This window comes from Pyxidicoccus sp. M15 (assembly GCF_056858435.1).
In genome coordinates this window covers 6,935,685-6,991,734 of record NZ_CM166495.1, presented here as the reverse complement: position 1 = coordinate 6,991,734, position 56,050 = coordinate 6,935,685, and the positions used below count along the sequence as shown (strand labels likewise).

Annotated in this window: 51 protein-coding genes and 2 tRNA genes (1 of these 53 running past the window's edge); 38 read left to right on the top strand and 15 right to left on the bottom strand. The window is 68.9% G+C overall.

Annotated features, from left to right (window positions below):
- A protein-coding gene (locus tag ACX9TP_RS25805) for a hypothetical protein (RefSeq protein ID WP_482973269.1) crosses the window boundary here: on the bottom strand, positions 1-235 show its 5' portion. Its footprint begins 143 nt before the window's first position; only the first 235 of its 378 coding nucleotides appear in the window; it begins with the start codon at positions 233-235; its stop codon lies off the left edge, out of view.
- Positions 236-829: 594 nt separating this feature from the next.
- Here ACX9TP_RS25805 and ACX9TP_RS25800 point away from each other — a divergent pair.
- The gene (locus ACX9TP_RS25800; protein WP_482973268.1) at positions 830-1,438 is read left to right on the top strand and encodes a hypothetical protein; all 609 of its coding nucleotides are present in this window, start codon (positions 830-832) and stop codon (positions 1,436-1,438) included.
- Between the two features lie 97 nt (positions 1,439-1,535).
- On the opposite strand, the gene ACX9TP_RS25795 is transcribed toward ACX9TP_RS25800, so the two are convergent.
- Entirely contained in the window at positions 1,536-4,274 is a 2,739-nt protein-coding gene (locus tag ACX9TP_RS25795) for a CHAT domain-containing tetratricopeptide repeat protein (protein WP_482973267.1), read from the bottom strand.
- 361 nt (positions 4,275-4,635) lie between these two features.
- Here ACX9TP_RS25795 and ACX9TP_RS25790 point away from each other — a divergent pair, with 361 nt between their 5' ends.
- A complete protein-coding gene (locus ACX9TP_RS25790; RefSeq protein ID WP_482973266.1) occupies positions 4,636-5,205 on the top strand; it encodes a hypothetical protein in 570 nt (189 codons plus the stop codon).
- A 19-nt stretch (positions 5,206-5,224) separates the two neighbouring features.
- Here the strand turns inward: ACX9TP_RS25790 and ACX9TP_RS25785 are convergent, their stop codons facing one another.
- Genes ACX9TP_RS25785 through ACX9TP_RS25775 form a run of 3 tightly spaced genes read right to left on the bottom strand, consistent with a single transcriptional unit; the run spans position 5,225 to position 7,985 of the window.
- Complete coding sequence (locus ACX9TP_RS25785; RefSeq protein WP_482973265.1) at positions 5,225-6,163, bottom strand: efflux RND transporter periplasmic adaptor subunit; 939 nt, start codon at positions 6,161-6,163, stop codon at positions 5,225-5,227.
- 9 nt (positions 6,164-6,172) lie between these two features.
- Positions 6,173-6,844, bottom strand: a complete 672-nt coding sequence (locus ACX9TP_RS25780; RefSeq protein WP_482973264.1) for an ABC transporter ATP-binding protein — start codon at positions 6,842-6,844, stop codon at positions 6,173-6,175.
- A gap of 13 nt (positions 6,845-6,857) precedes the next feature.
- On the bottom strand, positions 6,858-7,985 hold the full coding sequence (locus ACX9TP_RS25775) for an ABC transporter permease (RefSeq protein ID WP_482973263.1): 1,128 nt from the start codon (positions 7,983-7,985) through the stop codon (positions 6,858-6,860).
- Between the two features lie 223 nt (positions 7,986-8,208).
- Here ACX9TP_RS25775 and ACX9TP_RS25770 point away from each other — a divergent pair, with 223 nt between their 5' ends.
- The 14 genes from ACX9TP_RS25770 (at position 8,209) to ACX9TP_RS25705 (ending at position 21,369) form a co-directional block, all read left to right on the top strand.
- Positions 8,209-8,958 carry an AfsA-related hotdog domain-containing protein gene (locus ACX9TP_RS25770; protein ID WP_482973262.1) on the top strand — a complete coding sequence of 250 codons (750 nt, stop codon included), beginning with the start codon at positions 8,209-8,211 and terminating at the stop codon, positions 8,956-8,958.
- Positions 8,959-9,081: 123 nt separating this feature from the next.
- Positions 9,082-10,245, top strand: a complete 1,164-nt coding sequence (locus tag ACX9TP_RS25765) for an FAD-dependent monooxygenase (protein ID WP_482973261.1) — start codon at positions 9,082-9,084, stop codon at positions 10,243-10,245.
- 13 nt (positions 10,246-10,258) lie between these two features.
- Positions 10,259-11,524 (top strand): phthiocerol/phthiodiolone dimycocerosyl transferase family protein, encoded by a 1,266-nt coding sequence (locus tag ACX9TP_RS25760; RefSeq protein ID WP_482973260.1) that lies wholly within the window; start codon positions 10,259-10,261, stop codon positions 11,522-11,524.
- Positions 11,525-11,556: 32 nt separating this feature from the next.
- Positions 11,557-12,225 (top strand): HAD family hydrolase, encoded by a 669-nt coding sequence (locus ACX9TP_RS25755; protein ID WP_482973259.1) that lies wholly within the window; start codon positions 11,557-11,559, stop codon positions 12,223-12,225.
- A gap of 72 nt (positions 12,226-12,297) precedes the next feature.
- A complete protein-coding gene (locus tag ACX9TP_RS25750; protein ID WP_482973258.1) occupies positions 12,298-12,651 on the top strand; it encodes an acyl carrier protein in 354 nt (117 codons plus the stop codon).
- Between the two features lie 3 nt (positions 12,652-12,654).
- On the top strand, positions 12,655-13,398 hold the full coding sequence (locus tag ACX9TP_RS25745; protein WP_482973257.1) for an SDR family NAD(P)-dependent oxidoreductase: 744 nt from the start codon (positions 12,655-12,657) through the stop codon (positions 13,396-13,398).
- 3 nt (positions 13,399-13,401) lie between these two features.
- Complete coding sequence (locus tag ACX9TP_RS25740) at positions 13,402-14,133, top strand: SDR family NAD(P)-dependent oxidoreductase (protein ID WP_482973256.1); 732 nt, start codon at positions 13,402-13,404, stop codon at positions 14,131-14,133.
- Positions 14,134-14,145: 12 nt separating this feature from the next.
- A complete protein-coding gene (locus ACX9TP_RS25735; protein WP_482973255.1) occupies positions 14,146-14,583 on the top strand; it encodes a 3-hydroxyacyl-ACP dehydratase FabZ family protein in 438 nt (145 codons plus the stop codon).
- A gap of 44 nt (positions 14,584-14,627) precedes the next feature.
- Positions 14,628-16,916, top strand: coding sequence for a beta-ketoacyl synthase N-terminal-like domain-containing protein (locus ACX9TP_RS25730; RefSeq protein WP_482973254.1), 2,289 nt, complete (start codon positions 14,628-14,630; stop codon positions 16,914-16,916).
- On the top strand, positions 16,913-17,284 hold the full coding sequence (gene acpS / locus ACX9TP_RS25725) for a holo-ACP synthase (RefSeq protein WP_482973253.1): 372 nt from the start codon (positions 16,913-16,915) through the stop codon (positions 17,282-17,284). The genes ACX9TP_RS25730 and acpS overlap by 4 nt, the downstream gene beginning before the upstream one ends.
- Positions 17,285-17,314: 30 nt before the next feature.
- The gene (locus ACX9TP_RS25720) at positions 17,315-18,934 is read left to right on the top strand and encodes a phytoene desaturase family protein (RefSeq protein ID WP_482973252.1); all 1,620 of its coding nucleotides are present in this window, start codon (positions 17,315-17,317) and stop codon (positions 18,932-18,934) included.
- A gap of 80 nt (positions 18,935-19,014) precedes the next feature.
- Positions 19,015-19,233 (top strand): hypothetical protein, encoded by a 219-nt coding sequence (locus ACX9TP_RS25715; protein WP_482973251.1) that lies wholly within the window; start codon positions 19,015-19,017, stop codon positions 19,231-19,233.
- Between the two features lie 20 nt (positions 19,234-19,253).
- Positions 19,254-20,138: a ferredoxin reductase domain-containing protein gene (locus ACX9TP_RS25710; protein ID WP_482982223.1), complete on the top strand. Its 885-nt coding sequence runs from the start codon at positions 19,254-19,256 to the stop codon at positions 20,136-20,138.
- A gap of 115 nt (positions 20,139-20,253) precedes the next feature.
- Entirely contained in the window at positions 20,254-21,369 is a 1,116-nt protein-coding gene (locus tag ACX9TP_RS25705) for an alpha/beta hydrolase family protein (RefSeq protein WP_482973250.1), read from the top strand.
- Positions 21,370-21,444: 75 nt separating this feature from the next.
- On the opposite strand, the gene ACX9TP_RS25700 is transcribed toward ACX9TP_RS25705, so the two are convergent.
- A complete protein-coding gene (locus ACX9TP_RS25700) occupies positions 21,445-23,304 on the bottom strand; it encodes a vWA domain-containing protein (RefSeq protein ID WP_482973249.1) in 1,860 nt (619 codons plus the stop codon).
- A 148-nt stretch (positions 23,305-23,452) separates the two neighbouring features.
- Here ACX9TP_RS25700 and ACX9TP_RS25695 point away from each other — a divergent pair, with 148 nt between their 5' ends.
- The gene (locus ACX9TP_RS25695) at positions 23,453-23,941 is read left to right on the top strand and encodes a VOC family protein (RefSeq protein WP_164002335.1); all 489 of its coding nucleotides are present in this window, start codon (positions 23,453-23,455) and stop codon (positions 23,939-23,941) included.
- A 9-nt stretch (positions 23,942-23,950) separates the two neighbouring features.
- Here ACX9TP_RS25695 and ACX9TP_RS25690 read toward each other — a convergent pair whose 3' ends face one another.
- From ACX9TP_RS25690 to ACX9TP_RS25680, 3 genes are all read right to left on the bottom strand, one after another.
- Positions 23,951-25,060 carry a heparan-alpha-glucosaminide N-acetyltransferase domain-containing protein gene (locus ACX9TP_RS25690; RefSeq protein WP_482973248.1) on the bottom strand — a complete coding sequence of 370 codons (1,110 nt, stop codon included), beginning with the start codon at positions 25,058-25,060 and terminating at the stop codon, positions 23,951-23,953.
- A 413-nt stretch (positions 25,061-25,473) separates the two neighbouring features.
- Positions 25,474-26,853: a metallophosphoesterase gene (locus ACX9TP_RS25685; protein ID WP_482973247.1), complete on the bottom strand. Its 1,380-nt coding sequence runs from the start codon at positions 26,851-26,853 to the stop codon at positions 25,474-25,476.
- Between the two features lie 226 nt (positions 26,854-27,079).
- Positions 27,080-28,141 (bottom strand): NAD(P)-dependent alcohol dehydrogenase, encoded by a 1,062-nt coding sequence (locus ACX9TP_RS25680; protein ID WP_482973246.1) that lies wholly within the window; start codon positions 28,139-28,141, stop codon positions 27,080-27,082.
- Positions 28,142-28,255: 114 nt separating this feature from the next.
- On the opposite strand from ACX9TP_RS25680, the gene ACX9TP_RS25675 reads away from it, so the two are divergent.
- On the top strand, positions 28,256-29,212 hold the full coding sequence (locus tag ACX9TP_RS25675; RefSeq protein ID WP_482973245.1) for a LysR family transcriptional regulator: 957 nt from the start codon (positions 28,256-28,258) through the stop codon (positions 29,210-29,212).
- A gap of 54 nt (positions 29,213-29,266) precedes the next feature.
- Here ACX9TP_RS25675 and ACX9TP_RS25670 read toward each other — a convergent pair whose 3' ends face one another.
- From ACX9TP_RS25670 to ACX9TP_RS25655, 4 genes are all read right to left on the bottom strand, one after another.
- The gene (locus ACX9TP_RS25670; RefSeq protein ID WP_482973244.1) at positions 29,267-31,213 is read right to left on the bottom strand and encodes a carbohydrate binding domain-containing protein; all 1,947 of its coding nucleotides are present in this window, start codon (positions 31,211-31,213) and stop codon (positions 29,267-29,269) included.
- Positions 31,214-31,473: 260 nt separating this feature from the next.
- The gene (locus ACX9TP_RS25665; RefSeq protein WP_482973243.1) at positions 31,474-31,890 is read right to left on the bottom strand and encodes a hypothetical protein; all 417 of its coding nucleotides are present in this window, start codon (positions 31,888-31,890) and stop codon (positions 31,474-31,476) included.
- 95 nt (positions 31,891-31,985) lie between these two features.
- Positions 31,986-32,552: a DUF3105 domain-containing protein gene (locus ACX9TP_RS25660; protein WP_482973242.1), complete on the bottom strand. Its 567-nt coding sequence runs from the start codon at positions 32,550-32,552 to the stop codon at positions 31,986-31,988.
- 20 nt (positions 32,553-32,572) lie between these two features.
- Positions 32,573-33,673, bottom strand: a complete 1,101-nt coding sequence (locus ACX9TP_RS25655) for a DHH family phosphoesterase (protein ID WP_482973241.1) — start codon at positions 33,671-33,673, stop codon at positions 32,573-32,575.
- Positions 33,674-33,785: 112 nt separating this feature from the next.
- On the opposite strand from ACX9TP_RS25655, the gene uvsE reads away from it, so the two are divergent.
- The 4 genes from uvsE to ACX9TP_RS25635 all read left to right on the top strand — a co-directional run bounded on the left by uvsE (position 33,786) and on the right by ACX9TP_RS25635 (position 39,246).
- Positions 33,786-34,742 (top strand): UV DNA damage repair endonuclease UvsE, encoded by a 957-nt coding sequence (gene uvsE, locus ACX9TP_RS25650; protein ID WP_482973240.1) that lies wholly within the window; start codon positions 33,786-33,788, stop codon positions 34,740-34,742.
- Positions 34,743-34,798: 56 nt separating this feature from the next.
- A complete protein-coding gene (locus ACX9TP_RS25645) occupies positions 34,799-36,697 on the top strand; it encodes a M2 family metallopeptidase (RefSeq protein ID WP_482973239.1) in 1,899 nt (632 codons plus the stop codon).
- 120 nt (positions 36,698-36,817) lie between these two features.
- Complete coding sequence (locus tag ACX9TP_RS25640) at positions 36,818-37,021, top strand: cold-shock protein (protein ID WP_482973238.1); 204 nt, start codon at positions 36,818-36,820, stop codon at positions 37,019-37,021.
- Between the two features lie 242 nt (positions 37,022-37,263).
- Positions 37,264-39,246, top strand: a complete 1,983-nt coding sequence (locus ACX9TP_RS25635) for a hypothetical protein (RefSeq protein ID WP_482973237.1) — start codon at positions 37,264-37,266, stop codon at positions 39,244-39,246.
- A gap of 45 nt (positions 39,247-39,291) precedes the next feature.
- Here ACX9TP_RS25635 and ACX9TP_RS25630 read toward each other — a convergent pair whose 3' ends face one another.
- Positions 39,292-40,029, bottom strand: coding sequence for an FKBP-type peptidyl-prolyl cis-trans isomerase (locus ACX9TP_RS25630; RefSeq protein WP_482973236.1), 738 nt, complete (start codon positions 40,027-40,029; stop codon positions 39,292-39,294).
- A gap of 208 nt (positions 40,030-40,237) precedes the next feature.
- Here ACX9TP_RS25630 and ACX9TP_RS25625 point away from each other — a divergent pair, with 208 nt between their 5' ends.
- From ACX9TP_RS25625 to ACX9TP_RS25550, 16 genes are all read left to right on the top strand, one after another.
- Positions 40,238-40,576, top strand: coding sequence for a PilZ domain-containing protein (locus tag ACX9TP_RS25625; protein ID WP_164002325.1), 339 nt, complete (start codon positions 40,238-40,240; stop codon positions 40,574-40,576).
- A 117-nt stretch (positions 40,577-40,693) separates the two neighbouring features.
- On the top strand, positions 40,694-41,506 hold the full coding sequence (locus ACX9TP_RS25620) for an LPP20 family lipoprotein (RefSeq protein ID WP_482973235.1): 813 nt from the start codon (positions 40,694-40,696) through the stop codon (positions 41,504-41,506).
- Positions 41,507-41,526: 20 nt separating this feature from the next.
- On the top strand, positions 41,527-42,753 hold the full coding sequence (locus ACX9TP_RS25615; RefSeq protein ID WP_482973234.1) for a flagellar assembly protein T N-terminal domain-containing protein: 1,227 nt from the start codon (positions 41,527-41,529) through the stop codon (positions 42,751-42,753).
- A gap of 68 nt (positions 42,754-42,821) precedes the next feature.
- On the top strand, positions 42,822-43,112 hold the full coding sequence (locus ACX9TP_RS25610; RefSeq protein WP_482973233.1) for a PEGA domain-containing protein: 291 nt from the start codon (positions 42,822-42,824) through the stop codon (positions 43,110-43,112).
- Positions 43,109-43,867, top strand: a complete 759-nt coding sequence (locus tag ACX9TP_RS25605) for a FecR family protein (protein ID WP_482973232.1) — start codon at positions 43,109-43,111, stop codon at positions 43,865-43,867. The genes ACX9TP_RS25610 and ACX9TP_RS25605 overlap by 4 nt, the downstream gene beginning before the upstream one ends.
- A gap of 162 nt (positions 43,868-44,029) precedes the next feature.
- Entirely contained in the window at positions 44,030-45,154 is a 1,125-nt protein-coding gene (locus ACX9TP_RS25600) for an AI-2E family transporter (RefSeq protein ID WP_482973231.1), read from the top strand.
- 25 nt (positions 45,155-45,179) lie between these two features.
- Positions 45,180-45,866 (top strand): uracil-DNA glycosylase, encoded by a 687-nt coding sequence (locus ACX9TP_RS25595; RefSeq protein ID WP_482973230.1) that lies wholly within the window; start codon positions 45,180-45,182, stop codon positions 45,864-45,866.
- 68 nt (positions 45,867-45,934) lie between these two features.
- Positions 45,935-46,006: transfer RNA gene (locus ACX9TP_RS25590), tRNA-Val, on the top strand.
- A gap of 77 nt (positions 46,007-46,083) precedes the next feature.
- A complete protein-coding gene (gene thrS / locus ACX9TP_RS25585) occupies positions 46,084-48,012 on the top strand; it encodes a threonine--tRNA ligase (RefSeq protein ID WP_482973229.1) in 1,929 nt (642 codons plus the stop codon).
- Positions 48,013-48,179: 167 nt separating this feature from the next.
- On the top strand, positions 48,180-48,386 hold the full coding sequence (rpmI, locus tag ACX9TP_RS25580; protein ID WP_482973228.1) for a 50S ribosomal protein L35: 207 nt from the start codon (positions 48,180-48,182) through the stop codon (positions 48,384-48,386).
- Positions 48,387-48,475: 89 nt separating this feature from the next.
- Complete coding sequence (gene rplT / locus ACX9TP_RS25575; protein WP_482973227.1) at positions 48,476-48,823, top strand: 50S ribosomal protein L20; 348 nt, start codon at positions 48,476-48,478, stop codon at positions 48,821-48,823.
- 166 nt (positions 48,824-48,989) lie between these two features.
- Positions 48,990-50,039 carry a phenylalanine--tRNA ligase subunit alpha gene (gene pheS, locus ACX9TP_RS25570; protein WP_482973226.1) on the top strand — a complete coding sequence of 350 codons (1,050 nt, stop codon included), beginning with the start codon at positions 48,990-48,992 and terminating at the stop codon, positions 50,037-50,039.
- A 73-nt stretch (positions 50,040-50,112) separates the two neighbouring features.
- Positions 50,113-52,527 (top strand): phenylalanine--tRNA ligase subunit beta, encoded by a 2,415-nt coding sequence (gene pheT / locus ACX9TP_RS25565; RefSeq protein ID WP_482973225.1) that lies wholly within the window; start codon positions 50,113-50,115, stop codon positions 52,525-52,527.
- Between the two features lie 93 nt (positions 52,528-52,620).
- On the top strand, positions 52,621-53,010 hold the full coding sequence (locus tag ACX9TP_RS25560) for an integration host factor subunit alpha (protein ID WP_164019957.1): 390 nt from the start codon (positions 52,621-52,623) through the stop codon (positions 53,008-53,010).
- Positions 53,011-53,108: 98 nt separating this feature from the next.
- Positions 53,109-53,185 (top strand) — tRNA-Pro (locus ACX9TP_RS25555).
- 687 nt (positions 53,186-53,872) lie between these two features.
- The gene (locus ACX9TP_RS25550; protein WP_482973224.1) at positions 53,873-55,105 is read left to right on the top strand and encodes a DNA cytosine methyltransferase; all 1,233 of its coding nucleotides are present in this window, start codon (positions 53,873-53,875) and stop codon (positions 55,103-55,105) included.
- A 108-nt stretch (positions 55,106-55,213) separates the two neighbouring features.
- On the opposite strand, the gene ACX9TP_RS25545 is transcribed toward ACX9TP_RS25550, so the two are convergent.
- The gene (locus ACX9TP_RS25545) at positions 55,214-56,038 is read right to left on the bottom strand and encodes a hypothetical protein (RefSeq protein ID WP_482973223.1); all 825 of its coding nucleotides are present in this window, start codon (positions 56,036-56,038) and stop codon (positions 55,214-55,216) included.
- Positions 56,039-56,050 lie beyond the last annotated feature (12 nt).

Genomic DNA, 56,050 nt, shown 5'->3' with positions numbered 1-56,050 from the left:
TCTTGTTGCTGATGCACGCGTTCAGCATCGCCACCCCCGCGGGCTCCACCCGCCCGCCCGTGCCCTGACCGTCCGCGCCGAACTTCGCGCGCAACTTGTAGCGCCGGGGAGTGTCCTTCTGGCGAAGGATGGCCTCGCGGCCGCAGTACTCGTAGTCCTTCAGGCGCCGCGCCAGCTGCTGGGCGCCCCAGGCCTCGTTCGTCTGGGGCAGTCGCGGGGTGGGCTTCGCCACCACGGTCCGAGGGGCGGGCTCGGGCGCTTCCGGCGGCGGCTTGGGGGGGACCTCTGGCGCGGGCGGAGGAAGAGGGCGTGTCGCCTGTGGCACGGGCACGGAGGCGGGCCGTGGCCGTGGTGCGGGTCTCTCCAGCTCCCCCGGAGCCGCTATCAGGTAGGCCACGAGAATGCCCGCGAAGCACATCATGGCGCCGGCCCCGAGCACGATGAAGAGGACGGCACGGCTCTGCCGCGCGGAAGGAGGGGAGGGCGGGGGCCGAGGCGCGGTGCGCTGCGGCAGCCCGGGAGTCGGCCGCGCAGCGCCGCAATGGCCGCAGACCGGCTCTTCGGCGAGCGGCTTCAGGAAGGGAGCGCCACAGTGGAAGCATCGAGGAGGAGTCGCCACACGCTGACTCTAGTGGTTTGGCTGACAGCTGGGGCGAGTTCGCGCCCCAAGCCTGATGGTAGGCAGGTTGAAGCTAAGGGGTGGAGCGCAGGGGCTGCCAGTTCGAGCCCGCGGCCGGCCAGGAGGGCGGCGTGGTGCAGGGCCTTTCATCGTGGGCCGTGGGCGGAGAACCGCACTGACGATGGCCCGAGGCTTGCTGTTGCATGGCGCATGCACCTGAACCGCACCCTCGCAGTCTCCCTGTTCCTCTGCGCCAGCGCGGTAGCGGCGGACCCGAAGCCGACCCGGGAGTCGAAGCCCGCGGCTGCCGTTACCTCCGCGTGTGCGCATGTACCCCTGTTCCAGCGCTACACCCGGATGGGCATGGTGGACACGCTACCGAAGGGACAGGTGCGCCTGTCGGTGGTGACGGATGCGCACGGTGCGGACTGCGGAACCCCGGATTGCTACTTCACGCGAGTGGAGGCTGTGTTTCACCTGTCCACGAAGGGGAGTGAATGCCGCGTCCGCGAGGTCGAGGTGTCGACAGAGGAGGGCGGCTGCATCCCGGAGGAGCAGCGCTCGCCACCCCTGCGTGAGTCCTTTTTCACGAAGGGCGCCGCGAATCTGGCGGATCCCAGGCTCCAGAAACTTACCCTGCGCACGCGCAAGGGAGACCGTGCGCTCATCATACTTCCGAACAACCTCTTCTACTTCGAGGATGTGAAGGAGGGTGCTCCGCTCCACACGACGCTTCCGGCCGGCGACGTGAGGGAACCCGAGTGCTGCTGGGGTGCGTCCATCGCGGCGTCGCACTTCCTGGAGGAGGGCGCGAAGTAGCCCGTGCTCGCGTGTCCCTGCGCAGCAGTCTCCGGCACGCGTGTACACCCCGATGCTCCGCCTCCAAGAGAGGGAACCTTTCTCTTCGGAGAGCGATCTACCGGTGGTGGGCTTGATGGGGACTGGACGCGGGCAGGCGCAAGGGCGTATCCCTGCCCATGGCGATGAAGGGCGCCCAGTAGTGAGGGTGAGCATGGGTCCGCCTCAGCTCGCGCATCGCCTCTCGCAGCGCCGTGGCCCTGCCCTGTCCAGCCAGAAGGTGGCGGTAATAGGCCTCCATCAGCGCGCGCGTCGTCTCGTCATTCACCTTCCATAGGCTCATCACCACCGTCTCCGCTCCCGCCACGAGGAAAGCCCGGCGTAGCCCATACACGCCCTGGCCGAGCTTGACGTCGCCTCGCCCCGTATCGCATGCCGAAAGCACCACCAACTGGGTGCCCCACAGGTCGAGGCCCGCCAGCTCCAGCGCCGTTACCAGCGCGTTGTCGGGCCCGGAGGCGGGACTGGCCCCAGCGGGCGCCGGGGCGCTCGCCCCTGCCAGCACGAGGCCCGAGCGCAGCAGCGGGTCCGGGGAGGGGAGGGCCAGTGCTTCCTCGCCCAGCGCACCAAAGTGGGCCAAGGCGCGGGAGGCCGGGACCAGTGACGCGTCCTCCAGGAAGAAGCCATGGGTGGCCAGATGCAGGATGCTGGGTGCGGGCAGCTGCAACAGCCGCTGCCGGGTGGCTTCGACGCCCAGGAACAGCTGGGCCTGAGGCAGCAGGCGCTGGATGGCCTCGGCCTCCTGGCGGGTGCCGGGCAGTGGGGTTGGGGCCCACGCTCGTGCCGCCAGGTACTCGCGCAGCGTGGAGAAGAAACGCTCGCCGGGACGCGAGCGCGTGGCCAGCGCGGAGGCCTCCCTCTGGGAGTCGGGGAGTGCCTGGAGGGGGGCGCTGAAGTCCGGGTCAGCGAGGACGACCACCGAGTTGGGAGGGTCGCTCTCCTGGGGACGGGGCAGCAGACTCCTTCCGGAGGGGATGTAGGTGAAGTCGAAGCCGTCCACGAGGAACTGGTGGCCGTCGTGCAGGGCGGCAAAGGGAACCAGGGCCAGCTGGCCATCCGGCGAGAGAAAGAGGCGGCGGGTAGTGCCCAGCAGCGGCAGCAAAGGTTGGAAGGCGAGCTGGTAGAGCGCTTGGGCCGAGGTCTGGAAGGCGGCGTCGCGGTTGGCCAGCGCGTCTCGCAGGCGCGAGGCGGCGGAGTCGATGAACTCGGCGGGGCCCAAATCTCGGAAGCGGATGGTGGCGTCAGGCAACAGCACCAGCGCCAGGTAGCGCAGTTGGCTGGGGCGGTGGGACTCGGGCGCGCCGGGCTTGAGCACCAGCGGCCGGTCCACGTAGGTGATGAGCTCGACGAACGCAGCGTCCCTGGGCAGAGCCGCAGCGACAAGGTCGATAATCTCCGCGACAGACGGCAGTGCAGTCAGCGTGCGCAGCGGTGCGGAGCGCCTGGCCAGGTCGGCTTCGAGGGTGGCGGACTGCTCGGAGAGTGCTTCGAGACGTTGCCGGTACGCTGTCGAAGGGAGCGAGCCGGGGCCATGGAGTGACAGTTGGGCCAGCTGGGTGCGCAGCCCCCTCAGTCGCTCGAAGGCATCTCTATCCTGCGCGCCCAGGCTTCGGTAGACGGTCCGAGAGATATCGGCGCTCTCCTCGACGGAACGGCCTTTGAGGAGGAGTGCGGCGGCGAGGGCCAAGCGTCTGACGCGAGCGTCGTCGGGGTGGGCGCGCAGCAGCGAATAGATCCGCTCCTCGTCGGCGCGCAGGAGTCGGAGAAAGCGGGCCAATCGTGCCTCGGAGAAGCCGAGCGCCTCCTGGCGTAGGCGTTGCTCGGAAACGGTGAAGGCGCGGGAGAACAGCGGCAGGGCCTGGGCGAGGCGATGCTGGGCCATCCTGAGTGAGGCGAGGTTGTGGAGCGACTCGGCGACGCTGGGGTGGTTCTTTCCAAGGGCTGCTTCCCGAATGGCGAGGGCGCGCACGTAGAGCGGCTCGGCCCGGCCGTACGTTCCCTGCGCGACGTAGAGGTAGGCAAGGTTGTTGAGCGGCTCGGCGACACTGGGATGGTTCTTGCCAACGGCTGCTTCCGCTATGGAGAGCGCGCGCATATAGAGCGGCTCGGCCCGGCTGTACAACTCTTGCTCCATGTAGAGGACGGCGAGATTGTTGAGCAGAGCGGCGAGGTCGGGGTGGTGCTTTCCAAGCGCCGAGTCCTGAATGGAGAGGGCGCGCACGTAGAGCGGCTCGGCCCGGCCGTACAACCCTTGCTCCATGTAGAGGCCGGCGAGGTTGTGGAGCGACTCGGCGACGCTAGGGTGGTTCTTTCCAAGGGCTGCTTCCCGAATGGCGAGGGCGCGCTCGTGGAGTGGCCCCGCCCGGCCGTACGACCCCTGGTCCCAATAGAGGGTGGCGAGGTTGTTGAGCGACTCGGCGACGTCTGGGTGGTTCATGCCGAGAGCCGCTTCCCGAATGGCGAGTCCGCGTTGAAGCAGTAGCTCGGCTCGGTCAAAGTTTCCCTGAAGCCGGTGTAACTCACCAAGCAGGTTCAAGAGCCGGTGCAACTCACCGATCAGGTCCAGACACTGGTCGACTCCTGGATGCGTGCCTTCGAGCACAGCCTCCACCAGCGTCAGCGCATGTTCGCCCTGCATTACAGCCTCGGCGTACTTGCCCGCTTCGTAGCGCGTTACCGCCTCGGCATAGGCCGTCTGCGCCTCCAGCAGCCACGCATCCGGTTGCTGCTCCCCGGACGCCGCTCTGGCTGCAAAGCACAGCGCCACCACGGCCATCCACCCGAGAACCTGCCGCATGTCTTCCCCTTGGACCCAAACAGCAGCCATTGAACGTTCAACGCCATCTCCCCCAAGAGTCGGCGACTCGGGAAAACATGCAGAAACTTCCCTTTGCGGTACACGTCAGCACCTGGCGCAAGTGGAGTTGACTCACCGCGCCGACCGTTTTCGTCTCACCTCCGCTCGGCGTGGCCCATTCGTCGGTGGCGACTCGGAACCCGAGCCTGCGCAGGCCGAAGTCGACGGGACGGCGCGGGGCGCCTTCCTGCTCGGCAGAAGCGCGTGATACACCGGATGCAGCCCACAGCGCGGGGGGGCACACCCGGGGCTCGCCGCGCTTCCCAGCCTCCGCCGGGAACCCGATGCAAGGACCCACCCCATGAAGCTCCTGAATACGCTCGCTGCCGCGCTCACGCTGACGCTGCTGTTGCCCGCCGTTCGTGGCGAGGCCTCCAACTACCCGCCGGACTACGTCGTCTGCAATGTCTACGACACGCAGACGACGGGGCCCTTCGAGGTCATCCGCCACACGACGAAGCTCCCGGGCCGCTACGCCACGCTGACGGTCGCCTACCGGGGGTATCTGCGCGGCAGGTACCCGGACAACCAGATCAGCATCTTCGTCAAGCTCAACGGCCAATACGCCGTGCTGCCGGCGCTCTCGGGCACGAACAACGACGCGTACATCCTCCTGAACGCGGGGCCCCGCGCCTGCTTCATGTGCACCAACTACACGAACGCGCCGGGCTGCAGTGCGAGCAACTACGGCCAGTGGGTATGCTCGTGGCCCACTGCCACGGAGAGCCACGTGTTCCTGTATGGGTGGAACGAGCTCTACCACCAGAATGTCTGGGACATCGAAGTGGCTGCGACGGCCAACGGCGAGTGGGACAGCAACTACGGCAGCAACTTCTACGCGCAGCTCCCCGCGCGCTCGAGCTGCTGGTAGCCCGCGCGCAGGGAGGTCCTCATGGCGTCTGGGCGCTGGGTGACTCCGCCCGCGCCTGCCCCGTCATCGAGGCCATGTCCGACCGCTGGAAGGTGAGCTCCACCCGCTGGTTCAGCTTGAGTGGGGTGGGCTCGTCCAGCGCCACCTTGACCAGCAGCACCCGCGTGTCCACCGGGCGCCCGGGGTCCTGGGGCTTGAGGCGTCGAGTCACCACCGCGTCGGGAATGTCCTCGACCTTCCCTTTCCAGGACCTGTCGTCGAAGCCCTCCGCGGAGACCTCCACCGGGGAGCCCAGCTCCACCCGACCCACGTCGAACTCGTCGACCTCGGCCTCCACGCGGACCCGGGAGAGGTCCGCGATGGTCAGCAGCTGCGTGCCCTCGGCGACAGTCTCTCCTGGCTGCGCCATCCGGGAGATGACCACCCCGTCGATGGGGGCCAGGATGCTCGCCTTGGCCACGACGCTCTCCAGCGCCCGTCTCCGGGAGTGGGCCAGCTCCAGGCGTGCCATCTCCACGTCGCGATCCCTACGGGCGATATCGAGCGTTTGTGCCGAGGTCACGTCGGACGCTCGCAGGTGCTCGTGCCGCTCCAGGTCACTCTCCGCGTGCCGGAGCCGGGCGCGTGCCTCGGCGACCTGCGCGCGCGCCTCGGACAGCGCGGCGCGCTGCTCGGCGGTGGCGAGGACCACGAGCACCTGTCCCTTCTTGACCCGGCTCTTCTCTTCCACCCGGAGCTCGGAGATGGTCCCCGCCAGCTCCGTGCCGACGGTGACCATCGCACCGGGGTAGGCCACCACCTGCCCCTCGGCGCGGATGCTGCCCGTCTGCTCCTTTGCCACGGGAGGTGCCGCGGGGGTGGCTTCGACGGGTTGCTGCGTTTGCAGCAGGAACACCACGACAGCCCCCACGCCCACCGCCGGCAGCAGTCCTCGCTTCAACAGACTCGACGTCTTCATATGCGTTCCTCAATTGGCCAGCAGGCCATCGGCAATCCGGATGACACGGTCCGCGACGGAGCGGACCTTCGGGTCATGCGTCACGATGAGCAGGGTTCGGTCCTCCTTCTTGGCCAGGTCATGGAAGATGCGCAGGACCTGGCCTCCCACCTCGGAATCGAGGTTGGCGGTCGGCTCGTCGGCCAGGATGATGGGAGGATGTCCTGACAGGGCGCGTGCCAGCGCCACGCGCTGCTTCTGTCCGCCCGACAGGTCTCTTGGCAGGAAGCGCATCCTGTCCTCCAGCCCCACCGCGCGGAGCACGCGCTCCGCCTCCTGACGTGCCTTCGGCCCTCGCTCGCCCTTGATGTTGAGGGCGAACTCCACGTTCTCCAGCGCGGTCAGCGCGGGGAACAGGTTGTATTGCTGGAAGACGAACCCGATGGAGCGCTTGCGCACCTCCGGCAGCCGCTGGGGTCGCCGCGAGTCGACCTTCGTCCCGGCGACGGTGAGCTCCCCGCCGGACGGCGTCAGGATGCAACCGAGAATGGACAGGAGCGTGGTCTTCCCCGAGCCGGAGGGCCCCTCCAGCACCACGATCTCCCCCCGCTGGAGGGTGAGGCTGATGCCCCGGAGCACGCTCACCGTCTCGCGCCCCTCCTGGAAGGTCTTGATGATGTTCTGCGCTTGAAGGACGGACATGGTGTTCACGCTCCTATCCCCGGAAGACCAGGGCCGGGTCGATGGTGGCCACCTTGCGGAAGGAGAGCATCGCGGACGCGAGGCACAGGACGACCGTTCCCACGAAGGTCAGACCGATGAGCAGCGGAGTGATTTCCAGCTGGAGTCCCAGGCTCGCCACCAACGGGCGCAGGGCGAGGGAGGGAATGGCGCCGAGTACGAAGCCCACCACCGAGGAGATGAGGGCCTGCCTGGCCAGGATGCCGTAGATATGGGCGTTGCTGCCGCCGATGGCCTTGACGGTGCCGAACTCCTTGAGGTGCTCCATCGTGGACGTGTAGAGCGTCTGCGCGACGACGACGACTCCCACCAGGCAGCCCAGGAAGATCGTCAGGCCCATGTTGAAGCCCAGGCCGGTGCTGATCACCCAGTAGTCACGTGAGCGGGTGACCCAGTCGTCGCTCGTGTAGACGTCGTTGTAGGGCAGCCGCCGCTGGAGCTCGGCGCGGACCTGCTCCGAATCCGCACCGGGCGCCAGCTTGATCAAGATGTACATCGTCTGGTTGCTGATGTTCGCGCGCAGGATGCGCTGGGCCAGTCGGTAGTCCATGAACGACAGGGGCGTGGTGGTGAAGGAGCGCGCCTCGGTGGTGCGCCCGATGACCTTCAGCCGGTTGCCCATGAACTCGCGGTGGTCCCCGACGGCAAAGGGACCGAAGCGCTTCGCCGCCGACTCGTCGATGAAGACATAGTTGCCGCGCCGCAGGTCCTCCGTGTGCCCTTCGAGCACCAGCCAGGGGAAGCTCCACGCCGCGAAGTCCTCCATCGCGTAGACGATTGTTCCCTCCTCCGCGCCATTGGGGAGATTGACGTTCATGTAGGCCACGATGAGGTTGTCGGCGCGGGCCACTCCGGGCGTGGAGCGCACGCGCTCGACGCGGGACTCCGGGAAGGCGTGCGCGAAGTCCACGTTGGGCGTGTTCCTGGAGGTCACCCAGAGGTCCGCGCCCAGCCGCTCGATGGTGATGGTGGCGTTCTTCATCAGTCCCAGGAACAGCCCGACCTGGACGAAGACGAGTGCCACCGAGAACGCCACTCCCGACACGGTGATCAGGAACCTCAACTTGTCATGCAGCAGGTTCTTCCGGGCCAGATCCACCATTTGCAGACTCCCGCGGGCTTGATGCGTCATCTCCCGCCTAGGGATGGAAGGGAGGTGGGGAGATGTGACGTGCCGCTGACGCGGGGGGGCGCCATCAGGCCGCCCGGTCACGAAGCAGCCAGCCTCACGACGCCCGGCGCGAGAGCCCTCCTGCTGGCAATGAGGCTCACACGTCCGGAGTGCCGCCTCCGTCCCACTGCAACTCCACATCGAAGGGACAGCCGTGCACTCTCGAGTCCTCCATCTCGTCGGCGACGGGTTCTCGGGCTTCGCCCGCGAGAACCCGGACGTCATCACCCTCACCGAGCTCGAGCGCCTGCTCGAAGGCGAAGGACTCCAGGAGGAGCTGACCCTCGTCGCGGGGCAGGGCCTCCAGCGCGAGCGGCTGCGGCGTATCCAGCAGCTCGTAGCGCAGCCGAGGTCGCGGTCTCGGCTCCACCTCCAGCCGCTCCCCGAGCCAGCCGATCCCCGCCTCATCCACAAGCAGGTGGCGCACAACGTGATGATCTCCACGCCGGAGCAGGTGAGCGACAGCCTCTACAGGGCCAGCCTGGTGGTGGACGACCGGTGCGCGGAGATGAGCGACCACACCACGGGCCAACACCTCCAGGGGATGGTGATGTTGGAGGCGGCCCGCCAGATGGGCCTGGCGGTGATGGAGCAGTACTTCCTCCCGCGCCAGTCAGGGCGCACCGCCTCGTTCGTGATCAACCAGCTCGCGATCTCCTATCTCCTGTTCGCCTTTCCGGTGAAGACGGACATCGAGTGTCGAATCCTCTGGAAGGGCCGGCGCCGCCTGTCCTCGAACGAGGTCTGCCTCTCCATGTCCCAGGGCGGTGAGCGCGTCCTGGAGGGCACCGCGAAGTTCGCCACGTACGACGCCTCCCTGCTCAAGCCGTTCGAGGCGGCGAAGGCGCGGGAGCTGCTCATGAAGCTCTCGTCTCCAGGACGGGTGTCGTCACATCCCCGCTGACCGCCTTCCTCCCTTCAACGAACCGCCCTGAGTGGCAAGGGTGAACAAGGAGCCAGCATGCCGGCCAGCCTCGACGAATCCAGAGTGGATGTCTGCATCGTGGGAGGAGGGCCCGCCGGAGCGATGCTCGCGCTGCGCCTCGCCCAGGAGGGCCTCCGGGTGACCCTGCTCGAGCGGTCCACCTCCTACCGGCGAGAGTTCCGGGGCGAGACGCTGATCGCCGGCGCCGTGCAGTGTCTGGACGAGGTTGGCGTCCTGCCCCGGCTTCGGGCTCACGGCTATCTGGAGTTCCAGAAGCTGGAGTTCTTCGATGAGGGGCGGCGGGTGCTCCAGGTGGACTTCCGGCGCGGCCGCCGCCAGCACAGGTACCCCATCAACCTTCCCCAGCAGGTCGTGCTGGAGACACTCGTCGACGAGGCCCGGCGGCACCCCCATTTCGAGTGCCAGATGGGCGCCCAGGTCATCGAGTTGCTGGAAGAGGGCGGCGAGGTGCGCGGCGTGGTCTGGCGCCGGGGAGGAGAGCGGCATGAGCTGCGTGCCTCGCTGGTGGTCGGCGCGGACGGGCGCTTCTCGGTGGTGCGCCAGCTGTCGGGGTTGCCGTTCGAGAAGGTGCCGCTCCCGCGAGACTTCGTCTGGTTCAAGATGCGCCTGCCCGAGGACTGGGAGCCCGCCCTGCGCTTCTACCTCCATGGGTCTCGGCACCTGGCCTTCGCGCCCTCGTTTCCCGACCACCTCCAAGTGGGCACCAACATCCCCAAGGGCAGCCTCACCCTGCTGCGGCAACAGGGCATCGAGTGCTTCAAGCAGTCGGTGGTGGAGCTGGAGCCCCGACTGGCCGGCCACATCGACCAGTATGTGAAGAGCTGGGCGGACACCTCCTTCCTGGAGATCTTCCTCACCCGGATGCCCCAGTGGTCGCGCGACGGGCTGGTGCTCATCGGTGACGCGGCCCACACCATGTCTCCGGCCCAGGGGCAGGGCACCAACCTGGCGCTCATGGATGCCAGGGCGCTCTCGCTGACCGTGGCGCGATACCTGAGGGAGCACCCGGGGAAGGGGGTGCCTCGCAGCGCGCTCCGGGGCTTCGAGGCGGAGCGGCAGGAGCACGTGAGGCTGTCACAGCGCTTCCAGGCGCAGCACGAGCGCATGCTCACGATTCACAGCGCTCCGGGCGTGTTGCTGCGGCGCAACTTGATGCGCCTGCGGCAATGGCTGCCGGGCGGGGCGAAGAAGATGGAGCGAATCACCTACTTCAACCTGGCGGACACGGCGGCTCTCGCTGCTTGAAAGGAATTGAACCATGAACCGGGCACTGGGTGCTTCGGAGCTCATCCTCTGGCTTCAATCCCAGAGAGTCCCCATCAATGTCATCTACTGCGGGTCCATCACCGGTCCCGTGGCAATCCCGCGACTGCGTGAGGCCCTGGACTTCGTGCAGCGGCGTCACCCCCTCCTGGCGGCGAGGATTCAGGTCGTCGAGGGGCAGCCCCGGTTCCTCTCGGGCGACGTCCCCGCCATTCCGCTGCGGGTGGTCCAGCGGCGAGGCGACGAGGACTGGCTCCAGGAAGCCGAGGCGGAGCTCACCCGTCCCTTCGACCAGGCCCGGGGCCCCCTCCTGCGGGCCGTGCTGCTCTCGGGGGGAAAGGAGCACGAGCTGCTGCTCTGCTTCGACCACTGCATCGGTGATGGCATGTCGGCGGCCTTCCTGCTGCGAGACCTCCTGCGCGAGCTCGAGCAGCCGGGCCGTGGGCAGCTCCTGCCGGAGCCCGCCGCGTGCGAGGAGCTGGTGCCCGCCGGAACCCGTGCGCCTCCACCCGGTCCACCCCCGCCTCCGCTCTCCGGGCCTCCCCGGCCGGAGCTGCGAAGCCTCCAGGGGACGCGTCTCCCGCCGCCTTCCGAGGGAAGGAAGAACCGCCTGTTGCAGGCCCGGCTCTCCGCGGAGGACTCGGCGCGGCTGCTCGAGGTGAGCCGGAGGCAGCGGACCAGTGTCCACGGGGCGCTCTCCGCCGCGTACCTCCTGGCGCTGGCCACGGAGCTGGACGCCTCGGAAGACATCCTGCTGGCGAACATGTCTCCGGTGAACCTGCGCGACCGCCTGAGCCCTCCTGGAGGCGAGGCCTTCGCCGCCTACTTCAGCCGCCAGCTCACCTTCCACCCGCTTCGGGCCCGGAGCGACTTCTGGGAGCTGGCCCGTGGTGTGAGGGACCAGCTCCACGCCGCCACGGAGGGAGAGGGAGTCTTCAACAACCTCCTCCGGGTGCAGGGCCTCCTCGCCCAGAATCCGGACCCGCTGGCGATTCAGTCCTTCATGCGAGCGGCGAGCAGCTCCGAGCTGACCGTCACCAACCTGGGGCGGCTCGACCTGGGCGAGCACTTCGGCCCGCTGACCCTGCGCGCGGGGTACCTGACGGTCTCGGGACTGGCGCCGCTCATCGTGGGGGTGGTGACCACCGGCGGCCAGGTGAATCTGTGCGCCCGCTTCCTGGAGGCCCTCATTCCCTCCGGGCCCGCCGAGAGAATCCACCGCGAAGCATGCACCCGGTTGCAGGCGGCGATGGCCGCCTGATCGCACGCCCAATCCCCCGAGGAGCAATACACGTGTATGTCTTTTTCGACGTGGACGGGACCCTGCTGTCCTGCAAGAGCATGGTTCGCTTCCAGGACTTCTACCTGCGCAGGAACGGTCCCTGGCCCAGAGGATTGGGGTGGGTGAGGAGCGGGCTCTTCTACGTGCCGTTCGCCTTCTGGCAGGTGACGCGGAAGGACCGTGTCTTCATGAACCGGGCCTACTACCGCACCTTCCGGGGGAGGGTGCCGGAGGTCGTCCGGAGGCAGGCCGCGGCGTGGTTCGAGTACGAGAAGCAGCGGCGGCCGGACCTGTGGATCTCCTCCACCCTCCGTGCGCTGGAGGAGCACAGGGCCCGAGGGCTCCAGCCCGTGCTCGTCTCCGGCTCGATGGTGGAGATCCTCGAGCCCATCGCACGGGAGCTGGGGGTGGCGCACTGCCTGGCCACGCGCCTGGTGGTCCAGGACGGATGCTACACGGGAGAGATACAGGGGCCGCAGATGCTCGGGCCGGGCAAGGCCGACGCCATCCGAGCGTTCCTGGCGACTCGCGGCGGTAGCGCCGCGGAGTGCTTCGCCTACGGAGATCACATCTCAGACGTTCCGATGCTCGAAGCCGTGGGCCATCCGGTAGCGGTGGGGGAGGACCCGGAGCTCACCGGGTACGCCCGCCAGCGGCGCTGGGAGCTCCTCGCGGCGTGACTCCGTCACATCCGCGCGCTCCTCGTTCCATCCCATCGCAGCGTCAATTCCTTCCCAGACAGCAGGGCCCCCATGGAAAAGATCGACCCCATCCAGCAGCAGGCGATGAGCGCCAACGACAACTCACGGCTCGAGGAGCTCATGCAGTTCCTCAAGCAGGACGTCTTGATCAACCGGCTCGAGCTGGAGTGCGACGGTGCGGACGACATCGACGTGGACCTGTCCCTGTTCGACCCGCAGGGCCTCGGGCTGGACTCGGTCGAGGCGCTCGAGATCATGGCCGCGCTGGAGGGCACCTACAAGGTCTCCTTCCAGGGCGTGCCCGAGGAGGCGGTCCGCCAGGGCTTCCACTCCGTGCGCTCCCTGGCGACCTTCACGGAGGCGTTGCTCTCCTCCGCGTCCCCGCCCCTCGCGAAGAGCGCCTGAGCCATGCTGCTCGACAACAAGCACGTCCTCATCACCGGAATCACACGCGGTATCGGCCGCGCCATCGCCGAGCGCTTCGCAGCGCACGGCGCCCGCGTCGCCGGGGTCTACAATTCCAGCGACGCGAAGGCACGCGAGGTCGCCCAGGCGCTGGAGGAGCAGGGGTGCCTGCTCAAGCTCTACAAGGGCGACGTCGCCGAGGACGGGTTCGCCACCGCCACCGTGGACGACCTGGTGGCGTCCTTCGGCCGCATCGACGTGCTGGTCAACAACGCGGGCATCACGCGTGACGGCTTCGCCATGCGGCTCACCGATGCGCAGTGGCAGGAGGTGCTCGACACGAACTTCGGCGGCACCTTCAACTTCACGCACGCGGCCCTGCCGCACTTCCTGGCCCGGGGGCAGGGCAATGTCATCAACATCGTCTCCGTCACGGGCGTCATCGGGCGCGAGGCGCAGGTCAACTACGGCACGGCCAAGGGCGCCATCACCGGCCTGACGCGGCTGCTCGCGCGCCAGTACGCCCCACGGGGACTCCGCTTCAACCTCATCGCGCCGGGGATGATCGACACCGACATGCTGGCGCACGTCCCCGCGGACAAGGTGGAGAACTTCGTCAAGCACACCGCGATACAGCGGGTGGGGACGAGCACGGAAGTCGCCAACGTGGCCGTGTTCCTCGCCTCCGAGCTCTCCAGCTACCTGACCTCCAGCGCGGTGCGTGTGGACGGCGGCTTCCTGAGGTAACCCATGGCACGCATCGTCGTCACCCACGCCCATCTGTCGTTGAACGAGCGCATCGCTCGCCACCTCCTCTCCCGGGCCCACACCCTGGCCCTCCTCTTCCCGACGCCCGAGGCAAGGGAAGAGGGCCTGGCGCGGCTGGCGGAGCGCGGCGAGCGCGTGAAGGGCTTCGTGCTGCCTTCTGCCTCCACCGAGTCCATCCAGGCCCGGTTCGAGGAGTGTGTGGGCAGTCTCGGCGGCCTGGATGCCCTGGTTCATGGACACGAGATGATTGACGAGCCCGGGCTCCTGGAGGCGGCGCCGCTCGGCCTGCGCGAGCGCGTCACCCGGGAGCTCCAGCGAATCTTCGTCACGACCCGCTCGGCCATCCCCCACCTGCTCCGTACGGGGGGCGGGAGCATCGTGTTCCCGCTCGTCTTCGACAATCTCCACTACGCGGGCTACCCGACCTCACCCGTGTTGGATCACGCGAAGCTGTCGATGATGAAGTGCCTGTCGCGTGAGCTGACAGCCTTCCGCTTGCAGGTGAATGCGCTGACGCTCGGCTACCACGACCCCGGCTTCGCGCCCGGCGAGAAGAAGGCCCGGCGCGAGCGGCTCTCCATCTACGGACTCAGGCCCCCGCTGGTGGCGATGGAGGAACTGCTGACCGCGCTCGACCTGCTCATCGCCTCTCCCTGCTCTCACATCGGTGGCCAGAACCTCCAGGTGGGGTTCGGTATCGAGACAACCCTCTGACGAGGTCGAACCATGCCGACGCCTCCCGCGCCGCACCTGCTCCTCCGGCAGGCTCCTCCCTTCCTGTTCATCGATAGGGTGTTGGAGCTCCAGGCGGGGCGCATCACCTGTCTGAAGAACGTTTCCTATGGTGAGCCCTATCTCCAGGGCCACTTCCCGGGGGACCCCATCGTGCCCGGCGTGTTGCTCGTCGAGATGTGCGCGCAGGCCTGCCAGGTGCTCGCGCAGCACGAGGAGGGCAGCCAGGAGCCGAGGACGGGCTACCTCGCCCGGGTCTCCGAGTTCACCTTCCACCGTCCCGCGCGCCCCGGTGACTCGCTCCTCATCCACGTGGAGCTGGAGGGCAAGGCGGGCAGCTACCAGACGGCGAAGGCGGAGGTGCGGCTGCAGGGGACGCAGCTGAGGGTCTGCCGGGGAAGACTCGTCGTCTCTCTTCCATCCCAAGCGTGACAACGGCGCTCTCACCACTCCTTCAAGGGAGCCCCAGGAGGAACATGTCCCGACGTAATGACGCAGTGGTGGTGACTGGTATTGGAATCGTCTGTGGACTCGGGAGCGGCAAGGCCCGCGTCCTCGCCGGGATGGCGGAGGGCCGCTCCGGTATCGAGAAGCTCCGCTCCTTCGAGGCCACCGGGTTGCGCTCGGACATCGCCGCGGAGGTCAGGGACTTCGAGCCCTCGCGGTACTTCCAGGAGGGTGAGGCCGAGCAGTACGACCGGTGCGCTCAGCTCGCAATCGCCGCGGCCACCGAGGCCCTGGAGGAGAGCGGCCTTCCCCGCGGCGAGCGAGCGCGAGCGGGAATCGGCGTCGCGCTCGGCACGTGCAATGGAGGCCTCCTCAGTCTGGAGCAGCAGCGGACGTTGGAGCCGGACGCACTCGACCCGCAGCGGCTGGCGCGCTTCCCGTTCTACGTCCAGGCCGAGGCGGTGGCGGGCCACTTCCAGCTCGGCGGGCCCGTCGTCACGTTGAACACGGCCTGTGCCGCCAGCGGCAACGCGATGGGCCTCGCGGTGGACCTGATTCGCAAGGGCTACGCGCGGGCGATGCTGGCGGGCGGCGCCGATGCCATGTCGATGCTGGTGTACGCCGGCTTCAACGCGTTGCAGGCGCTCAATCCCGAGCCGTGCTCGCCCTACAGCGTCGACCACGGGCTGACGCTCGGCGAGGCGGGCGGCTTTCTCGTGCTCGAGACGGAAGAGAGCGCGCGGGCGCGCGGTGCGCACGTCTACGCGGAGCTCCGCGGCTATGGCCTCAGCAATGACGCCTACCATCCCACCGCGCCGGACCCGGAGGGGAGGGGAATGGCCTTCGCCCTGGGGCTGGGTCTGCGACAGGCCGGAGTGGAACCCGAGCAGATCGGCTACGTGAACACGCATGGCACCGGCACCAGGGCCAACGATGCCGCCGAGCTGCGCGGGCTGAGAGCCGCCCTGGGCGAGCACTTCACGCGCACGCCGCTCAGCTCGACCAAGCCCTACTTCGGTCACACGCTCGGAGCCGCCGCGGTGGTCGAGTACATCTCCACGCTCCTGCCGCTGCAGGAGGACCTTCTCCCGGCGACACTCCATTTCAAGGCCTTCCGCGAGGGGTGCGAGGGCACGCGGCTGGTGGCCAACCAGCGGCAGCCGGGGAGACCCGACTGGTTCCTGTGCAACAACGCCGCCTTCGGTGGGCACAACGTGTCCCTGGTGTCGCGCAACCCCAGGGCCGGGCGGGCCCCGCGTCCCGTCCCCCCGCCCGCTCGCCGGGTGGCGCTGGTGGGCACCGGGCTGGTGGGCCCCGCGGGCGTGACGCGCGGCGCGGTGCTGGCGCGGCTGCTCGGCGCGCCGGCTTCCGGCAGGAGCGACTTCTCGCTCAAGGACTTCGCCCCGCACCTCTACGAGCGGCGCATGAACCGCCTCGCGCAGATGGCGATTGGCGCCGCACACCAGGCGCTCGAGGACGGCGGGCTCCCGTTGCCCGGGACGGGCGACGTGCACGACATCGGCCTCATCTTCGGCACGGCCCATGGCAGCCTGGAGAGCGCGGAGAAGTACATCGGCCCCATCTTCGCGGGAGGCCTGACGCAGGCGAGCAGCGTCCATTTCCCGGACATGGTGCTCAACTCGATTGCGGGTCGGCTCGCCGAGAAGCTCCACTTGAAGGGCTACTCCAGCTCGCTGAGCACGGGCGGGCACGATGGGCTGGTGGCCGCGCTGTACGGCTATGAGACGGTCCGCGACGGCATCCAGCCCCACTGCCTCGTGGGCGCCGGTGACGAACACTCCCGGCTGGTGTCGACCGTTCAGCGAGCCCAGGGCCTGCGGACGAGTGAGCACCCGCTGTCGGAGGGCGCGCTCTTCCTGCTGCTGGCGGACCTGGAAGAGGCCCGGGCGCGGGGAGTGCCCATTCGCGCCGAGCTGCTCGGCTTCGGGCTCGCGAACGGAGACCCGGGGGACGCAATCGAGATTGCGCTGTCGATGGCGGGAGTGCGTGCGGAGGCGCTCGAGCTGGCGCTGGTGACGACACCCGGGCGCCCCGGCGAGCAGGCCGCGTGCGAGGAGGTGCTCCGCTCCCGGGGAATGTCGGACCGGGCGCAGGTGCGCTCCTTCGACGCGCACTTCGGGTACGCGACGTCGGTCAGCGCGCTGCTGCACCTGCAGCTCGCCGCGGAGCTGGTCGGCTCCGGGCTCCCGGTGCTCGACGGTGTCCCCACCTGCCACCGGGCGCTCGTGCTGGCGCGTACGGTCCACGGAGGCCATGCCGCCGCTGTTGTCGGCCGGGCCCCCGAGGTCACAGCATGAGCCCGCGCGTCGGATGCGACCTGGTGGCGTTGCACCGCCTGGAGCGGCTGCTCGCGGACGAGGACTCCGCCCGGCGCGTCTTCCACCCCGTGGAGCTCGCCGAGTGTGAGGGCAGGAAGGACCGCCTCGCCGCCCTCGGAGGGCGGCTCGCGGCGAAGGAGGCCATGGTGAAGGCGCTGGGTACGGGGCTCATCACCGGCGGCGTCTTCCCGCGCGATGTCTGGGTTACGCGTGAGCCCCAGGGGCCCCCGCGGCTCGAATACGCCCCGCATGTGCGCGAGGTGCTCGCGAAGCTCGGCTGCTCACGCGGTGAGGTGTCGATCAGTCACGACGGAGACTATGCGATGGCCACCGTCCTCCTCTTCTGAAGAGGTGGGCGCGCCGTCGGGAGAATCACCATGACGGAAGAGCATCATGACGCAATCGTGGTTGGCGCGGGCCTGGGGGGCCTCGTCGCCGCGGTGATGCTGGCGAAGGCACACAAGCGGGTGCTGTTGCTCGAGCACCACACGGTACCGGGGGGGTATGCCCACGAGTTCCGCCGGGGCAAGTACCGCTTCGACGTCGCGCTCCACGCGCTCGATGGGGCCGCGCCCGGTGGCTGGTCCTACGAGGCCATGCGGCAGACGGGCGTGCTCGAGCGCCTCACGCTGCGGCGGCTGGAGCCCTTCTACGTCGCTCGCTTTCCGGGCCGGGAAGTCCTCGCCCACGCGGACCTCCACGCCTACGAGAGCGAGCTGGTGCGCCACTTCCCGGCCGAGGCCGGCGGCATCCGTGCCCTGTTCGATGCCATGCTCCGGGTGGCCTTCCAGACCCGGCGGCTCCTCCTGGATGTGCGGGAGGAGCGCGTGCCACGGGAGCTGCTGCCGGTGCGCTTCCCGGAGGCCTTGTCGGCGATGCGGCGGAGCTGGGGGGACTTCGCGCGCGAGTACATCCAGTCCGAGGAGCTGCTGGCCGTGCTCGGCACCCTGTGGGGCTACTACGGTCAGCCGCCCTCGCGGCTCAACGCGGCGACCTTCATCCTCCCGTGGGTGTCCTACCACCTGTACGGCGCGTTCTATCCGGTCGGCGGGGCGATGGCGCTCTCCCGCGCCCTCGAGGCCATCTTCAAGGAGCACGGCGGCCAGGTGCGCTACCGGCAGACCGTCGAGCGCATCCTGGTTCAGGACGGGCGCGCGGTGGGCGTGGAGACGCGCTCGGGGCTGAGAGCGACGGCGGACGTGGTGGTCTCGAACAGCAGCGCGCCCATGACGCTGCTGAAGCTGGTGGGCGCCGAGCACCTGCCGTCGAGTGTCGTGGACAGGCTGGGCCGGATGACGAACTCCCTCTCCAGCCTCGTCGTCTACCTCGGCCTGAAGCGGGACGTGCGGGAGCTGGGGTGGAACGCGCACCACGAGTTGTTCCTGAGCGAGGGGTACGACCCCGAGGCGGACTACGAGGCGGCGCTGCGGGGGGACTGGGGCCGTGCGCAGCTGTCGATGACCCACTACTCGGGGGTGGACAGCCCCGCGCCGCCGGGATGCAGCGTGTTCAACCTGTTCGCCCTGGCTCCCGCGGACTACCAGAACCACTGGGGCACGGGCGGGACACGGGACGGCTACCAGCAGCTTCCGGAGTACCGGAGGCTGAAGGACGAGGCCGCCGAAGTCCTGCTCTCGCGCGCCGAGCGGCTGTTGCCCGGGCTGCGTGAGAGCATCGTCTACCAGGAGGTTGGCACGCCGCTGACGAACGCGCGCTACAGCCTCAACCCGGGCGGTGCCATCTACGGGTTCGAGCAGTCCATGGAGCAGTCGTACGGGGGGCGTCCCTCGCTGCACTCGTGCATCGAGAACCTGTTCCTCACGGGGGCGTGGACGACGTTCGGTGGAGGGATGAGCGCGGCCATGTACTCGGGCGCCGAGACCGCACGGCTCGCGCTGGCGCAACTGGAGCGCAAGCCCGCCGTCATGATGCAGTGGGGTGGATGGCCGAGGCGGCAGCGTGCACGGAAGACGGGCACCGGCGATTCCGAGCGATGAACGAGCCCCTCGGAATGCAATCACAAATATCTCGACTGCCTCTCTGACTCTCATGAATCCGAAAGGAATCGAGAGTCATCATGACCGATGTCAGAGGCCCCAGAATCTGTGCGCGCAGCTTCTTCCGACAACTCAGTGAGCATGGCTACAGCTCGACGCAAATCATCAGCGTCGTCTCCGAGCTGATCGAGCTCGTCTCCAGCTCCATGCGGGACAAGAGGGTGGTGACAGAAGCCGCCGTGGCCGCCACCAATGACTCTCACACCTCCGACGAGACTTCCGTCTCCGCGCACCGCTGAGTGAGGAGGAGCCCATGATGATGAACGCAGCCGTGGCGAGCCCCCGGAACCGCCCCCGGGAGTACGAAGTGTCGGTGACCGACGTGCGCATGGAGACGCCCGACACGGCGACCCTGTCCCTGGACTTCGGCTCCGAGCGGCCCGAGTACCGCGCGGGCCAGTTCCTCAACGTCGACCCGCACCAGTTCCACCTGCTCGGGCGGTTCGCCGCGTTCCTCCAGGCGCACAAGGGGCGCAAGGAGCCCGCGCGCTCGTATTCGCTGGCCTCCGCACCGCATGAGCCGCTCGTGTCCATCACCGTGAAGAGCGAGGACTACGTTCCCGGCGCCACTCCCTATCCGCCCCTGCTCTCGCCCCATCTCGTCCATGGCGTCCGCACGGGCGCGCGCTTCCGCGTGCTCGGCTTCATGGGGCCCTACGTCCTGCCGGATGACGTGGAGGCGCACACGGACCACCTCGTCCATGTCGTCGCCGGCTCCGGCACGGTGCCCAACTTCTCCATCATCAAGGACGCCCTGCACCGGGGCCTCGGGCCACGCCACACCGTCCTCTGCTCCAACAAGGCCTGGAGCGACATCCTCTACCGCGACGCCTTCGAGGCGCTCGAGCGCGCGTACCCGGACAAGCTGCGCGTGGTGCACACCCTCACCCGTGAGACGGAGGCGTCGCGCTTCGGCCCCCGCGTGCGCCAGGGCCGCGTCAGCGAGGCCCTGCTGGAGGAGCTCATCCCGGACAAGGCCACGTGTCTCGTCTACGTGTGCGGCCCGGCCATCACCCCCTGGGAGCGGCGCAAGGCCCTGGAGACGGGCACGCCGGCCACTCCGCGCTTCATGGAGACGGTGCTCGGTCACCTCCGAGCCATCGGCGTCGAGGACAAGCGCATCAAGCGGGAGTCGTACGGGTAGGGCGGAGGCCGGGCGAGCGCGGCAGTCACAGGTCCGCCGGCGGCACACCTTCTCTGTGGACGACTCGAACCAGCAACCTCCTGGCGGGTGCCAGGCAAGACAGCGGAGAACCCTGATGCCGGTGACGCAGACCGCACACGACCTGGACACGGCCACTCCGAACGCGCGGGGTGTGCGGATGCCCGCGTCCCTGGATGAACACGGCACGCGGCTCATCTCCCGGATGCGGCTGGGAGGCCTGAGCTGGGACGACATCTCCCCCTGTCTGGAGAGCCTGCGGGAAGAGCGCTTCCTGGAGGAGCAGGACGCGTGGCACACGCGCTGGCGCGACCTCGGCCTCGAGTACGAGAGATGGGCCCGCACCCTGGGGGCGTTGGGCGATTTCCCCTCGCAACGGCAGCTGCTGCTGAAGGCCGCCGCCAGCCACCACTTCGCGGAGGTGCCCTTCTTCGACAATCCCGAGGCGAAGTTCATGAGCCGCCGGCGCGTGAGCCGGCTCTTCCTGGCCGCCAGTCAGGTCCTCCCGCACACCGTCCAGTCGCTGGGCATCCCCCATGGAGACAGCGTCCTGCCCGCGTACCTGCTGTCAGCGGGCACCGGGAAGCGCCGCCCCTGCGTCCTCCTGGTGAATGACGTCGGCTCGGCCAAGGAGGTCGAGCTGTACGCCCTGGCGCTCCAGTTCCTCGACCGGGGGCTCTCGGTGCTCCTGTTCGACGGGCCCGGCCAGGGGGAGGTGGCGGGGCTCCACGCCATGACCGTTCCGTTCGAGCACGTCATCGGCCAGGTGCTGGCCCGGGTGAGCGCGGTTCCCCAGGTGGATGCGCAGCGGCTCGGCATCTGCGGCCTCGGGCTTGGCGGCTACCTGGCGGCCCGGGCCGCGGCGCTCCACCCCGAGCAGCTCCGGGCCTGCGTCAGCATCTGCGGCGGGTACGACCATGACCACTACCCGCGCCTGCCCGAGCTGGTGCGCCAGGAGTTCCAATACGCCTTCTGCCAGTGCAGCCCCTCCGCCATGGCCCGGCTGGCCCGGGAGTCGCTCAACCTGAGAGGACTTCCGCGGCTGATGGCGCCCCTGCTCGCTGTCCAGGATGCGAGAGACACCGCTTCACCGCTCGTGGCCTGCCACCGGCTCCTCGAATGGGCCCGGGGTGACAAGCAGCTCATCTCCAGCCCGCTCGAAGAGCTCGCGCGCACGGGCATGGGGCAGTGGATGGCGGATGCCATTGCATAGCCCGGGAGACGCCGGGAGCGAGTGTGTCACGGGGGAGCGCAGCCGCGTTCCAGCGGCTGCGTCCCACCCCGCGCGTCAGTTCCCCCGGGCGGACGCGCCCATGAGCGCGCGGGCCTGCGTCACCAGCCGGACGAACTCGTTCCGCTCGGCGTCACCGGCGGCGGCGCCCTCGGCGAGCTTCTGCGCGGTGGCGAGGCTCCAGCTCTCGGCGGCCGGGTTGCCGCGGAGGATGTCCGCGGCGGACGCCACGGCCACGGCGAAGCGGAAGTCCGGCGACGCGGCCTCCAGCGACGGGCGCAGCAGGGCGCGCTGGAAGGGGAAGGCCTGCTCGGAGGCCTCGGTGCCGTTGGGCGCCTTGGCGCGCACGCGCACGGTGGCCAGGGCCTCCTTCGCGTCACCGGTCAGCTCCACCTCGTACACGGCGGTGACGTTGTGGCCGGCGCCAATCTCGCCCGCGTCCACCTTGTCGTTGCGGAAGTCGTTGTCCGCCACGTCGCGGTTCTCGTAGCCCAGCAGGCGGTAGCGGCGCACGGCCACCGGGTTGAACTCCACCTGGAGCTTCACGTCCTTGGCGATGACCTCGAGCGTGCCGGTGAGCTGCGTCTCGAAGACCTTCTTCGCCTCCTTGTAGCTGTCCACGTAGAAGCAGTTGCCGTTGCCCTTGTCCGCGAGCTTCTCCATCAGGTCGTCACGGTAGTTGCCCATGCCGAAGCCCACGGTGGTGAGGGTGACGCCCTCGGCCACGTACTTGTGGATGCTCTCCAGCATGGACTGCGCGCCCAGGTTGGGGCCGATGTTGGTGTCACCGTCGGTGAGGACGACGACGCGGGACACCACGTTGCCGGAGGCCTTCTTCACCGCGTGCTTGTAGGCCATCTCCATGCCCGAGCCCATGGCGGTGCCACCGCCGGACTGGAGCGAGTCGAGCGCGTTGTGGATGCGCTTCACGTCCGTGGCCGGCGTGGGCGGCAGCACGTCCCGCGTGGAGCCCGCGTAGGTGACGATGGCCACCGTGTCATTCTCGTTGAGGTTCTTGACGGCGATCTTGATGGCTTCCTTCGCGAGCGGCAGCCGGTCCTGCGAGTTCATCGAGCCGCTGGTGTCCACGAGGAAGACCAGGTGCGCGGTCTTGCGCTGCGAGCGCGAGAGGACCTTGCCCTGCACGCCCACGCGCACGAAGTGGCGCTTGGCGTCGAACGGCGAGGGCGCGCCCTCCAGGTGGACGGTGAAGGCGCCCGTCTCCGGCGGGGCGTAGCGGTACTTGAAGTAGTTGACGAACTCCTCCACGCGCACGGCGGAGGAGGGGGGCAGGGAGCCCTGGACGAGGTAGCGGCGCGCCACGGTGTACGACGCGGTGTCCACGTCCGCCGCGAAGGTGGACAGCGGGTCCTTCACGGTGTCGATGAAGAGGTTGGGCTTCCACGCCTCGAAGCTGTTGCCGGACTGGGCGGAGGCGGTGTCCGCCGCGTCCATGCCGTCCTTCAGGGCCTTCCGGTCCGCGAACGGCTGGGAGGGCATCTTCTTCGCGGGGGCCTCGCGGAGCGCCAGCGACGTAGAGGGCGGGGGCGGGGCCCCGGTCATGGGCTCGGCCAGGGCCACGCCCGCCGGACCGAGCGTTCCGCCCGCGACGGCACCGGACGCCATCACCCCCGCGGGCGCGGGCGCGGACGCGGTCCGGGCCTTCTCCTTCGGGGCCAGCGTCTTGGCGGTGTCGAATTCGCCTTCATCGGCATCGTCCTCGCGCCTGGCGGCCGACTCCGTCTGGGCCACCTGGCGGTCCGGCGTGGCCTGGACCTGCGCGGAGGGACGGTAGGCGGTGTCCACCTCGGCGCTGGCCTGGGGCGCCTGGCTCCTCATGCAGCCGGGCAGCGTGCAGGTGACGAGAAAGGCACTTCCCCACACGGACAGGCGGCGCTTCAGCGAGGTCGGCGTCATGCGGTCTCCAAGGACGACAAGTAGGTCGCCGGCTCGAAACGCGTGACCTGGGGAATGGGTTTATTCCCGTGAATTTTTCCCCGACCCGGGGCCCGGGACGGAGCGCCGTCCTTGTCTGGCCCCGTGGCGTTTGGCAGGGTGCCGGCCCATGCAGACCGCCAGGCCATTTCGCATCCTCGGAGTCCAGCAGATCGCCATCGGTGGGGCCGACAAGGGCCCGCTGCGCAAGCTCTGGGTGGACCTGTTGGGGTTGACGCCCCACGGCACCTACCGCAGCGAGCGGGAGAACGTGGACGAGGACATCGTCGTCGCGGGCGCCGGTCCCTTCAAGGTGGAGGTGGACCTGATGCAGCCCATCAACCCCGAGGGCAAGCCCCGGGTCCACGAGACACCGCTGAACCACGTGGGCCTGTGGGTGGACGACCTGCCCGGGGCGGTGAAGTGGCTGGAGGGGCAGGGGCTGCGCTTCGCCCCGGGTGGAATCCGCAAGGGCGCCGCCGGCTTCGACATCTGCTTCGTGCACCCCAAGGGCAATGACCAGTTCCCCTTCAGCGGCGAGGGCGTGCTGATCGAGTTGGTGCAGGCGCCCCCCGAGGTCATCGCCGCGTTCGACCAGCTGTCCGCTGGCGGGCACTGAGCCTGTCCTTCAGGACGAGGGGGCCCGCCGGGCCACACGGTCCCCCAGCCCGCGGAGCGCGGGCCGCACCACGCGCTCCACGCGGTCCGTCACGACGCAGAGCAGGAACGTCAGGAGGATGAGCGCGGCGAGCAGCAGCCAGAATTGCGGCCAGTCGCTCTTGTCTCCCCAGAAGCGCTGGAACGAGAAGACGCCGAAGGTCCGGTAGAACAGCAGCATCTCGTGGAAGAAGTACGCGGACAGCGACGAGGTGCCGAACACCTCGACGAAGCGCCGCAGCCGTGACGGCTGGCTGCCCGCGGGAACCCGGGCCTCCAGCCACATCAGCACGAGCAGCACGGTGCTCACCCACGCGAAGCGCACCGCCGAGTTCGACGGGTTCGACACGAAGAACCGGTGCGGCGGGTACAGGCTGTAGAGGAAGTCTCCGGCCATCATCCCCGCGAAGCCCAGCACGGCCAGCCCCACCAGCGCCTTCGCGAGCCCCGCGCGGCCCCAGGCCCCCGCCATCGTCCCCGCGAAGGCGCCGAGCCACGCGAAGCCCAGCCAGGGCAGCAGCGGGAAGGGCGCGAAGCTGGACTTGTTCGTCAGCGTGGCCCAGGGCCCCTGCACCAGCTCTCCGAGCGGCGCCACGGCGAACGTGGCCATGGCCAGCACGAAGGCCACCGCGCCCAGCACGCGCGGTCGCGAGGCCAGCAGCGCGGCCACCGGCAGCACGATGAGCAGGCACACGCCCACGCACTGGAGGATGTCCATGCGGAAGAGCCACACCGGCTCCTTCAGCAGCGGGAACCACGCCCAGTTGACCAGCGTGGCCACGGCGAGCACCTCGCCGGTGCGCCGGAGGTTGCGGCCCACACGCTCACGCAGGACGCCCCCGGCCGCGCTGCGCACCATCAGCAGCGCCGTCGCGAAGCCCGCGGAGAAGATGAACGCGGGCGCCACCAGCCCGTCCACCTTGAGCAGGCGGCCCACCCAGAGCGTCTTGCGCAGCTCCGGCGTGAGCAGGGCGAGCGCGTGGGTCTGGATCATGAACAGCACCGCGATGCCGCGCAGCCAGTCGATGGCGCGCACGCGGTCCTGGGAGACGGGGACGGGGCGGGCGTCATTCGACTTCAAGGTGCACCGCCCGACAAGGTGACGTCCAACGAGCCCGACCTCTTCTCGGGCGTTCTCACAGCCTCGAGCGTTGATACCTCGGGGAGCGGGCTGCCCGACGCGAGCGCCTTCGTGCGCACCGGAGCTGCCCCAGGAGCCGCTTCTGGAAGCGCTTCAATTGCTGCTCCGTCCGCTGCCGGGGAGTCCCCTGGCCGGATTCGCCAGGGGAGCGCTTCGGTTGGCGGTGGAGGACGGGCTTGCGTGCCGGAAGACAGCTGTGCCACCGGTGCCCCAGGAACTCCGCTCGTCTCCGTTGTGACTCCAGCATGCGTGCTCCCTCCGCGTAGCGCTCGAATCGACGCTATGTGAAGGGTAGACGCTGCGTCTGTCATGGTTCTGCCATGATTCCGCCATGCCCCGCAGGGCGATGTCGGTCAGCGAACCCAGGAAACATTGTTAATTGTGAACTTCGAGCCATCCTGTTTTTCCGCGTTTGTATACGGTGAGTACACACGCGTCGAGAATGTATTGGCGGCCGTGTCCACCTCGATGAGCCGTGTCGGGTTCGTCGAGGAGTCGTGGTAGGTCGTGAGAATCTGATAAATCTTGTTTCCCTGGACGCCAGTGATTTCGCTGTAGGCAGAGGTACCCACGTGTCCGGAGAAGATGAACCGCACGTTGGGGTACTGCTTGAGTGCGTTGTCGAACACGTACTGGGGGCTGTTGTTACCGTAGCCGCCGTTGCCCTGCTCGATGCCGCCGCTGCTCGTCTGGTGTGAGTGGGTGATGACGATGACGTTGTGGCGGGGATGCTGCGCCAGGACGGTTCTGGCCCAGTCGACCGCGCCCGTGCGTGCCCACAGCTCCAGGTTGAGCACGAGCCAGTTCAGGCCTCCCGCGGTGAACGTGTGATACGCGTTGTCGCACTTGCCCGGCTCGTACACGCCCGCGAGCGCCCTGAAACGCGTCACCGGGAAGTAGCTGTTGAACGTGGTGGTGTTGCGGAGGTTGGCATTCACGTTGCCAGGGCAGGCGCTGCCGCCGGGGCAGGTGGCCGCCGTGTCATGGTTGCCAATGGCGAGCGCGTACGGAATCCCGGCGGCGTCCAGCTTCTGGAGCGCGTTGCTGGCGCGCACGTACTGGATGTGGTCGGGCGTGTCCCAGTTCATCATGTCGCCCGTCTGCGTCACGAAGCGCAGGTCGAGCGCGGCCCGGTTGTCGACGAGCCACTGCATGCGGTGGTCGATGAGCGTGGAACTGCTCACCACCTCGTTCTGCGTGTCCGGGATGACGACGAAGGTGAAACTCGTGTCGACGGGCTGGGGGGAGGAGGGCGCGACGTAGAGCTTGATGCCCTCGTCCACCCAGCCGGCGGCGCCGAGGCTGCTGCGCTCGGCGGCGGTGATGGCGAAGCGGTGCTTGCGCAGCGTCGTGTGGGAGTAGCGGTACACCGGCACGAGGCACGGGTCCGCCGTCTTCGACGCGTAGAAGCCGATGCCCTCGTCGGTGGTGAAGCCGCCCGTGCTGACGAGGTCCGCCTTCTCGGCCGCGTCGATGGTCCAGAAGTGCTCGCCCCGGCTGGGGCTGTAGATGCGGTACACGGGCGACAGGCCGGTGCCCGTGGCCGAGGCGGCCCGGAAGGCCACCCCGCGGTCGTCGGTGTAGCCGTACGTCGTCGCGGCGTTGGCCGCCTCGTTGGCGTTGAGCGTGTAGAGGCTGTCACCCGTGCTCGGACGGATGCGGTGGTACACGGGGGCGCTCAGCGCGGCGCAGTCCAGCGCCGACCCGACTGACGAGACTTCGGGCGTCTCCACGGGGGCGCCGCCACACGCGGAGAGCCAGCCAGCCAGGGCCACGGTTGCGATGATGCTCAGGTGCCTCAAGGTGTCTCCTCACAAGGATGGGTCGACCCGAACCGCCGGTGTCCTGGCGGCTCTAGCCGATTTCGCCGGTTAAGGCGGTATTCCTTGAGTCGGATACCATCGAGGATGTGGTCATGAAAGACCCACCCGCGAAACTGTTCGCTGTCGGACGCGAGGCTCAGCGCGCGGCGGCGCTCTTGAGGGACGCGAGGTCGATGACGAAGCGGTAGCGCACGTCGCTCTTGAGCATGCGCTCGTAGGCCTCGTTGATCTTCTGGATGGGGATGATCTCGATGTCGGAGACGATCTGGTGCTGGGCGCAGTAGTCCAGCATCTCCTGCGTCTCGGCGATGCCGCCAATCATGGAGCCGGCCAGCTTCTTGTTGCCGCCGATGAGGGCGAACGCGGCGACGGGGGCCGGCTCGGGCGGGACACCGACGAGCACCATGGCTCCCTTGGGGCGCAGCATGGACAGGTACTGGTTGTAGTCGTGCGGGGCGGAGATGGTGTCGATGATGAGGTCGAAGTGGCCCTTGAGCTTCTTGAAGGTGCCTTCCTCCTTCGTCACCTCGAAGCCCTGCGCGCCGAGCCGGCGGGCGTCGGCCTCCTTCGAGCGCGACGTGCTGAGCACCGTCACCACGGCGCCCATGGACGCGGCGAGCTTCACGGCCATGTGGCCGAGCCCCCCCAGGCCGACGACGCCCACGCGGTCACCCTTCTTGCAGTTCCACTGACGCAGGGGTGAGTAGGTGGTGATGCCGGCGCACAGCAGCGGCGCGGCGGCGGCGGGGTCCAGGCCCTCGGGGACCTTCAGGGTGAAGCGCTCGGCTACGACAAGCTGCGTCGCGTAGCCACCTTGGGTCGGCGTCTTCCGGTCCATCAGCGTGCCGTTGTAGGTGACGGCGGGGCCCTTCTCGCAGAACTGCTCCAGGTCCTCGCGGCAGGGCTGGCAGTCGCGGCACGAGTCCACCAGGCAGCCGACGCCCGCCATGTCGCCCACCTTGAGCTTCTTGACGTTGGCGCCGACCTGGCGGACGCGGCCGACGATTTCGTGGCCGGGCACCATGGGGAAGATGGAGCCGCCCCACTCGTCGCGGGCCTGGTGGATGTCGGAGTGGCAGACGCCGCAGTAGAGGATGTCGATGAGCACGTCATCGGGACCGGGGTCTCGCTGCTCGAACGAGTACGGCGCCAGCGGCTGTCCAGCGGCGGCGGCGGCATAGGCATGGGTCTTCAGCATGGGGACTTCCTCGGGGTGGTGGGAACGGGTTCGTTGACGGCTATGTGATATGCGCGCCGCGAAGGCCATCCGAAACTGGCAGGATTCGCATGGGTCGTTTAGGAATTCTTCACGATGGCCTATACGCCCCTGAATGCCCTGAATGCGTTCCTCGAGGTCGCTCGCCGGCGCAGCTTCACCGCCGCCGCGGTGGAGCTCGGAGTCTCCGCGTCGGCGCTGAGCCAGTCCGTTCGCCAGCTGGAGGAGCGCCTGGGCGTCGCCCTGCTTACCCGGACCTCTCGTAGCGTGGCGCTGACGGACGCGGGGCGCCGGCTGCTGGAGAACGCGGGGCCAGGGGTGGACCAGGCGCTCGAGGCGCTGAAGACGGCCTCGGCCCGGCCGGGAGAAGTCACGGGCAGGGTGCGGCTCTCGGTGCCGTCCATCGCGGTGCCGTTCATCCTCAAGCCCCTGTTGCCCCGGTTGCTGGCGCGTCACCCGAAGATGGACGTGGAGGTCAACGTCCAGAACCGCTTCGTGGACATCGTGGCGGAGGGGCTCGATGCGGGCATCCGCCTGGACGAGTCCATCGAGCGGGACATGGTCCAGGTCCGGCTGTACGGAGCGTCCCGGTTCGTCGTGGTCGCATCCCCCGCGTACCTGGAACGGAAGGGGACTCCGGAGACGCCGAAGGACCTGCTGACGCACGACTGCATCTGCATCCGCTCGGAGACGACGGGAGGGCACTATCAGTGGGAGCTGGAGCGCGGGAAGCAGAGCTGGCGCATCCCGGTGCGCGGGCCGATTGCCACCAACAACCTGGAGCTGATGCTCGACATGGCCGAGGCGGGCATGGGACTCGCCTACATGTTCGAGCCGCTCCTGGAGGCCGAGCTGCGGCGAGGCGCCCTGCGTGTGGTCCTCGAGCCCTACGCGGCCCATGTGTCGGGCCTCTTCCTGTACTTCCCCAGCCGGGCCCAGGTGTCACCCGCGCTCAGGGCCTTCGTGGATGGGGCACGGGAGGACGCGGCCCAGCGGCTGGCCGCGGAGCGACACGCCCCTGGCGCGAGCCCGCGGCCGTCGCGAAAGCGGTGAGGCAAGGCCCCTCCCTCGCGTGAGGAGGGAGGGGTGTGCGGCCCCTCGGCGGGACTACCAGGAGATGCCGTCGAGGTACGCCGTGCCGGTCCAGCTCCCGCTGGTGGTGAACTCCACGCCCAGCTGGAACAGCGGCGTGGTGCTCGCGGACGGCAGCGTCAGCGTCACGGTGTTCCAGGCATTGGTCGTCAGGCTGGCGATGCCGGTCCACTTCCCGGTGTAGCGCCAGCCGCCCGCCGCTCCTTCCAGCGCGAAGGGCTGGATGGCGGTGATGCGGCTGCCCGAGGGAATCCACACGCGGAACGTGACGATGGAGCCGCGAGGGACGGACGCATTGGTGACCACCGCCACGCCGGTGCCGGACGTGCCACTGAAGGGCACCGCGAGCGAGCGCGTTCCCGAATAGGCGCGCGTCGTGGTGGAGCTCACCGGCTTGAGCTGGCCCCCCGAAGCGGCCCACTGCTCCGTGCCGGACTCGAAGCCGTAGCCGCGCGTCGTGCCGCCCCCGGTGCCCGCGTCGGTGCCCCCCGTGCCCGCGTCCGTGCCGCCGGTGCCGGCGTCCCCTCGGGTGCCCGCGTCGGTACTGCCCGTGCCACCGTCCCGGGTGCCCGCATCCGTGCCGCCGCCGGTGCCACCGTCGCGAGTGCCGGCGTCCGTGCCACCGGTTCCGCCGTCAGGAGTGCCCGCGTCGGTCCCCCCGGTGCCGGCGTCCGTTCCGCCCGGAGTGCCACCATCCGTTCCGCTGCCCGGCAGGGGCAGGGTGGTGCCCACGCCGGGAAGCGTCAGGCCACCGGCCGTCAGGAAGCTGCCGGCGCGGCCGCGGATGTACAGCGTCCCGTTCGTGGCCTGGTCGTTCTGGTACGAGCTCTGTCCGCCCGCGCCCGCGCCGAAGAGCAGGGCGATGACACCCGAGTTGGCGAACTTCCTCCGGTGCAGATCCCCCAGCGTCCCGAAGAAGTACTCCGTCCGGTTGTCGCGGTAGCCCGCGCGCGCCGAGCCGTCGTTGTTGATGTTGCGGTGGTTGGAGTTGCCGAGCGGAATCTGCCACAGCACCCAGCGCTTGCCGGTGGACGCGTTGAACAACCGCAGCCACTCCGCGTAGCGGTTGAAGGAGCGCGAGGAGATGGAGGCGAGGTCGCTCGCGTCCCACCAGACATCCTGCCCGCGCGTCAGCTTGTAGAAGTCCGCGTCGCGGTCGAGCGGGTCTCCGACGAGCACGTCATAGGTGGCGCCGGTGGTGTTGGCCGCCAGGCCCATCGGCTTGAGGAAGTTGACGACCTTGTCCACCTCGGGCTGGAGCGGGTCCGTCACCGAGCAGCAGGAGATGTCCTTGCCGCTGGCCCACGCGGACACGTGGATGCCGAGGATGACGTTGTTCGCGCCCACCGCCTTGCGCATCTGGAGGAACGCCTGGCCCCAGCCCGCGACGGTGTTGGGGAGGCTCGCCAGCTCGGGCAGGCCGGTGGCCGCCACCGCGGCGTACGCGTTGGGATTCGAGTTCGTCTGGAACTGGAGCAGGCCGAACGCATCCGGCTCGACGAGCACGAGCACGGGCTTGCCGTGCTCCTTCGCGCGCTGCATCAGCAGCTTCACGTCGCTGAAGTAGCTGCGCATGGTGGCGGCGTTCTGCACCTTGGCGAGCGACTCGCCCTCACCCCCGCCGGGCTCGGAGAAGAGCTGATAGAAGACGGGGGCCGCGATGTAGCCCTGGGTGAACGACTCCTGCATGAACGTCGCGCCCCAGGCGCCGTCGTACGAGCCCCAGCCCCAGTTATCCACCCAGCCCTTGGTGAAGTACCGGTAGCGCACGTCCCAGGGCACGCCGCTGTCGCGCATCCAGTTCTGCCCGGCCTCCTCGAAGAGGCCGATGAGCAGCCGGTTGGGGAGACCCGTGGGAACGGGCCCCTTCACGCCCGTTGTGGATTGCGCGAGCGCCGGAGCGGAGGCGACGGCAACGAGGGTCAGCAGCGCCGTGAGGGCGCGTCGGAAGTTCGTTCTCATGGCACCCTGCATTACAAACGGCGGGTGCATCGCACGCCGCCCGCTGGGGCAGGTGCCGACATTCCAACCGCCCCGCCTCCCCCATGAGCCCGCGTCCGAACACCTGCTCGTGACGAAGCAGGGCGGGCGGACATTCACTCGCCCGCGAGGACGTTCACTGGCAAGCGACCGCAAGGAGCGCCGCGCACCCACGCTCGCGCTTCCAGGTCCAATGGGGCCCCCAAGGTCGTGGACCGTCGGGGCCCCGGTCCTGGTGCGGCTCAGCGGCAGTAGGGGCAGGCCGGGATGCCCGGGCTGTCTGCCCTCAGCTGCGCGTAGATACGACAGTTGTCGTCCCGCTCCTGCGTGCGGCCCTGGCAGCCGTAGTTGTAGGCGGCCTGGCAGAAGACGGAGGACTGCGGGTCCGCCGTCGGCCCCGAGTAGGGGCTGTCGCAGGCCCCCGACGTGCCGCCGCACTCGGAGACGTCGTCGGACAGCTCCGAGTAGGAGCAGATGCTCTCTTCGCCGTAGGCGGAGCAGGTGCTGTCGGAGGGGCACCACTTGCAGGAGCTGGAGATGTACTCGCTCGCGCAGCCGGCGCAGGTGGACAGCTGCGCGCAGACGTCCTCCTCCTCCAGGCAGGACGAGACACCGAGGCACAACACGAGCAGCGCGAGCAGGGGGATGTGACGGGACATGGGAATTCCGAATCGAGGGTGAGCCCTCGAGTGTCGGGCGTCCACTCCCTCCGATCAATGAATTCGAACAGCGCCAGGAAGTGACGAAGGCCGGCTCAGATGCCGGGGCAGGCGAGACCCGGCTCGGGGGCGTCGACGTCCTGGTGCTTCAGCAGGCACCGCAGGGCTTCCGGGTCCGCGGTGTCCGTCACGTACGCACGACGCCACAGCATCGCGGCCACGCGGTTCGGCAGCAGCGGGTCCTGAGCCACCAGCGCGCGGCGGACGCCGTTGGAGCCCGTCGCCACCGAGGCCGCCGCGGCCTCGAGCTTCGCCACCTCGTCCGGGCAGCCCTCCGGACAGTTGTAGAGGAACACGGCGTGCCCGTGCTCCAGGTTGTGGAGGTAGAGGCAGCGGGAGATGGGCTCCGTGTAGACGCCACAGCGCGCCACGCTGCCGCAGTGGAAGCCGGAGCGCGGCGGGTTCTCCGCCGGGAGGTCCCCGGAGCCGCACGCGCTGCTGCTGCACGAGGCGACGTGGTTCGCCGCGGTCTGCGCGGACAGGGGGAAGTCGAACTGCTCGCAGCCCGGGGACGTCGGCTCCGGCTCGGGCTCCGTGGAGTCGCAGGCGGAGAGGGAGAGGAGGGCGGCGAGGGCGGGGACGAGGAGGCGCGGACGGAGCATCACGCCTCCGTCATACCGCATCAGCCGGGGAAGGCGCCCCGGCGTTCCACATCGAACGTGCGCAGCCCGCGGAAGCCCGCCGCGTCGGCGAAGCGGATGAAGTCCTCCTGCGGCAGGCTGCCGCCCGTGGCGCGCGCGTGGCCGTGGGCGAACTCCTCGCCCATGGGGGGCAGATTCAGCCCCTTCAGGAAGGCAATCAGGTCCACGGGCGCACGGCTGCGCATGGCGAAGTTGACCCGGCCCGGCAGGTAGCCCGCGTTGGCGGCGATGACGATGTGCTCGGGCAGCCGCTGCGCCCATCGCACGGCCACCAGCGGGTGCACCTGCGCCTCCGAGCTGAACAGCAGCAGCGCCACGTTGCCCGCGAAGCGCGGCGGCGTCTTCGCGCACCGGGCCACCTCGCGCTGTACCTCCAGCCGGCAGTCGTGCAGCACGTCCACGCCGGGCACGCGCCCCTCGGCGATGTCCGCCGCGCTCCCGGCGCGCAGCAGCACCTCCAGCGCCAGCGGGGCGGCGAACCGCGACGAGCGCCGGGCCGCGTTCAGCAGCGCCACCGACTCCATCACCGCCTTGCGCCCCGCGCGCTTGAGCGCGTCCTTGAGATGCGGCATCGGCGCCGTCGCCCCCAGGTCCGCCACCGTGCCCAGCACCGCCAGCCACTCCAGGGGCCCGGGCACCACCAGCGGAGACACCAGCACGTACGTCAGCAGGCTGCTGTTGGCGACGGGCTCATGTCCGTGCGCGCTCAGCACGTGCGCTCCAGGCGGGAAGGCGTCGGACACGTGGTGGTCCACCACGAGCGTGGGCATCTCGGGAACGATGGTCGCCCCGCGGCTGCCCATGTCGAGCACCACCAGCGCGTCGTACGCGCCCGTGCGTAGCCGCTCCTGGAAGGCGGGCGAGTGGGCGTGCTCTCCCTTGCCGGGCACGCGTGCCAGCGGGCGGGCGCCTACCGCCTCCAGCGCGCGCAGTGCCAGCACGCCGGAGGTGAGGCCATCCACGTCCGTGTGCGGCGCCACCAGCACGCGCCGCCCCGCCTGTTCGCGCAGGAAGAGGCGGGCGTCCTCCACCTCCTCCTGGGGGGCGGGCCAGAGCGGGTCATGCGTGTGTCCCAGCAGCATGGAGGGAAGCTGTAACGCGGCGTGGGCGGGGGGGAGGGTGGAGCCGGAGTGCTCGCACGCTGCCCGGCCGGGCCCTCGCGCGATGTCGGCCTCCTGTGAGACGGCCACGGCCATGCCGAATCTCAAGAGCACCATGGAAGGCCCCACGACGTATCGACTTGGCTATGTGGCCAACTGCCTGACGCTCGGCGTGGGCGCCAGCCACACGTGCCGCCTCGCCGGTGCCACCCCGCAGCGACTGGAGGCGCTCACCGCGCAGAACCTGGAGGAGCTGGAGCAGATCCTCCTCTTCAACGAGGCGCGCGGCATCGAGGTGTTCCGCATCGGCTCGTCGCTGGTGCCCTTCGCCTCGCACAAGGTGAACACGCTTCCGTGGTGGAAGACCTTCGCGAAGACGTTCGACCACCTGGCTCGCATCGCCCGGCGCTCGAACCAGCGGCTTTCCCTGCACCCGTCCCCCGCGGGCGCATCGCTGTCCTCCCGCCACCCGCACGTGCGCGAGGCCGCGCTCGCGGAGCTGCGCTACGGCGCCCGCGTGCTGGACCTGCTGGAGGCGGGGCCCGAGTCGCGCGTGGTGCTGCATGTCGGTGGCGCCGCACCCTCGCGAGAAGAGGCGCTGGTCGCCGCGCACCGCTTCCTGGACGAGATGCCGGAGGACCTGCGCAACCGCATCACCGTGGAGCACGACGACAAAGTGTGGAGCGCGCGCGAGGTGCTGCCGCTGGCGCGCGAGCACGGCATCCCCATGGTGGGTGACAACCTGCACAACGCGGTGCTGCCGTCCGCGCCGGAGCTGCCCTTGAAGGACCTGGTGCGCGAGGCCGCCGCCACGTGGACGGCGTTGGACCTGCGCCCCAAGTTCCACCTCGCCAGCCAGAAGCCGGACGGGCGGCCCGGGGCGCACTCGGACTTCGTGGACCCGGCGGACTTCCGCGCCATGGTGTCCGCGCTGGTGGGCCCCGCGGACTTCATGCTGGAGGCGAAGGAGAAGGACCGCGCCCTTTTCGCGCTGCGTCAGCTCGGCGTGAAGCGCCAGCCGGCGCGAGGGCAGGGCGCGACGGCTCCCTGACGTCGCACCACTTTTCGGGGTGTCATCGGGCGGCGGTTCTTCTACGGTCCGCCCCCATGACCCGGAAAACCTCCCTGCACCCCCTGCTGCGCACGGCCCTCGCCGTGGCGCTGCCCGCCTTCCTGGGCTGTGCCCAGGACTCGCAAGTGACGCGTGAGAGCCCGGCCACCGGCGAGTCCGCGCCCCAGGCCGCCACCGCACAGCCGGCCGCCACGTCCCAGGCCACGCCCGACGAGGCAAAGCAGTTCGCCGAGAAGGTCAACGCGGACCTGAAGCGCCTGTGGACGAAGCAGGCCACCGCCGAGTGGATCAAGAACACGTACATCACCGACGACACCGAGCGGAACGCCGCCACCATCAACGAAGAGGTGCTGGCGTACGTCAACGGCGCCATCAAGGGCGCGCGCCGCTTCGAGGGCGTGCAGATGGACGCGGACTCCGCGCGCATGCTGCACCTGCTCAGGGTGTCCCAGGCCCTGCCCGCGCCGTCGGACGCGGAGAAGCGCGCGGAGCTGGCCGCCATCGCCGCGAAGCTCGAGGGCATGTACGGCAAGGGCAAGTACTGCGGCAAGGACGGCAAGGGGACGTGCCGCGACCTGGAGGTGCTGTCCGAGGTCATCGCCGAGAGCCGCAACTACGACGAGCTGCTGGACGCGTGGCAGGGCTGGCACGGCATCTCCCGCCCCATGCGCCCGCTGTACGAGCGCCTGGTGTCCATCTCCAACGAGGGCGCGAAGGACATCGGCTTCAACGACCTGGGCACGCTCTGGCGCTCGTCGTACGACATGCCGCCCGCCGAGTTCGAGAAGGAGGCCCAGCGTCTGTGGGGCCAGGTGAAGCCCCTCTACGACGAGCTGCACTGCTACGTGCGCGGCCGCCTCGCGAAGCAGTACGGCGAGGGCAAGGTGCCCGCCGGCAAGGCCATTCCCGCGCACCTGCTCGGCAACATGTGGGCGCAGGAGTGGAACAACATCTACCCGCTGGTGGAGCCCTTCCCCGGCCAGGCCAGCCTGGACGTGGACGCCGAGCTGAAGAAGCAGGGCTATGACCCGATGCGCATGGTGAAGCTGGGTGAGAAGTTCTTCACCTCCATGGGCCTCAAGGAGCTGCCGCAGACCTTCTTCGAGCGCTCGCAGTTCACCAAGCCGCGAGACCGCGAGGTCGTCTGCCACGCCAGCGCGTGGGACGTGACGTACGAGAACGACCTGCGCATCAAGATGTGCATCAAGCCCACCGAGCAGGACCTCATCACCATCCACCACGAGCTGGGCCACAACTACTACTACACGTACTACTACAAGCTCCCGGTGCTCTATCAGGCCGGCGCCAACGACGGCTTCCACGAGGCCATTGGCGACGCGCTCACGCTGAGCATCACCCCCGCGTACCTCCAGCAGGTCGGCCTGCTGAAGTCGGTGCCGAAGAACGACAAGAACCTCATCAACCTCCAGCTCAAGGACGCGCTGGAGAAGGTGGCCTTCCTGCCGTTCGGCCTGCTCGTGGACCAGTGGCGCTGGGAGGTGTTCTCCGGCCGCATCCAGCCGGCGGACTACAACAAGTCCTGGTGGGCGCTGCGTGAGAAGTACCAGGGCGTGGCCGCGCCGGTGGCGCGCACCGAGGAGGACTTCGACCCGGGCGCGAAGTACCACGTGCCCGCCAACGTCCCGTACACGCGCTACTTCCTCGCGCGCATCCTCCAGTTCCAGTTCCACAAGTCGATGTGCGAGGCGGCCGGCTACAAGGGCCCGCTGCACGAGTGCTCCGTCTACGGGAACAAGGAGGCCGGCAAGCGGCTCCAGGCCATGCTGGAGCTGGGCGCCAGCAAGCCGTGGCCGGACGCGCTCCAGGCCATGACGGGCACGCGGCAGATGGATGCCACCGCGCTGCTGGACTACTTCAGCCCGCTGCGCACCTGGCTCCAGACGCAGAACAAGGGCCAGAAGTGCGGCTGGTAGCCCGTTGCCGGGTGGACTCGCCCGGGGCCCGCGCTTAGATTGCGCGGGTCCTGACGGGTTCACTCCGCAGGACCGGACGACGGATACCCGCGTCCGTGACGAAAGAAGAGAAGAGAGCGAATGGCTACCGGTACCGTGAAGTGGTTCAACGATGCGAAGGGTTTCGGCTTCATCACCCAGGACGGCGGTGGTGAGGACGTGTTCTGCCACCACACCGCCATCAACATGGATGGCTTCCGCACCCTCCAGGAGGGGCAGAAGGTGGAGTTCGAGGTCGGCCGCGGCCCCAAGGGCCTGCAGGCGCAGAACGTTCGCGCGGCCTGAGCCAAGCGTCGTTCGAACGACTTCCTGATGCATCATGGGGGTCCGGCCCGCCGAGGGTCGGGCCCTTCGTGTTTCTGGAGCTTCCCAACGTGTCCTCTCCCCTGAAGCCCCGGGCCTCTCGCGCCCGCCTGCTGCCCCTGCTGGCCATGCTCGGCTGTTCCACCCCGCGGCCCGTGCCGGATGCTCCCGCCGTGCAGCCGCCACCTCCGGCGACTCCCGCCGCGTCATCCCAGGAGCCCGCGATGAAGCCGCCCTCGTTCGCCGCCGCCGCGCTGAAGGCGGAGTTGCTCGCCAAGCACGGCGAGGCGCAGCGCGCGCGCATCGAGCGCGGCGTGGACCAGGTGCTGGCGCTGTGGCGCGAGGAGGACGGGGACGCGGCGGCCTTCATCCGCGAGCAGTTCCTGTCCGACGCGAAGACGCTGGACGCCACCTTCGCGCGGCTGGAGCGCCTGTTCGAGCAGCTCGACGGCCACATGAACGAATTGGGCCGCGAGCTGCAGTGGTACTCGGACCTGGACCTGGGGCCGCTGCTGCCGGTGGAGCCGCTGCTGGCCTCGTATGACCCGTCCGCCAACGTCACCTCGGACCTGTTCCGCTCGAAGGTGGGCTTCGTGGTGCTGCTCAACTTCCCGCTCACCACGCTGGCCGAGCGCGTGGAGCAGGGCTCGAAGTGGACGCGGCGGCAGTGGGCGGAGTCGAGGCTGGCGTCGCGCTTCAACCGGCGGGTGCCGGCGGAAATCGAGAAGGAGTCGTCGCGAGCCATCGCCGCGGCCGGCCTCTACATCGCCGAGTACAACATCTGGATGCACCACCTGGTGGATGCGCAGGGGAACCGGCCCTTCCCGAAGGGGCTGCGGCTCATCAGTCACTGGAACCTGCGCGACGAGCTGAAGGGCGACTACGCGGACCCGAACGCGCTGGTGAAGCAGCGGATGATCCTCCAGGTGATGGAGCGCATCGTCACGCAGACGATTCCCGCGGCCGTCATCGACAACCCGAGGCTGGACTGGGACCCCGTCACCAACGCGGTGACGGTGGCGCCGCCGCAGACGGTGGAGGAGGACGCGCCCGCGCGCGAGGCGAAGCCGGACACGGCCCCGGAGCCGAACACGCGCTATGCGCACCTGCTGGGGATATTCCAGGCGGGGCGCAAGGCGGACCCGTACTCGCCGGTGGCGCCCACGCGGATTGCGCGCAGCTTCGAGCTGATGCGCGAGATTCCGGAGGAGCGCGTGAAGGCGCTGCTCACGCAGGTGCTGGAGTCACCGGTGGTGCCGCGCGTGGCGAAGGAAATCGAGGCGCGGCTGGGACGGAAGCTGGGCCCCCAGGATTTGTGGTACCCGGGCTTCAAGCCGGGCGGGAAGCGGCCGGAGTCGGAGCTGGATGCGCTGACGCGCAAGCGCTACCCCACGGCGGCGGCTTTCGCTAGGGACATGCCGCGCATCCTCCAGGGACTGGGCTTCACGCGGGAGAAGGCGGCCTGGCTGGCGGCGCGCATCCAGGTGGACGCGTCGCGCGGGGCGGGCCATGCGCAGCAGGCGCTGCGGCGGGGCGACTTCCCGCGCCTGCGCACCCGCGTGGAGAAGGGGGGCATGAACTACAAGGGCTACAACATCGCGGTGCACGAGCTCGGGCACAACGTGGAGCAGGTGTTCAGCCTCTACTCGGTGGACCACACGCTGCTCACGGGCGTGCCCAACAGCGCCTTCACGGAGGCGCTCGCCTTCGTCTTCCAGGCGCGTGATTTGGAGCTGCTGGGCCTGGGGAAGCCGGACGCCGCGGCCGAGCGTGAGCGCGTGCTGAATGACTTCTGGCAGACGTGGGAGATTGCCGGCGTGGCGCTGGTGGACATGGCCGTGTGGCACTGGATGTACGCGCACCCGGACGCGAAGCCCGCGGAGCTGCGCGACGCGGTGGTGGCCATCTCCCGCGACGTGTGGAACCGCTACTACGCGCCGGTGCTGGGCGCGGAGGGCACGGCGCTCCTGGGCATCTACAGCCACATGATCAGCTACCCGCTCTACCTGCCGGACTATCCGCTGGGGCACCTCATCGCGTTCCAGATCGAGGAGCACCTGCGCGGCAAGGGCGCGCTGGGCGCGGAGTTCGAGCGGATGGCCACGCACGGCGCGGTGACGCCGGACCAGTGGATGATTCACGCCACGGGCGCGCCGGTGAGCGCGGATGCGCTCCTGCACGCCACCGAGGCCGCGCTGAAGCAGTAGGAGGACGCCCGGGCTCCGGTTCGAATCCGGAGCCCGGCGTGGCCGCTACTGCTTCGAGGTGTCGCCGGGGATGTCCACCAGCTCCACGTCGAAGACGAGCACGGCGTTGGGCGGGATGCGCGAGCCCGAAGGCGGGCGCTCCCCGTAGGCCGTGTCTCCGGGGCAGGTGAGCTTCGCCTTGCCGCCCACCTTCATCTTCGCGACGCCCTGGGTCCAGCAGGGGATGACGCCGTTGAGGGGGAACTCCACGGGGATGCCGCGCTTGGCCGAGCCGTCGAAGACGGTGCCATCCAGCAGCCGGCCCTCGTAGTGGACCTTCACGGTGTCGGTGGGACGCGGGCTGCGGCCGGTGCCGGCCTGCGTCTCGCGGTAGATGACGCCGGAGGGGAGCTTCACGGCCCCGGGCTCCCGCGCGGCGCGCACCAGCATGGCGGCGCTGGCCTGCGCCTGCCGGGTCTTCGCGAGCGCCTGAATCTTCGGCGCGTACTCCTTCGGGTCCACGGGGGCCGCGGTGCCGGCGACGCTGTCGGCGATGCCGCGCTGGAGGATCTGCACCTCCTCGGGCGTCAGCGCGAAGAAGGAGAGGTCCTTCCCCACGGAGACACCGAGGGCATAGATGGTCTTCGCGTCCTCGGACTGGAGCTCGGGCGCGGCGCCCGGAGCCGGAGCCGCGGTCGGAGCCGGCGTGGCCGGGGGCGTCTTGGCCGCGGGCTTGGAGGTCTGCGCGTGGGCCACGGGGGCGCCGAGCGCCAGCACCAGGGACGCCATCCACATCGATCGCATGCTTTTGCCTTTCATGGGAACCGGGGAACTATAGGGGCACGCAATACAACGCGAAGAATGCAGCGAGGAAGCACAGACGGCGCATGCTCTGCGGCCCGGTCTGCTGAGAGCCGGTCGTTTTCTTGCGAGTTCATCGCGCGCCTCTACTGTGAATCCAGGTTGCTTCACCCCCGAAGCGGCCTGTTGCACTACCGGAGGCGACGGAGCGATGAGCGACAAGCGAAAGGCCCGGCGGGCGCCCCTCGACATCTACCTCAACAAGTACATGGGTGGCGTGCCGTACATGTCGCGGGCCGCGGACATCAGCCAGGAGGGCGTGAGCCTCGCCCGGCTGCTCGAGCCGCAGCACGAGGCGAAGCGCGTCGGTCTCCAGTTCCAGCTCCCCGGCTCGGAGGAGATCATCTACGCCGAGGGTGAAGTGGTGCGTGAGTGGGTGGAGGCGGCTTCCGCGAAGCGCGAGCGCTCGGGCGTCCGCTTCACGCTCCTCACCGAGCGCCACCGGAAGATGATCGACGCCTACGTGGACCGACACGGCAACGAGAACTGACGCGCCGCGGTGCGCCCGGAGGCGTGCCTTGACTTCGTTGGAAGCGGGCCCTTTCAATGGTGGATCATTCTGTCCTGTGTCTACCCGCGAAGTCGGGTGAGGACTGGAGGATTTCCCGTGAGGCGTTCGCTGTGGGGGATGTTGCTGGCCGTGCCGCTGACGGCACTGGGCCAGGGCAAGGAAGCGAAGGCCCCGTCACCGGCCGCCGCGGCTGAAGTCGCACGGCCCATGAGTCCCGGCGTCAACTGGGAGGGGCAGGTCCTGCGGGCCACCGGAGCTGGAGCACCGGACCTGAAGGCGGCCAACCCGGCGCAGGCGCGGCTGGGGGCGGAGCGGGCCGCGAAGATGGACGCGCTGCGCAACCTCCTCGAGCAGGCGCGCGGCATCCAGCTCAGCGCCGGCCGCACCGTCGGGGACGAGATGTCCCGCGAAGAGGTGCGCGGCCGCGTGGAGGGTGCCATCCGCGGCTACAAGGTCGTGGCCAAGCGGTACTTCTCGGACAGCGGCGTGGAGGTGGACGTGGAGGTGCCGCTCGCGGCCATCACCGCGTCGCTGGTGACGCCCGCGCCGGACACGGCCATCGCGCTGAACGCCGAGGGCGCGAAGAAGTACACGGGCCTGGTGGTGGACGCGCGGGGCCTGGGCGTGAAGCCCATGCTGGCGCCCCGGCTGCTGGATGGCTCCGGCAAGGCGCTCTACGGGGCGGCGGCGCTCTCCGACGAGAGCCGCGCCACCTCGGGCGTGGCGGCCTGGTTCGACAGCCTCGACGCGGCGAAGAAGGCCACGCTCGTGGGCGAGAAGCCCCTGGTGGTGAAGGCCACGGGGATGAAGGGCTCGGACCTGGTGCTCGCCTCGGACGACGCGAAGGCGCTGGCCGAGGTCAACACGCGCTTCCTGGCCGAGGGCCGGGTCGTCATCGTCACCCAGTAGCGCTCTTCGAGAGGCCGGCCATGTCCCTGAAGCTGACCGCGCTGTCCCTGCTGCTGGCGTCGGTGGCCCTCGCCGCCGCGGCGCCGCCCGCCACCGTCACGAAGGAGGTGACGGGCGAGGCCGCCATCGTCGACGGCAACAAGGACAAGGCCTTCGCCGAGGCAAAGAGCGCCGCCCTGCGCGAGGCGGTGGAGCAGGTGGCCGGGGTGCTGGTGTCCTCGGACACGCTCACGGCCAACAGCCAGCTCGTGAGCGACCGCATCTTCACCCGGAGCGCCGGCTACGTGCGCACGCACGAGGTGCTGGAGCGCAAGGAGGAGGGTGGGGTGGCGAAGGTGAAGGTCCGCGCGGAGGTGGGCACGGCCCAGCTCGACAAGGACCTCCAGGCGGTGGCGGCGCTGATCCGCCGCATGGCCAACAACCGGTTGCTCATCGTCCTGCACGAGCAGGCCGTCAGCCCCGACAAGGTCATCATCAGCAGCGGCGTGCTGTCGCAGGTGCTCAGCGACACGTTCCAGAAGGACGGCTGGCGCATCATCGACCCCGCCTTCGCGGCCGGGAAGCTGGAGGTGGCGTCCGGCGTCGCGCTGACCACGCCCGACACGAAGCTCATCCAGCAGCTGACGGCGGCGGACTACATCATCTACGGCAAGGCGACGTTCCAGCAGCAGAAGATGACGCAGGGCCAGGGCGCGGCGCTGTCGGGCTACGAGCACTACTACGCGGTGACGGGCGAGTGGGAGCTGGCGGTGTTCGCCACGGACTCGGGGACGCAGATTGCCCGGCTGGCGGACAAGTTCGACAGCGGCTTCGAGGGGCGCGGCACGAAGGTGAGCCCGCTCGTGTCGTACCAGCACACGGCGACGGAGATTGCGCAGTACCGCGGGAAGAAGGTCGTCGCGAGCGTGCGGCAGGCGGTGGTGGACTACCTCTCCCAGGCGGAGCAGAACGGCACCGTCGTGGCGATGACGGTGCAGGGCCTGGCGGACTTCAAGGCGGTCAAGGCCTTCAAGGACGTGCTGACCCGGACCGTCACCGGCGTCAGCGACGTGAAGCAGGGCAACTTCCAGAACGGGCAGATCCGCTTCGACCTGCGCTACCTGGGCAGCACGGAGGCGCTGGCCGAGGCGATGGGCGAGGCGGCCTTCCATCAGAAGCTCACGACGGCGCTCGGCGGCAAGCCCGCGACGAAGGCCAGCGTGACGGGCGTGACGAGCAACACCGTCGAGCTGACGCTGGCGCATTGATGCGAGGCGCCTGGTTGGCAGCGGCGGCGGTGGCGTGCGGGTGTGCGGGGCCCAAGGAGCCGGACTCCGTGGCCAGGGCGCGCGAGCTGATGGCGGGCGCGGAGACGCCGAGCGGGAATCTGGCGCTGCGCTGCGAGCCGGTGGACGCGGAGGTGTACCTGGACGGCGTCCTGCAGGGGCTGTGCAGCGACTTCACGGGGGCTCCGAGGTCGCTCCGGGTGGGCGCGGGGCTGCACCACATCGAGGTGAAGAAGCAGGGTTTCTGGCCGTACACGACGTACTACGAGCCCAGCGGGGCCCGGGCGCGGCTGACCATCCAGCTGCGCACCGCGGTGGCCCCTGGCGGAGGTGCTCCGTGACGCGACGGGACAGGTGGTTTCCGAAGGCGCTGGTGGCGGCGGTGCTGCTGTGTCTTCCGGGGCTGGCCGCGGCGGCCGTGGGCCGCGTGGTGACGGTGGAGGGCACGGCGTGGCGCACGCCGGAGGGCGCGGAGCGCAAGCCGCTCAAGTCGGGTGCGGAAGTCGAACAGAAGGACACGCTGGACGTGGACCTGAAGTCGGGCGTGAAGCTGGAGCTCAACGACGGCAGCGTGCTGATGCTGAGCGCGGGCAGCCAGCTGGTCATCACCGAGGCGGAGTTCTCCGGCCAGGAGCGCAAGAGCTTCTCGGGCTACCTCAAGCTGGGCAAGGTGTGGGCGGAGGTGAAGAAGGCGCTGTCCGGCTCGGAGGCGAAGTTCGAGGTGAAGACGGACCGGGCGGTGGCGGGCGTGCGCGGCACGGTGCTGCGCGTGGACGCGGCCCCGCCGCTCGTCGCCGGCGCGCTGTCGCCCACCACCGTGGTGCAGGTGTACACCGGGGTGGTGCAGGTGACGGCCCGCGTGCCGAAGGCCCGGGCCTCCGCGGACGCGGGAACTCCGGACGGCGGGCGCACGCAGATCTCCGGTCCCCACGAAGTCACCGTGGAGGAGTGGGAGGATGTCGTCCGCGAGCTGCAGAAGAACCGGCAGATCGTGGTGGGCGAGCAGGTAGGCGCCGTGTCGCCATTCGACCCGAAGAAGGTCAATGATGCGTTCGCCACTTTCGTGAAGCGCAATCGCGGCTTGAAGAAGCCGTAGCCCGGACCAGAAGAGGAGTTCGCCATCGGACGCCGCAGGAAACCTGGTGCCCCCGCCGCCGTGAAACCCGTCGCCGGGCCCGCCGTACCCCCCGCTCCCGTGCTCCACGCGGTGGCGGCCCCGGAAGCCCGCGCAGCGGCCGGGCAGCCGAGCGCTCCGCCGGTGGGCGGCGTCCTGGCGCCTGTGCCCGAGGTGGGGCTCTCCGAGGTGGAGGCGCGGCGCATCGACCTGTGGTGGTCCGCGGTGATGGTGGGCTCGCTGGGGCTGGTGTTCGCGCTGCTCTCCGTGTTCGGCGGGGTGGCGGTGCCGGTGCTGCTGGCGCTGGCGGGGGCCTACATCTTCAACCCCATGGTGACGGCCCTGGAGAAGAAGGGGCTGGACCGGACGTGGGGGACGACCATCGTCTTCGTCGGCGGCACGCTGCTGCTGGCGGGGGCGGTGCTGTACCTCATCCCGGTGTTCCGCGAGGAGGCGGCGAAGCTGCCGGACTTCTTCCGCCGGGGCAGCACGCAGGTGGTGCCGCGCGTGGAGGCGCTGCTGGGCCGCTCGTTGCCGGACCTGGTGCGCCAGCGCACCGCGGAGTTGGGCCAGCAGGCGTCGGACCTGGCGCAGAGCGCGGGCCCCGCGGCGGCGAGAATCCTCGCCAGCTTCGCGGGCAACACGGCGCGCTTCGTGGCCACGCTGCTGGGCCTCTCGGTGGTGCCGGTGCTGGCCTTCTTCTTCCTGCAGGACTACCCGCGCCTGACGGGCATGGTGAGGGACCTGCTCCCCCGGCGCACGGTGGCGCTGGTGGCCCGCCGGTTCGCGGAGGTGGACGAGGTGCTCTCCGCCTTCGTGCGCGGGCAGCTCACCGTGGGCGCGGTGCTGTCGGTCATCTACGCGGCGGGGCTGTCGGCGGCGCGCATCGACATGGCCATCGTCATCGGGGTGATTGCCGGGTTCGGCAACATGGTGCCGTACCTGGGCACGGGCGTGGGCATCCTGCTGTCGCTGGTGGGGCTGGCCCTGTCGTGGCAGGGGCCGTGGCAGCTCGCGGCGGTGGCGGGCACCTTCGTCATCGGGCAGTTGCTGGAGGGCCTGGTCATCACCCCGCGCATCGTGGGTGAGAAGGTGGGCCTGGCGCCGGTGGCGGTCATCATCGCCATCCTCGCCTTCGGCGAGCTGTTCGGCTTCGTGGGCATCCTCCTGGCGGTGCCGGTGGCGGCCATCCTCAAGGTGGTGCTGCGCGTGGTGGTGCAGCGCTACCGGCGCACGTCGCTATATACGGGCGAGGCCTCCTCGCGGTGACGGGTGGGGGGGACGGGAGTCCCGCGTGACGAAGCTGGAGAAGCTGCACAGGGAAATCGTCGCCTGCACGGCCTGCCCCCGGCTGGTGGAGTGGCGCGAGGAGGTGGCCCGGGTGAAGCGCCGGGCCTACCGCGACTGGAACTACTGGGGCCGGCCGGTGCCCGGCTTCGGGGACCCCGGGGCGCGGCTGGTCATCGTGGGGCTGGCGCCAGCGGCGCATGGGGCCAACCGGACGGGGCGGATGTTCACCGGAGACCGCTCGGGGGACTTCCTCTTCGCCGGCCTCCACCGGGCCGGCTTCGCCAACCAGCCGACGAGCGAGCACCGGGACGACGGGCTCACACTGAAGGACGCCTTCATCGTGGCGGCGGCCCGCTGTGCTCCGCCGGACAACAAGCCCCTGCCCGAGGAGCTGGCGCGGTGCGCCCCGTTCCTGGACCGGGAGATGGCCCTGCTGCCTGCCCGGGTGCTGCTCGCGCTGGGGGCCATCGGGTGGAATGCCGCGCTCGCCTCGCTGGACCGCACCGGCATCCCGTCAGGCTCGCCCCGGCCGGCCTTTGGCCACGGGGCGGAGGTGGTGCTGCCGGACGGGCGGACGCTCATGGGCTGCTACCACGTCAGCCAACAGAACACCCAGACGGGGCGGCTCACCCCGGCCATGTTCGACGCGGTGATGAATCGCGTCCGCGCGCTGCTGGACGGGAAGAGGTGAAATGCCCTCCGTGTTTCCTTGACAGCCGCGGGAGCCCGCTGCTATTCCCGCCCGCGCTTCAGAACGACGGGTCGTTAGCTCAGCGGTAGAGCACTACCTTGACACGGTAGGGGTCAGTGGTTCGATCCCACTACGACCCAACACAGTAGAGATTTCATCCCGCGGGCGGCACGGCTTCTCAAGAGCCTGCCGCCCGCGGTTTTTCCAGAGGTCGCATATGTCCGAAATGATCACGGTGACGCTCCCCGACGGCAGCCAGAAGCAGACCGCCCGGGGCACGACCATCGCGGACTTCGTGCGTGAGAGCATCGGGGCGGGCCTGGCGAAGGCCGCCCTCTTCGCCCGGGTCAACGGCCAGGACATGGACCTGGCCCGGAAGCTGGAAGAGGACGCGAAGCTCCAGATCTTCACGCCGAAGAGCCCCGAGTCCCTGGAGCTCATCCGCCACGACGCCGCCCACGTGGTGGCCAGCGCCGTGCAGCACCTCTTCCCCGGCACGCAGGTGACCATCGGTCCCGCGACGGAGGAGGGCTTCTACTACGACTTCTTCCGCGAGAAGCCCTTCACGCCGGAGGAGCTGGAGAAGATCGAAGCCGCGGCCAACGCCGAGCTGAAGCAGGACATGCCCTTCGTCCGCACCGAAATCTCCATGGACGAGGCGGTGAAGCTCTTCGAGGAGAAGGGCGAGAAGTTCAAGGTGGAGATCGTCAAGGACATCGCCGCCAAGGGCGCCAAGACGCTCACCCTCTATACGCACGGCGACTGGGTGGACTTCTGCCTGGGGCCCCACGCCCCGAGCACCGGGAAGATCGGCGTCATCAAGATCCTCTCGTCCAGCGGCGCCTACTGGCGCGGCGACCACCGCAACCCGATGCTCCAGCGCGTCTACGGCACGGCCTTCTTCGACAAGAAGGCGCTGACGGAGTACCTGACGCGTATTGAAGAGTCGAAAAAGCGCGACCACCGCAAGCTGGGCAAGGAGCTGGACCTCTTCCACTTCCACCCGTACGCGCCGGGCGCGGCCTTCTGGACGCCCAAGGGCACCGCGCTCTACCAGACGCTCTCCGACTGGATGCGCCACCTCACCGCCGAGGATGGCTACGTGGAGATCAAGACGCCCCTGATGTTCAACAAGGGGCTGTGGGAGACCAGCGGCCACTGGGGCAAGTACAAGGAGAACATGTTCCTGGTGCTCGACAGCGAGTCCGGCGAGCACGACTTCTCCCTCAAGCCGATGAACTGCCCGTCGCACCACCTGTTCTACGGCTTCAAGAAGCACAGCTACCGCGACCTGCCCCTGCGCTTCCACACGCAGGACGTGCTGCACCGCAACGAGGCGGCGGGCGCGCTCGGCGGCCTCACCCGCGTGCGCCAGTTCGCCCAGGACGACGCGCACATCTACTGCATGGAGGGCCAGATCACCGACGAGGTGCGGCGCTTCGTGAAGCTGCTGGACCGCGTCTACAAGGCGGTGGGCCTCACCTACGCGGTGAAGCTGTCCACGCGCCCCGAGCAGCGGCTGGGAGATGACTCCCTCTGGGACCGCGCCGAGGAGGGCCTCAAGGCGGCCCTGGAGTCGCTGGGCCTGGAGTACGAGCTGGCTCCGGGCGACGGCGCCTTCTACGGCCCGAAGATCGACTTCGCGGTGTCGGACAGCATCGGCCGCCGGTGGCAGCTGGGCACCATGCAGCTGGACTACCTGGCCCCGGAGCGCTTCGACCTGACGTACGTGGGCGAGGACAACGCTCCGCACCGCCCCGTGGTGCTCCACCGCGCCATCTTCGGCTCCTTCGAGCGCTTCACCGCCATCCTCATCGAGCACTTCGCCGGCGCCTTCCCGGCGTGGCTGGCCCCGGTGCAGGCGGTGCTCGTCACCGTGGCGGACCGGCAGAACGACTACGCCCGCAAGGTGCGCGACACCCTCCGGGCGAAGGGCTACCGGGTCGAGTTCGACGAGCGCGGCATGACGCTCAACGCGAAGATCCGCGAGGCGCAGCTCCAGAAGATTCCCTTCACCCTGGTGGTGGGCGACACCGAGGTGACGACGGGAGGGGTGGCGCCGCGCCGGTACGGCGGCGAGGACCTCAAGAGCATGAAGCTGGAGGACTTCGAGGCCCTCCTCGCGAAGGAGGCGGCCCTGCCGTAAGGGGGAGGACCCGGCTGGCAGCCTGCTTGCTGACGGGCCTTGACTCCGGGTCGCACCCAAGTATCTTGGCGCACTTTCGAGGGGAGCAGGCTCAAGTTCCCTGTTTTACGAGCGTTCCCGCACCAGGCCGCGGAGTCGTCGGTGCTGTGCAAGGAAGGATCAGGACAATGCCGAAGTTGAAGACCCGCAGCAGCGCGAAGAAGCGCTTCCACGTGAAGAAGAGCGGCAAGGTCAAGCATGGCAAGGCCTACGGCAAGCACCTCTTCACGCACGCGAAGACGCCGAAGCAGAAGCGCGGCAATCGCGGCACGGGCCATCTGCGCGACATGGACGCGAAGAAGGTCATCAAGGAGATGTTCCCCTACGGGGCTTGAGTGAGAGTGGCAGTTCGCGTGGCCTCGTCGGAGCGGCGGTACGCCTGAACCGGGAGGCTTCAAACTACGCAGTCGAGAGTGAGTGAATCATGCGCGTCAAAAAGGGTGTGAAGGCTCGTCGTCGTCGCAATAGGATTTTGAAGCTGGCCAAGGGTTTCCGCGGCCGTCGGAAGAACTGCTACAAGCGCGCCAACCAGGCGGTTGAGCGGGCGCTGGACTACGCCAGCCGCGACCGCATGCAGCGCAAGCGGGACTTCCGTCGCCTGTGGATCGTCCGCATCAACGCGGCGGCTCGCACGGTGGGCCTGTCCTACTCGAAGCTGATCGCCGGCCTGACCAAGGCGAACATCGGTCTCAACCGCAAGGTGCTGTCCGACATGGCCATCGCGGACCCCGCGGGCTTTGCGGCCGTCGCCAACAGCGTGAAGGCGGCCTGAGACATGCCTGGCCCGTGAGGGCCGGCAATAAAACGGATGGGGTGGCGGCTTGAATCCAGGGCCGCCCCTTCCGGGTGAGTGAACGGGCTGCCTCTTCGGGGCGGCCCTTTTTTTTGCCTCGTGACTCAAGAGCGCACGGGGCGTGTGCGAACGGAGGCGGAAGTCCATGCGGGATCGGTTGCTGGCGCTGGCGGAGTCCGCGCGGCGGGAAATCGGCGTCGCGTCCGAGCTGTCCGCGGTGGAGGCGCTTCGGGTCCGTTACCTGGGCAAGAAGGGCGAGCTGTCCGGCGTGCTGGGCGGCATGGGCAAGCTGCCCCCCGAGGAGCGGCGGGCGCTGGGCGAGGTGGCCAACACCGTCAAGGCGGAGCTGGAGAAGCTGCTCGCCGAGGCGGTGCAGCGCGCGGAGGAGGCGGCGCTGGCGGCGCAGCTCAAGGGCCCCGGGCTGGACGTGACGCTGCCGGGGCGGACGGTGGCGCCGGGCAGCCGGCACCCGGTGTCCCGGACGATGGAGGAAATCGTCCGCACCTTCTCGCGGCTCGGCTTCGACGTGGCGAGCGGCCCGGAAATCGAGCTCGACTACTTCAACTTCGAGGCGCTGAACCTGCCCAAGGACCACCCCGCGCGGGACATGCAGGACACCTTCTACGTGGAGGAGGCCTCGCTGGGCCACGCGAAGAAGGCGGACAGCCCGGTGCTGCTGCGCACGCACACGTCGCCGGTGCAGGTGCGGTACATGCTCAACCGCAAGCCGCCCATCCGCGCGGTGATGCCGGGGCGGGTGTACCGGCGCGACTCGGACATCACCCACACGCCCATGTTCCACCAGGTGGAGGGCCTGCTGGTGGACAAGGACGTGACGTTCGCCGAGCTGAAGGGCTCGCTGGACGCGTTCGTGAAGGCGTTCTTCGGCTCGGACACGCGCACGCGCTTCCGCCCGTCCTTCTTCCCCTTCACCGAGCCGTCGGCGGAGGTGGACATCTCCTGCACCTCGTGCGGCGGCAAGGGGTGCCGGGTGTGCAAGCAGACGGGGTGGCTGGAGGTGCTGGGCAGCGGCATGGTGCACCCCAACGTCTTCACGTCGGCCGGGTATGACCCGGGCGAGGTGACGGGCTACGCGTTCGGCATGGGCGTGGAGCGCATTGCCATGCTGCGCTACCGCATCGACGACCTGCGGATGATGTTCGAGAACGACGCGCGCTTCCTCGAGCAGTTCTGAGTCCCGTGGGGGCTTGGCGGGCCTTCGGGCCCGAAGCCCCCGTGTTCCGGCCGTTGGGCAAGAGGGTGGACCTGTGAAGATTTCGGTGAAGTGGCTGGGCGATTACGTGGCGCTGCCGCCGTCGGTGGACGAGCTGGCGCGCAAGCTGACCGCCGCGGGCCTGGAGATTGAGGGCCTGGAGCGTCCGGGCGAGGGCCTGCGCGGCGTGGTGGTGGCGCAGATCAAGGAGTCCGTGCAGCACCCCAACGCGGACAAGCTGTCCGTCACGCAGGTGGACATCGGCGGGACGGCGCTGCTGCAGGTGGTGTGCGGCGCGAAGAACTACAAGGTCGGCGACAAGGTGCCGCTGGCCACGGTGGGCACGAAGCTGCCCAACGGCGTGGAAATCAAGCAGGCGGCGCTGCGCGGCGTGGACAGCTTCGGCATGCTCTGCTCGTCCAAGGAGCTGGGGCTGAGCGAGGAGTCCAGCGGGCTGCTCATCCTGTCGCCCGACACGAAGCCGGGCGCCCCCATCGCCGAGGCGCTGGGGCTGGATGACGTGGTGCTGGAGGTGAATGTCACGCCGAACCGGCCGGACGCGCTCAGCCACCTGGGCGTGGCGCGCGAGGTGGGCGTGGTGACGGGCGCTCCGCTGAAGGTGCCCCAGCCGAAGCCGGCGGAGTCCGGGACTGCGGCGTCCGAGCAGGTGAAGGTGCGCGTGGATGCGCCCGAGCGCTGCCCGCGGTACGTGGCGCGCGTGGTGGAGAACGTCACCATCAAGCCGTCGCCGCAGTGGATGCAGGACCGGCTGAAGGCGTGCGGCGTGCGCGCCATCAACAACGTGGTGGACGTCACCAACTATGTGAATCTGGAGTACGGGCAGCCGCTGCACGCGTTCGACCTGGACAAGCTCGGTGGGCAGGAAATCGTCGTCCGCACGGCGGGCAAGGGCGAGAAGCTCACCACGCTGGACGGCAAGGAGCGCACGCTCGACGTGGATGACCTGGTCATCGCGGACGGGAAGCAGGCGCAGGCGCTCGCGGGCGTGATGGGCGGCGGGGACAGTGAGGTCACGCCGGGGACGAAGCGGCTGGTGCTGGAGTCGGCGAACTTCCAGGGCTCGGGCGTGCGGCGGACGGCGAAGCGGCACGTGCTGCACACGGAGGCGTCGCACCGCTTCGAGCGCGGCGCGGACCTGGACGCGGTGGTGCCGGCGATTGACCGCGCGGCGCAGCTGATTGCGGAGCTGTCCGGGGGCACGGTGGCCCCGGGGCGCGTGGATGTGTACCCGGCGCCGAAGCCGCCGCGGCGGGTGACGCTGCGCTTCGCGCGGGTGGAGAAGGTGCTGGGCGTGGCGGTGGCGGAGCCGGAGGTGAAGCGCATCCTCGCGGCGCTGGGCTTCAAGGCGGTGGAGGAGGGGACGGGGCAGGTGACGTACGAGGTGCCCCGGGCCCGCGTGGACGTGGAGCGCGAGGAGGACCTTCTGGAGGAGGTCGCCCGCGTCTTCGGCTACGACAACATCCCGGCGAAGCTGCCGCGCGGCCTGGCGGAGCTGGCGCCGGAGCCCGCGCACGCGGAGGCCGAGCGGCGGATGCGCCACGCGCTGGCGGGGGCGGGGCTGGACGAGGTGGTGAACTACTCGTTCGTCGCGCCGAAGAGCCTGGAGGTGCTGGGGGTGAAGGAGCAGCCGGTAGCGCTGCTCAACCCGCTGAGCGCGGAGCAGTCGGTGATGCGCACCAGCCTGCTGCCGGGCCTGCTGGAGAACCTGTCGCGCAGCGTGCGGCACCAGGTGGAGTCGGTGACCATCTACGAGACGGGCCGGGCGTACTTCCGGGACCCGCAGGGTGGCCAGGGCCAGCATCCGGCGACGCGCGAGGTGCACCGCGTGGGCGGCCTCGTGTGGGGCCTGCGGGGCGGCGGCCGGAGCTGGACGCAGAAGGACGCGCGGGCGGACTTCTACGACGCGAAGGGCGCGGTGGAGGGAGTGCTGGTCGCGCTGCGGGTGGAGGGCGTCACCTTCTCGCCCGCCGAGCACCCGGCGTACCACCCGCGTGCCTGTGCGCAGGTGAAGACGGCGGACGGCACGGTGCTGGGGCACATCGGTGAGCTGCACCCGCGCGTGGTGAAGGCGCTGGGACTGCCCGAGGGCGTGTTCGCCTTCGAGCTGGACACGGAGCCGCTGTACGCGGCCGCGAAGCTGGTGCCGGCGTACCAGCCGCTGCCGCGCTTCCCGGCGGTGCTGCGGGACCTGGCGGTGGTGGTGCCGGTGGAGCTGGCGAACGACGAGGTGCGCCGGGTCATCCTGGAGGTGGGCCGGCCGCTCGTCGAGGAGGCGCAGGTGTTCGACGTGTACACGGGCAAGCCCATCCCCGAGGGGCAGAAGAACCTGGCGTACGCGCTGCGCTACCGCTCGGCCGAGCGGACGCTGACGGACGTGGAGGTCAGCGAGGCGCACCAGCGCATCGTCGAGCAGGTGAAGCAGCGGCTGGGTGCCGCGTTGCGAGCCTGAATTCCTGAGTGAAGTCAGAGGGTTGACACGTCTCCGGCAAGGCTGCAACAGTGCCTGCGCGTTCATCGCACCGAGGGAATCCCGAGGAATCGCATGACGAAGGCGGACATCATCGAGGGCGTCTACGAGAAGGTCGGCTTCTCGAAGAAGGAGTCGGCCGAGATCGTGGAGCTCGTGTTCGACACCCTGAAGGAGACGCTGGAGCGCGGAGACAAGATCAAGATCTCCGGGTTCGGCAACTTCCAGGTGCGTCAGAAGAAGGCGCGCGTGGGGCGTAACCCGCAGACCGGCAAGGAGATCGAGATCTCGGCGCGCCGGGTGCTGACCTTCCGGCCGAGTCAGGTGCTGAAGAGCGCGCTGAACGGCGAAGCGGTGCCGGAGAACCACGCCGAAATCGACGCGCGCGAAGAGGCGGCGGCGGACGCGGCGGAGGCCCGGGGCGAGGACTTCGACGAGGAGGGAATGGAGGACTCGGAAGCGTGAGTTTTCCCACGGCGCCGTGCTGCTCTTGCTTGACCTGACCGTCATGTGGGGGCATAAGGGCGCGCACCGTTTCACGACGGTGGCAGCAACAGCTGTATCGGGGCGTAGCGCAGCCTGGTAGCGCACTTGCTTGGGGTGCAAGTGGTCGCAGGTTCAAATCCTGTCGCCCCGACCAACTGAAGGCCCTGGAGTTTCCGGTGAAAGCCGGTGACTCCAGGGCCTTCGACTTTGCGGCGCTGGACTTCGCGCAAGCCGAGCGGGTTCGGTTTCAGCAACTTTCAGAACTCTCGCTACGAGCAGGATACCTGCGCTCAGCGGCAGCTTACTCGCCATCATGCTGTTTCTCATGCGCTTCCCGTGGCCTCTCGTGTGCCATGGACGTGCAATGCAGCAATATGGGCCTCGTACAACAGCATCGGCCGACAGATGCAGCAAGGCACTCTCAAGAGGGATGTCTCTGGGGCGAGGACTGCGGTTCCTGCGGAATGAACCTTCGGGACAGGCCCATCGCCTAGAGCTGCTTCAGCAGCCTGCAGACAGATTTCGTCCGCAAGGTGTACTTCGCCGCTCAGGAGCATGCATGCGTCGCGCGCTTCGAGTACACCAAGGCCTACTACACGAGAAAATAGGTGCCTCTCCGTTGTCTCAATCGTGGTGCAGTGGACTTTGAGCTTGCAGCCCTACTCAATAAGTTGGCAGCATGGGTCTACTTCATAAGTAGGCTCGGCGCGTCCACACCTGCAAAGTTGCCGGAGCGGTCTGCTCGGATACTTTGTGGGGTAGTTCGAGTTCCCTGGCGCGCCGAGCATCAAGGAGAGTGGACGTGAGTGCCAAGCGAGCAGGGGGTAGGAGGGGTAGGGATGTGGCACCGCAGGACACCGGTCAGGTTTTGGAGCTTCCGCTCACGGGAGACCGCTTGAAGGTAGCCGGCCTCTTCGCAGGCATTGGTGGGTTGGAACTCGGCCTCAAGCTGGAGGGTCACCAAGCCTCGTTTCTTTGCGAAATCGACGAACCGGCTGCCCGAGTGCTCAAGGCCCACTTCGTCGGCATGCCACTGGAGCGCGATGTCCGTGATGTGAGCAGCCTCCGGGACGCGGATTTGGTGGCTGCTGGGTTTCCCTGCCAGGATCTGAGCCAAGCTGGGCGGACGGCCGGCATCGGCGGTTCCCGCTCCGGATTGGTCAGCGAGGTCTTCCGACTGCTGAAGACGTCCAAGCCCCGATGGCTGCTGCTGGAGAATGTGTCCTTCATGCTGTCCCTGGATCAGGGCAGCGCCATGCGTTACCTGACCACGTCGCTCGAGGAACTCGGCTATCGATGGGCCTACCGCGTAGTCGACACGCGCGCCTTTGGTCTTCCGCAGCGCCGCCAGCGCGTGTTGATGTTGGCCTCTCGGTCGGACGATCCCCGCAACGTCCTTCTCGCTGATGACGCAGGTGAGCCCAAGGTGCCCGACTTTCGAGGCCGGCCGTGTGGCTTCTATTGGACCGAGGGGCTCAAGGGGCTCGGCTGGGCGGTGGATGCTATTCCCACCATCAAGGGCGGCTCTACGCTGGGCATTCCCTCGGCCCCGGCCATCTGGATGCCGTCAGGCCTCGTTGGCACGCCCGACATTCGTGATGCTGAGCGCCTGCAAGGCTTCGCAGAGGATTGGACTGCCCCCTCCGTCGACTCCCCGGCGCGCAAGAATGGTCCCCGCTGGAAGCTCGTCGGCAATGCTGTGAGTGTGCCCGTGGCGCAGTGGGTCGGCTCCCGGTTGCGAGAGCCTGGGCAGTACGAACCCACCGCAGAGACACTCCTATCATCCACTGCTCGCTGGCCCCGAGCAGCGTGGGGTGAAAAAGGGCGGGTTGTTCGGGTAGACGTCTCGGAGTGGCCAATCAGGCGAAAGTCCCCCGGTCTCGCCCGCTTTCTTCGGCATCCACTCATGCCACTTTCGGCCAGGGCGACTGAAGGTTTCCTCAAACGGGCTCGCACGAGTAGCCTCCACTTTGAAGAGGGCTTCTTGGAGGCACTGGAGGCGCACTTGCGCAAAATGCTTCGGGAGGCGGCGCAGTCGGATCGTGAACAAGACTCAGTCGCAGCAGGCTCTTGAGGAACTGAAGGAGCAGTTGAAGGCCGTCAACCCGAGCTCCATTAGCACCAATGCCGGTCAGTTAGGGCGGGGGCAACTCCAGTAAGCGACGTACTGCGGGCGAGACCGCTACGCATCATCAGGTTCGGGCTCTGCCCATTCCGGCTCGGGCGTGTTCCGCCTTCTCACATCGGCCACGAGCATCTCGATCATCTCTGAGAAGCTGAGTGTATCTTGGCTCTTTGGCCGGCCTTGTCGCGGAGGGGGGCGAGTCACATCGAAGAAACGGACACGGCCCGTTTCCGAGCCATCGTGGTGGTACAGAGCGATGAAGAACCGCTCGAAACGGTCGTGCCTGTGGTCATCTGGGCCCGAGCGCCCAGTGCGCTCCCTGAAGGTCATGACCGCATGCGCGAACGACGACCTGTCTACCTGTCCGTCGTCGCAAGATGCCACCGGCATGAACATGACCCCTGCGAGGACTGCGTACGGCTGTCGCCGATGGATGCGGGCCGCTTCGGCTTGGAGCTCGTGGTCGTTGCGGACGATGTTCTTTGTGTAGCGGCCAGCCCTCCTCTTGCGTTGATCCCAGTCGGGGAACGAGTACGTCTTGATGGAGAGGTCCAGGAGCAGCCCATCGCGGCGGTGCCAGACGGCCACGTCCACGCGCTTGGCGCCCCCCTCTCCACTCACCAACGCCTCGTGCTCCTGCTCATCCTCCGTGGGGGTGACGGTGAGCAGGCGCCCGGTGAACTCCGGCCGTAGCCGAGCTGCCATCTCCGCCGCCAAGGCCCGCGAGAAGCGCTCCGCATAGTTCTTCTTCGCCTCACGGGGGGCGGACACTTCCGGTCGGGAGCCCGCCCTCTTCAGCGACCCGACAAGAGGGTGCCCCTCGGCTTCAGCCGAGGCGCCGCTGGAGGCGAGGTCTTTTGGTGTGCCCTGCTTCTTCGGCATCCGGCGACTGTA

What these genes read in the sequence shown, in the direction of transcription:
- ACX9TP_RS25800 (WP_482973268.1), top strand. Translation starts at nt 830, where the DNA reads ATGCACCTGAACCGCACCCTCGCAGTCTCCCTGTTCCTCTGCGCCAGC.
- ACX9TP_RS25795 (WP_482973267.1), bottom strand. Translation starts at nt 4,274, where the DNA reads ATGCGGCAGGTTCTCGGGTGGATGGCCGTGGTGGCGCTGTGCTTTGCA.
- ACX9TP_RS25790 (WP_482973266.1), top strand. Translation starts at nt 4,636, where the DNA reads ATGAAGCTCCTGAATACGCTCGCTGCCGCGCTCACGCTGACGCTGCTG.
- ACX9TP_RS25785 (WP_482973265.1), bottom strand. Translation starts at nt 6,163, where the DNA reads ATGAAGACGTCGAGTCTGTTGAAGCGAGGACTGCTGCCGGCGGTGGGC.
- ACX9TP_RS25780 (WP_482973264.1), bottom strand. Translation starts at nt 6,844, where the DNA reads ATGTCCGTCCTTCAAGCGCAGAACATCATCAAGACCTTCCAGGAGGGG.
- ACX9TP_RS25775 (WP_482973263.1), bottom strand. Translation starts at nt 7,985, where the DNA reads ATGGTGGATCTGGCCCGGAAGAACCTGCTGCATGACAAGTTGAGGTTC.
- ACX9TP_RS25765 (WP_482973261.1), top strand. Translation starts at nt 9,082, where the DNA reads ATGCTCGCGCTGCGCCTCGCCCAGGAGGGCCTCCGGGTGACCCTGCTC.
- ACX9TP_RS25760 (WP_482973260.1), top strand. Translation starts at nt 10,259, where the DNA reads ATGAACCGGGCACTGGGTGCTTCGGAGCTCATCCTCTGGCTTCAATCC.
- ACX9TP_RS25750 (WP_482973258.1), top strand. Translation starts at nt 12,298, where the DNA reads ATGGAAAAGATCGACCCCATCCAGCAGCAGGCGATGAGCGCCAACGAC.
- ACX9TP_RS25745 (WP_482973257.1), top strand. Translation starts at nt 12,655, where the DNA reads ATGCTGCTCGACAACAAGCACGTCCTCATCACCGGAATCACACGCGGT.
- ACX9TP_RS25740 (WP_482973256.1), top strand. Translation starts at nt 13,402, where the DNA reads ATGGCACGCATCGTCGTCACCCACGCCCATCTGTCGTTGAACGAGCGC.
- ACX9TP_RS25735 (WP_482973255.1), top strand. Translation starts at nt 14,146, where the DNA reads ATGCCGACGCCTCCCGCGCCGCACCTGCTCCTCCGGCAGGCTCCTCCC.
- ACX9TP_RS25730 (WP_482973254.1), top strand. Translation starts at nt 14,628, where the DNA reads ATGTCCCGACGTAATGACGCAGTGGTGGTGACTGGTATTGGAATCGTC.
- acpS (WP_482973253.1), top strand. Translation starts at nt 16,913, where the DNA reads ATGAGCCCGCGCGTCGGATGCGACCTGGTGGCGTTGCACCGCCTGGAG.
- ACX9TP_RS25720 (WP_482973252.1), top strand. Translation starts at nt 17,315, where the DNA reads ATGACGGAAGAGCATCATGACGCAATCGTGGTTGGCGCGGGCCTGGGG.
- ACX9TP_RS25715 (WP_482973251.1), top strand. Translation starts at nt 19,015, where the DNA reads ATGACCGATGTCAGAGGCCCCAGAATCTGTGCGCGCAGCTTCTTCCGA.
- ACX9TP_RS25710 (WP_482982223.1), top strand. Translation starts at nt 19,254, where the DNA reads ATGAACGCAGCCGTGGCGAGCCCCCGGAACCGCCCCCGGGAGTACGAA.
- ACX9TP_RS25705 (WP_482973250.1), top strand. Translation starts at nt 20,254, where the DNA reads ATGCCGGTGACGCAGACCGCACACGACCTGGACACGGCCACTCCGAAC.
- ACX9TP_RS25700 (WP_482973249.1), bottom strand. Translation starts at nt 23,304, where the DNA reads ATGACGCCGACCTCGCTGAAGCGCCGCCTGTCCGTGTGGGGAAGTGCC.
- ACX9TP_RS25695 (WP_164002335.1), top strand. Translation starts at nt 23,453, where the DNA reads ATGCAGACCGCCAGGCCATTTCGCATCCTCGGAGTCCAGCAGATCGCC.
- ACX9TP_RS25680 (WP_482973246.1), bottom strand. Translation starts at nt 28,141, where the DNA reads ATGCTGAAGACCCATGCCTATGCCGCCGCCGCCGCTGGACAGCCGCTG.
- ACX9TP_RS25675 (WP_482973245.1), top strand. Translation starts at nt 28,256, where the DNA reads ATGGCCTATACGCCCCTGAATGCCCTGAATGCGTTCCTCGAGGTCGCT.
- ACX9TP_RS25670 (WP_482973244.1), bottom strand. Translation starts at nt 31,213, where the DNA reads ATGAGAACGAACTTCCGACGCGCCCTCACGGCGCTGCTGACCCTCGTT.
- ACX9TP_RS25665 (WP_482973243.1), bottom strand. Translation starts at nt 31,890, where the DNA reads ATGTCCCGTCACATCCCCCTGCTCGCGCTGCTCGTGTTGTGCCTCGGT.
- ACX9TP_RS25660 (WP_482973242.1), bottom strand. Translation starts at nt 32,552, where the DNA reads ATGCTCCGTCCGCGCCTCCTCGTCCCCGCCCTCGCCGCCCTCCTCTCC.
- ACX9TP_RS25655 (WP_482973241.1), bottom strand. Translation starts at nt 33,673, where the DNA reads ATGCTGCTGGGACACACGCATGACCCGCTCTGGCCCGCCCCCCAGGAG.
- uvsE (WP_482973240.1), top strand. Translation starts at nt 33,786, where the DNA reads ATGCCGAATCTCAAGAGCACCATGGAAGGCCCCACGACGTATCGACTT.
- ACX9TP_RS25645 (WP_482973239.1), top strand. Translation starts at nt 34,799, where the DNA reads ATGACCCGGAAAACCTCCCTGCACCCCCTGCTGCGCACGGCCCTCGCC.
- ACX9TP_RS25640 (WP_482973238.1), top strand. Translation starts at nt 36,818, where the DNA reads ATGGCTACCGGTACCGTGAAGTGGTTCAACGATGCGAAGGGTTTCGGC.
- ACX9TP_RS25635 (WP_482973237.1), top strand. Translation starts at nt 37,264, where the DNA reads ATGAAGCCGCCCTCGTTCGCCGCCGCCGCGCTGAAGGCGGAGTTGCTC.
- ACX9TP_RS25630 (WP_482973236.1), bottom strand. Translation starts at nt 40,029, where the DNA reads ATGCGATCGATGTGGATGGCGTCCCTGGTGCTGGCGCTCGGCGCCCCC.
- ACX9TP_RS25625 (WP_164002325.1), top strand. Translation starts at nt 40,238, where the DNA reads ATGAGCGACAAGCGAAAGGCCCGGCGGGCGCCCCTCGACATCTACCTC.
- ACX9TP_RS25615 (WP_482973234.1), top strand. Translation starts at nt 41,527, where the DNA reads ATGTCCCTGAAGCTGACCGCGCTGTCCCTGCTGCTGGCGTCGGTGGCC.
- thrS (WP_482973229.1), top strand. Translation starts at nt 46,084, where the DNA reads ATGTCCGAAATGATCACGGTGACGCTCCCCGACGGCAGCCAGAAGCAG.
- rpmI (WP_482973228.1), top strand. Translation starts at nt 48,180, where the DNA reads ATGCCGAAGTTGAAGACCCGCAGCAGCGCGAAGAAGCGCTTCCACGTG.
- rplT (WP_482973227.1), top strand. Translation starts at nt 48,476, where the DNA reads ATGCGCGTCAAAAAGGGTGTGAAGGCTCGTCGTCGTCGCAATAGGATT.
- pheS (WP_482973226.1), top strand. Translation starts at nt 48,990, where the DNA reads ATGCGGGATCGGTTGCTGGCGCTGGCGGAGTCCGCGCGGCGGGAAATC.
- ACX9TP_RS25560 (WP_164019957.1), top strand. Translation starts at nt 52,621, where the DNA reads ATGACGAAGGCGGACATCATCGAGGGCGTCTACGAGAAGGTCGGCTTC.
- ACX9TP_RS25545 (WP_482973223.1), bottom strand. Translation starts at nt 56,038, where the DNA reads ATGCCGAAGAAGCAGGGCACACCAAAAGACCTCGCCTCCAGCGGCGCC.